At 64.1% G+C, this 57,671-nt stretch carries 44 protein-coding genes (2 of these 44 cut by a window edge); 17 read left to right on the forward strand and 27 right to left on the reverse strand.

What is annotated here, in order from left to right:
* The 5 genes in view from HWX14_RS07470 to HWX14_RS07490 are tightly spaced (at most 3 nt apart) and all read right to left on the reverse strand, a layout consistent with a single transcriptional unit that may run on beyond the window.
* Positions 1-568, reverse strand: partial view of a UDP-3-O-acyl N-acetylglycosamine deacetylase gene (locus HWX14_RS07470; RefSeq protein ID WP_175882148.1) — the 5' portion only. Its footprint begins 350 nt before the window's first position; 568 of the gene's 918 nt are visible here — the first part of the coding sequence; it begins with the start codon at positions 566-568; its stop codon lies beyond the left edge, outside the window.
* On the reverse strand, positions 565-8,202 hold the full coding sequence (locus HWX14_RS07475; RefSeq protein ID WP_175882149.1) for a type I polyketide synthase: 7,638 nt from the start codon (positions 8,200-8,202) through the stop codon (positions 565-567). The genes HWX14_RS07470 and HWX14_RS07475 overlap by 4 nt, the downstream gene beginning before the upstream one ends.
* 3 nt (positions 8,203-8,205) lie before the next feature.
* Positions 8,206-9,738: an LTA synthase family protein gene (locus tag HWX14_RS07480; RefSeq protein WP_175882150.1), complete on the reverse strand. Its 1,533-nt coding sequence runs from the start codon at positions 9,736-9,738 to the stop codon at positions 8,206-8,208.
* A complete protein-coding gene (locus HWX14_RS07485; protein WP_175882151.1) occupies positions 9,735-10,526 on the reverse strand; it encodes an SDR family NAD(P)-dependent oxidoreductase in 792 nt (263 codons plus the stop codon). Before HWX14_RS07485 ends, HWX14_RS07480 begins: the two co-directional genes overlap by 4 nt.
* On the reverse strand, positions 10,519-11,724 hold the full coding sequence (locus HWX14_RS07490; RefSeq protein WP_175882152.1) for a capsular biosynthesis protein: 1,206 nt from the start codon (positions 11,722-11,724) through the stop codon (positions 10,519-10,521). The genes HWX14_RS07485 and HWX14_RS07490 overlap by 8 nt, the downstream gene beginning before the upstream one ends.
* 436 nt (positions 11,725-12,160) lie before the next feature.
* Between HWX14_RS07490 and HWX14_RS07495 the strand changes: the two genes are divergently transcribed.
* Positions 12,161-13,987, forward strand: a complete 1,827-nt coding sequence (locus HWX14_RS07495) for a glycosyl hydrolase family 28-related protein (RefSeq protein WP_175882153.1) — start codon at positions 12,161-12,163, stop codon at positions 13,985-13,987.
* A gap of 99 nt (positions 13,988-14,086) precedes the next feature.
* Here the strand turns inward: HWX14_RS07495 and HWX14_RS07500 are convergent, their stop codons facing one another.
* The 10 genes from HWX14_RS07500 to HWX14_RS07545 all read right to left on the reverse strand — a co-directional run bounded on the left by HWX14_RS07500 (position 14,087) and on the right by HWX14_RS07545 (position 27,918).
* A complete protein-coding gene (locus tag HWX14_RS07500) occupies positions 14,087-15,145 on the reverse strand; it encodes a hypothetical protein (protein WP_175882154.1) in 1,059 nt (352 codons plus the stop codon).
* 169 nt (positions 15,146-15,314) lie between these two features.
* Positions 15,315-15,962 (reverse strand): ATP-binding cassette domain-containing protein, encoded by a 648-nt coding sequence (locus HWX14_RS07505; RefSeq protein ID WP_175882155.1) that lies wholly within the window; start codon positions 15,960-15,962, stop codon positions 15,315-15,317.
* Positions 15,959-16,756, reverse strand: coding sequence for an ABC transporter permease (locus tag HWX14_RS07510; RefSeq protein WP_244130171.1), 798 nt, complete (start codon positions 16,754-16,756; stop codon positions 15,959-15,961). Before HWX14_RS07510 ends, HWX14_RS07505 begins: the two co-directional genes overlap by 4 nt.
* A gap of 11 nt (positions 16,757-16,767) precedes the next feature.
* Positions 16,768-18,873, reverse strand: a complete 2,106-nt coding sequence (locus HWX14_RS07515; protein ID WP_175882156.1) for a hypothetical protein — start codon at positions 18,871-18,873, stop codon at positions 16,768-16,770.
* Between the two features lie 41 nt (positions 18,874-18,914).
* The gene (locus HWX14_RS07520; protein WP_175882157.1) at positions 18,915-20,861 is read right to left on the reverse strand and encodes a glycosyltransferase family 61 protein; all 1,947 of its coding nucleotides are present in this window, start codon (positions 20,859-20,861) and stop codon (positions 18,915-18,917) included.
* 111 nt (positions 20,862-20,972) lie between these two features.
* Positions 20,973-22,307: a glycosyltransferase family 1 protein gene (locus tag HWX14_RS07525; protein ID WP_244130172.1), complete on the reverse strand. Its 1,335-nt coding sequence runs from the start codon at positions 22,305-22,307 to the stop codon at positions 20,973-20,975.
* A 128-nt stretch (positions 22,308-22,435) separates the two neighbouring features.
* On the reverse strand, positions 22,436-23,362 hold the full coding sequence (locus HWX14_RS07530) for an NAD-dependent epimerase/dehydratase family protein (RefSeq protein ID WP_175882158.1): 927 nt from the start codon (positions 23,360-23,362) through the stop codon (positions 22,436-22,438).
* An 8-nt stretch (positions 23,363-23,370) separates the two neighbouring features.
* Positions 23,371-25,311 (reverse strand): glycosyltransferase, encoded by a 1,941-nt coding sequence (locus HWX14_RS07535; protein WP_175882159.1) that lies wholly within the window; start codon positions 25,309-25,311, stop codon positions 23,371-23,373.
* 215 nt (positions 25,312-25,526) lie between these two features.
* Positions 25,527-26,561 (reverse strand): GDP-mannose 4,6-dehydratase, encoded by a 1,035-nt coding sequence (gene gmd, locus HWX14_RS07540; RefSeq protein ID WP_175882160.1) that lies wholly within the window; start codon positions 26,559-26,561, stop codon positions 25,527-25,529.
* Positions 26,562-26,745: 184 nt separating this feature from the next.
* Entirely contained in the window at positions 26,746-27,918 is a 1,173-nt protein-coding gene (locus HWX14_RS07545) for a polysaccharide biosynthesis/export family protein (protein ID WP_175882161.1), read from the reverse strand.
* Positions 27,919-28,144: 226 nt separating this feature from the next.
* Between HWX14_RS07545 and HWX14_RS07550 the strand changes: the two genes are divergently transcribed.
* From HWX14_RS07550 to HWX14_RS07565, 4 genes are all read left to right on the forward strand, one after another.
* Positions 28,145-29,293, forward strand: coding sequence for a glycosyltransferase family 1 protein (locus HWX14_RS07550; RefSeq protein WP_175882162.1), 1,149 nt, complete (start codon positions 28,145-28,147; stop codon positions 29,291-29,293).
* A gap of 11 nt (positions 29,294-29,304) precedes the next feature.
* Positions 29,305-31,305 carry a capsular biosynthesis protein gene (locus HWX14_RS07555; RefSeq protein WP_244130173.1) on the forward strand — a complete coding sequence of 667 codons (2,001 nt, stop codon included), beginning with the start codon at positions 29,305-29,307 and terminating at the stop codon, positions 31,303-31,305.
* Between the two features lie 117 nt (positions 31,306-31,422).
* The gene (locus tag HWX14_RS07560; protein WP_175882164.1) at positions 31,423-32,847 is read left to right on the forward strand and encodes a mannose-1-phosphate guanylyltransferase/mannose-6-phosphate isomerase; all 1,425 of its coding nucleotides are present in this window, start codon (positions 31,423-31,425) and stop codon (positions 32,845-32,847) included.
* Positions 32,848-33,143: 296 nt separating this feature from the next.
* Positions 33,144-33,956 (forward strand): mechanosensitive ion channel family protein, encoded by an 813-nt coding sequence (locus HWX14_RS07565; protein WP_175882165.1) that lies wholly within the window; start codon positions 33,144-33,146, stop codon positions 33,954-33,956.
* A gap of 88 nt (positions 33,957-34,044) precedes the next feature.
* On the opposite strand, the gene HWX14_RS07570 is transcribed toward HWX14_RS07565, so the two are convergent.
* The gene (locus HWX14_RS07570; protein WP_175882166.1) at positions 34,045-34,728 is read right to left on the reverse strand and encodes a DedA family protein; all 684 of its coding nucleotides are present in this window, start codon (positions 34,726-34,728) and stop codon (positions 34,045-34,047) included.
* A gap of 183 nt (positions 34,729-34,911) precedes the next feature.
* Between HWX14_RS07570 and mutL the strand changes: the two genes are divergently transcribed.
* Both mutL and miaA read left to right on the forward strand, forming a co-directional pair.
* Positions 34,912-36,921 (forward strand): DNA mismatch repair endonuclease MutL, encoded by a 2,010-nt coding sequence (gene mutL / locus HWX14_RS07575; protein WP_175882167.1) that lies wholly within the window; start codon positions 34,912-34,914, stop codon positions 36,919-36,921.
* Positions 36,918-37,892: a tRNA (adenosine(37)-N6)-dimethylallyltransferase MiaA gene (gene miaA / locus HWX14_RS07580; protein WP_175882168.1), complete on the forward strand. Its 975-nt coding sequence runs from the start codon at positions 36,918-36,920 to the stop codon at positions 37,890-37,892. The genes mutL and miaA overlap by 4 nt, the downstream gene beginning before the upstream one ends.
* Positions 37,893-37,896: 4 nt before the next feature.
* On the opposite strand, the gene tetR is transcribed toward miaA, so the two are convergent.
* Positions 37,897-38,529: a tetracycline resistance transcriptional repressor TetR gene (tetR, locus tag HWX14_RS07585; RefSeq protein ID WP_175882169.1), complete on the reverse strand. Its 633-nt coding sequence runs from the start codon at positions 38,527-38,529 to the stop codon at positions 37,897-37,899.
* Between the two features lie 62 nt (positions 38,530-38,591).
* On the opposite strand from tetR, the gene tet reads away from it, so the two are divergent.
* Positions 38,592-39,785 (forward strand): Tet(A)/Tet(B)/Tet(C) family tetracycline efflux MFS transporter, encoded by a 1,194-nt coding sequence (gene tet, locus HWX14_RS07590; RefSeq protein WP_175882170.1) that lies wholly within the window; start codon positions 38,592-38,594, stop codon positions 39,783-39,785.
* Positions 39,786-39,807: 22 nt separating this feature from the next.
* On the opposite strand, the gene HWX14_RS07595 is transcribed toward tet, so the two are convergent.
* Both HWX14_RS07595 and purM read right to left on the reverse strand, forming a co-directional pair.
* Positions 39,808-40,203 (reverse strand): SgcJ/EcaC family oxidoreductase, encoded by a 396-nt coding sequence (locus tag HWX14_RS07595; protein ID WP_175882171.1) that lies wholly within the window; start codon positions 40,201-40,203, stop codon positions 39,808-39,810.
* 109 nt (positions 40,204-40,312) lie between these two features.
* Positions 40,313-41,368, reverse strand: coding sequence for a phosphoribosylformylglycinamidine cyclo-ligase (purM, locus tag HWX14_RS07600; RefSeq protein ID WP_006484927.1), 1,056 nt, complete (start codon positions 41,366-41,368; stop codon positions 40,313-40,315).
* A 250-nt stretch (positions 41,369-41,618) separates the two neighbouring features.
* Between purM and hda the strand changes: the two genes are divergently transcribed.
* Genes hda through panB form a run of 6 tightly spaced genes read left to right on the forward strand, consistent with a single transcriptional unit; the run spans position 41,619 to position 46,725 of the window.
* The gene (hda, locus tag HWX14_RS07605) at positions 41,619-42,353 is read left to right on the forward strand and encodes a DnaA regulatory inactivator Hda (RefSeq protein ID WP_012327945.1); all 735 of its coding nucleotides are present in this window, start codon (positions 41,619-41,621) and stop codon (positions 42,351-42,353) included.
* 11 nt (positions 42,354-42,364) lie between these two features.
* Entirely contained in the window at positions 42,365-43,042 is a 678-nt protein-coding gene (locus tag HWX14_RS07610; protein WP_089466741.1) for an HAD family hydrolase, read from the forward strand.
* Positions 43,043-43,047: 5 nt separating this feature from the next.
* On the forward strand, positions 43,048-44,604 hold the full coding sequence (pcnB, locus tag HWX14_RS07615) for a polynucleotide adenylyltransferase PcnB (RefSeq protein ID WP_175882172.1): 1,557 nt from the start codon (positions 43,048-43,050) through the stop codon (positions 44,602-44,604).
* A gap of 35 nt (positions 44,605-44,639) precedes the next feature.
* Positions 44,640-45,182 carry a 2-amino-4-hydroxy-6-hydroxymethyldihydropteridine diphosphokinase gene (gene folK, locus HWX14_RS07620; RefSeq protein ID WP_006476832.1) on the forward strand — a complete coding sequence of 181 codons (543 nt, stop codon included), beginning with the start codon at positions 44,640-44,642 and terminating at the stop codon, positions 45,180-45,182.
* A complete protein-coding gene (locus HWX14_RS07625) occupies positions 45,179-45,865 on the forward strand; it encodes a deoxynucleoside kinase (protein ID WP_175882173.1) in 687 nt (228 codons plus the stop codon). The genes folK and HWX14_RS07625 overlap by 4 nt, the downstream gene beginning before the upstream one ends.
* A gap of 44 nt (positions 45,866-45,909) precedes the next feature.
* Entirely contained in the window at positions 45,910-46,725 is an 816-nt protein-coding gene (gene panB, locus HWX14_RS07630) for a 3-methyl-2-oxobutanoate hydroxymethyltransferase (RefSeq protein WP_175882174.1), read from the forward strand.
* 119 nt (positions 46,726-46,844) lie between these two features.
* On the opposite strand, the gene HWX14_RS07635 is transcribed toward panB, so the two are convergent.
* The 5 genes from HWX14_RS07635 to grpE all read right to left on the reverse strand — a co-directional run bounded on the left by HWX14_RS07635 (position 46,845) and on the right by grpE (position 53,270).
* Positions 46,845-48,752, reverse strand: a complete 1,908-nt coding sequence (locus HWX14_RS07635; RefSeq protein WP_175882175.1) for a bifunctional anthranilate synthase component I family protein/class IV aminotransferase — start codon at positions 48,750-48,752, stop codon at positions 46,845-46,847.
* A gap of 4 nt (positions 48,753-48,756) precedes the next feature.
* Positions 48,757-49,893, reverse strand: a complete 1,137-nt coding sequence (gene dnaJ / locus HWX14_RS07640; RefSeq protein WP_175882176.1) for a molecular chaperone DnaJ — start codon at positions 49,891-49,893, stop codon at positions 48,757-48,759.
* 267 nt (positions 49,894-50,160) lie between these two features.
* Positions 50,161-52,113 carry a molecular chaperone DnaK gene (gene dnaK, locus HWX14_RS07645; RefSeq protein ID WP_175882177.1) on the reverse strand — a complete coding sequence of 651 codons (1,953 nt, stop codon included), beginning with the start codon at positions 52,111-52,113 and terminating at the stop codon, positions 50,161-50,163.
* Between the two features lie 148 nt (positions 52,114-52,261).
* Positions 52,262-52,714, reverse strand: a complete 453-nt coding sequence (locus HWX14_RS07650; RefSeq protein WP_175882178.1) for a thioredoxin family protein — start codon at positions 52,712-52,714, stop codon at positions 52,262-52,264.
* Between the two features lie 10 nt (positions 52,715-52,724).
* On the reverse strand, positions 52,725-53,270 hold the full coding sequence (gene grpE / locus HWX14_RS07655; RefSeq protein ID WP_175882179.1) for a nucleotide exchange factor GrpE: 546 nt from the start codon (positions 53,268-53,270) through the stop codon (positions 52,725-52,727).
* Positions 53,271-53,622: 352 nt separating this feature from the next.
* Here grpE and HWX14_RS07660 point away from each other — a divergent pair, with 352 nt between their 5' ends.
* Positions 53,623-53,784, forward strand: coding sequence for a hypothetical protein (locus tag HWX14_RS07660; protein ID WP_006476841.1), 162 nt, complete (start codon positions 53,623-53,625; stop codon positions 53,782-53,784).
* Here HWX14_RS07660 and HWX14_RS07665 read toward each other — a convergent pair.
* The 3 genes from HWX14_RS07665 to hrcA form a co-directional block, all read right to left on the reverse strand.
* Positions 53,756-54,163 (reverse strand): RNA-binding S4 domain-containing protein, encoded by a 408-nt coding sequence (locus HWX14_RS07665; protein WP_175882180.1) that lies wholly within the window; start codon positions 54,161-54,163, stop codon positions 53,756-53,758. The two genes, HWX14_RS07660 and HWX14_RS07665, sit on opposite strands and share 29 nt — an antisense overlap.
* Before the next feature lie 102 nt (positions 54,164-54,265).
* Entirely contained in the window at positions 54,266-55,330 is a 1,065-nt protein-coding gene (hemH, locus tag HWX14_RS07670; RefSeq protein ID WP_175882181.1) for a ferrochelatase, read from the reverse strand.
* A 140-nt stretch (positions 55,331-55,470) separates the two neighbouring features.
* Entirely contained in the window at positions 55,471-56,493 is a 1,023-nt protein-coding gene (hrcA, locus tag HWX14_RS07675) for a heat-inducible transcriptional repressor HrcA (protein WP_011544637.1), read from the reverse strand.
* A gap of 131 nt (positions 56,494-56,624) precedes the next feature.
* Between hrcA and HWX14_RS07680 the strand changes: the two genes are divergently transcribed.
* Positions 56,625-57,527, forward strand: coding sequence for an NAD kinase (locus tag HWX14_RS07680; RefSeq protein WP_175882182.1), 903 nt, complete (start codon positions 56,625-56,627; stop codon positions 57,525-57,527).
* A gap of 19 nt (positions 57,528-57,546) precedes the next feature.
* Positions 57,547-57,671: the beginning of a DNA repair protein RecN gene (gene recN / locus HWX14_RS07685; protein ID WP_175882183.1), read on the forward strand. It continues 1,525 nt past the right edge of the window; only the first 125 of its 1,650 coding nucleotides appear in the window; the start codon lies at positions 57,547-57,549; its stop codon lies off the right edge, out of view.

Below are 57,671 nucleotides of genomic sequence, written 5' to 3' on the forward strand. Positions count from 1 at the left end.
GCGTCAGCGCGCCGTCCCAGTGCATGTCGCCGAAGCCGCGCAGGTCGTTGCGCACGCTCAGTTCGTAACGCGGCGCCGGCTCGATCCGCATCTCGCGCCGCTGGTCGCCGTCGCCGTCCGTCACGACGAGCGGCCGCAGCACGCGGATGAAGCGTTTCGGCGCGTCGAGCGCGACGCGGCCGCACGCGCGGATCGCGTCCACCCACGGCGTGGCGCTGCCGTCGAGAATCGGCACCTCTTCCGCATCGAGCTCGACGATCGCGTGATCGATCTCGCACGCGAGCAGCGACGCGAGCAGATGCTCGATCGTGCGCACGCCGATGCCGTCGGCATTGCGCAGCATCGTGCAGAGCGGCTGCGCGCGGCGCAGCGCGGGATCGACGGGCAGCGTCGCGAGCGTGCGCCTCTGCTCGACCCGACGGAACACGATGCCCGTCACGCCGTCTTCCGGACGCGCGGGCAGAATCCGCACGCCGACCCGGCGCCCCGTGTGCAAGCCATGCCCGTCGATCGTCAGCGGGCGCGCCAGCGTGCCCTGCCGCGTCGCCCAGCCGGTCGGCGCGCTCACCGCGCCACCTCGAGCGACGGCGACGCGTGGCCGGCAACCGGCGCCGGCCGCGTATCGAGCAATGCGCGCGCTTCGCCGTCGATCGCATGCTTCGCGGCGAGCGCCGCGACGGCCTCGTGCGCGGCATCGGCTGCCGACGCGCCATCGGCGCCGGCATCGGCCGACGCGCCGATCGAATCGACGATGCGCGCGGCCAGCGTCGTCACCGACGCCCCTTCGGCGATCGCCATCACCGACAGTTTCACCTCGAATGCTTCCTCGACCGCGAGACCGAGCTCCATCCCCATCAGCGAATCCATGCCCATGTCGAGCACCGACTTGTCGAGTGCGATGCGATCGGGCGTCATGTGGAGAATCCGCGCGATCTGCGCCTGCAGCGTCCGCGCCACCAGCGCGATCGCTTCGTCGCGCGGCAGCGCGAGCACCTCTTCGCGCAGCTGCGTGCCGCCGTCGCGCGCATCGCCGCCCTTCGCCTGCGATTGCAGCAGCGCATACCGGCGCGCCTTCGCGGCCGGCATTCCGCGCGCCACCGCGTGCCAGTCGAGCCGCACCACCGCTTCGCCGGCCGCGCCCGCGACCAGCACGCGCTCGAGCGCGGCCATCGCCTCGTCGGACGTGATCGACGCGCCGCCGATCCGCGACTGCAACGCTTCGCGCGTATCGGCGTGGCGTGCGAGGAAGCCGACGTCCTCGAGCGGCCCCCAGGCCATGAACGTGCCGGGCAGGCCTGCCGCGCGGCGATGTTCGATGAGCGCCTCGAGGAAGCTGTTGGCCGCGACGTAGTTCGATTGCCCCGGATTGCCGAGATAGGTCGTCGCCGACGAATAGACGACGAACAGGTCGAGCGGCAGCCTGCGCGTCGCGCGATGCAGGTTCCACGCGCCGGCGACCTTCGGCGCGAGCACCGCGGCCATCCGCGCATCGTCGAGATTGCGCACGAGGCCGTCGTCGATCGACATCGCGGAATGCAGCACGCCCTTCAGCGGATGGGCGCGCCGGACGATCGCGGCAATCATCGCGTCGACGGCCGCGGCATCGGTCACGTCGCACGACACGACGTCGACGGTGACGCCGAGCGTGTCGCGCCAGCGCGCAACTTCGTCGCGCGCCGCGGCGGCGAGTTCGCCGGAACGGCTCGCCAGCGTCAACCGGCGTGCGCCGTGCTCGACCATCCAGCGCGCGCTCGCGAAGCCCAGGCCGCCCGTGCCGCCGACCACCAGGTATGCGCCATGCGGATCGAGCGCGAGCGCTTCTGCCCGCGCGACGCCGCGCGTCGGTGCGGGCGTGCCGGACGGATAGGTCACGAGCACCTTGCCGATCTGGCGCGCCTGCTGCATGTAGCGGAACGCATCCTCGGCCCGCTCGGCCGGGAACGCGCGATACGGCAGCGGATGCAGCACGCCTGCCGCGAACAGCGCCATCACTTCGCCGAACAGGCGCGCGGTCAGCTCCGGCAACGCACCCATCAACTGGTCGGCATCGATACCGAAATAGCTGATGTTGTTGCGGAACGGCCGCAGCCCGATATGGCTGTTTTCGTAGAAATCGCGCTTGCCGAGCTCGAGGAAACGACCGAACGGACGCAGCGTATCGATGCTGCGCACCATCGCCTCGCCGGCGAGCGAATTCAGCACGATGTCGATGCCCTCGCCGCCCGTCATCGCGCGAATCTCGTCCGCGAACGCCAGGCTGCGCGAATCGAGCACGTGATCGGCGCCGAGCAGGCGCACGAACTCGCGCTTCTCGTCGCTGCCGGCCGTCGCGAACACTTCCGCGCCGAAGTGGCGCGCAAGCTGGATCGCGGCGATCCCGACGCCGCCCGCGCCGCCATGCACGAGCACGCGCTCGCCGCGCCGCAGCCGCGCGAGTTCGACGAGCGCGTAGTACGCGGTGAAGAACGTGGTCGGCACGGTCGCCGCTTCCTCGAACGACAGACGCTCGGGCTTCACTGCGATGGCCTGTGCGCGTGTCCTGACGCGCGTGGCGAACGACGCCGGCGCAAAGCCGAGCACCGCATCGCCCGGTGCGAATGCCGTCACCGCGCTGCCCACCCGGACGACGCGGCCGGACAGTTCCATGCCGATCGTCGCGCCCGCGAAGCCGGTCTCCACCGCTTCATCGGACAGCAGCCCCATCGCATACATCACGTCGCGGAAATTCAGGCCGGTGGCCACCGGCTCGATTTCCACCTCGTCGTCGCCCAGCGCGCTTTCGGGCAACGCGAACCATTCGAGATTGCGCAACGAGCCCGGTGCGTCGAACGCGAGCACCGATGCGCGTGCGATCGCGCCGTCGCTGCGCGCCGCGGCCTGCGCGGCCGTCAGCATGCGCGGCACCAGCCGCCCGTGCGCGCTCAGCACGACCTCTTCCTCGACCGCCGCGCCGGTCAGCTCGCGAATCAGCGCATCGGGAATCCCGTGCGCCGCGCGATCGACGTCGATCAGGCGGCACGCGAGTTCGGGATGCTCGTTCGCCAGCACGCGACCGAGGCCCCACAGCGTCGCCTGTTCCGGGTGCGCATGCGCGGCTCCGGCGAACGGCGCGCCGCCGCGCGTGACGACGGTCAACCGCGTGGCTGCGTTCGGCTGCGCACCGAGCGCGCGCACGAGCGCCGCCAGCGCGACCACGCCGTGGCGCTGCGCAGCCATCAGGCCGTCTCCCGTCGTCGTATCGGCAAGCGGCGTTTCCGGCGCGCAGAACACGACATGCACCGGCTGCCCGGCCGGCAACGACGCGATTGCATCGGCCGCATGCGTGAGATCGACGATATCGGCCGGATAGCCCGCGTGCGCGAGCGCATCGGCCAGCCGCCCGCCGAAACCGCCGGCCGCATCCGGTGCGTGCATCACGAGCCATTGTTCGCTGCGGGCGAGCGTATCGAGCTCGCTCGCGTCGCTGCCGCGTTGCGCGGCCGCGCTGCTCGCCGGATTACGTGCGATGACGAACGTCGGCGTGCCGTCCAGATCGAGCGACTGCTCGACATGCCGCACGACGTCGACGTAACCCGCGCGCGCCAGCGCCGCCTCGAGATCCGCCGGCGCCAGCGGCGCAGGCTGGTCGACGCCCGTCGGCGCAGGTTGCGCGCCGAACACGATGTCGGAGAAGCGGCCGCGACGCGGTTCGGCCAGCAGCAGCAAGCCGCCCGGCGCGAGCCACGATCGCATCGCGTTCAGCGCGTCGGCCGGATCGGGACGGCCGCTCAGCGCGCGGTTCGCGACGATCAGGTCGTACGGCCCCGCTTCGTCGGTGGACAGCGACAGCCGTTCGCCCGGCTGCAGCGCCACCGTGCGCACCGCGGCTTCCGCATCGGTATCGAACCCGGCCAGTTGGCCGGCCGTCGCGGCGATCGTGTGATCGCAGCGCGCGGCGGCGAGATGCATGCCGAGCGTCTGCAGCACGTCGCCATCCGTCGCGCCCAGTTCGAGCACGCGCAGCCGGCGCGCCGGTTGCCACGCGTCGACCGCCTGCTCGACGCCGGCCGCCAGCAGCGCATGCACGTGCTGCCAGGTCGGCGATGCGGCAAGCAGCTGCTCGACCAGGCTGTGCCCGGTCGGCGACAGCCAGCGTGCGCCGTCCTTCGCGCCGCTCAGCACGTCGGGCAGCGCCGCGCCGCAATGGGCGAGCAGCGTCAGCTCGGCCACGTGCCCCGGCGATTCGGCCAGCAGCCCGCGCCACAGATCGTCGAGCGGCGGCAGCGCCGCGCACGCCGCGTCGTCCCGTACGAGACGCGCGCCGTCGCGACCGGCAAGACCGTCCTCGATCAGCATGTCGGCCAGGCGCGCGGTCAGCGCCGCCCGCTCCGGTGCGGGCTGCCACGTGCCGGCGAATACGCCGAGCGCATCGAACGCACGGAGCACGTACAGGCTGGCCAGCACGTCGAGCAGCGGCAGGATTTCAGTCAAATGCTGCGTGCGGCGGCCGTCGCGCTCCGCGGCATCGACGCGCGCGACCGCTTGCGCGAGCAGCGCGTCGGGCGCCGGCAAAGCGGCCGCGTCGACGTCGTTCGGCAACGGCATCTCTTCGAGGCGGTAGACGAAACGCGAAGGCAGGTTCTGCCGGCGACCGACGAGGTCCACGCGCCGGAACCGGCAACTGCCGAGCCGCGCGACGATCGCGCCTTGCGCGTCGAGGAATTCGAAATGCGCGACGATCGAATGCGGGCTGCGCCGGTCGACCCGTGCGAGCACGCGGGCGACCGTGTCGCCGCGCAGGTAGTCGACCCGGCCGATCTGCACCGGCACGTAGGCCGGATGCTCGCCGTCGCGCGCATGCGCGGCCAGCAGCGCGAACAGCGGATGAAACCCGCTGTCCATCAGCGCCGGATGCAGCAGATAGGCGGACAGCGCCCGCGCATCGCCGCACGCGGCCGGCGCGGCGACGTCGGCCAGCGCGGCGTCCTCGGCCGCGGCGACCCGCACGGTGCGCACCCAGCGGAACGCCGGCCCGTAGCCGAGGCCGATCGCCGCGGTATTCGCATACAGCGTGTCGCCGTCGGCGGCCGGCAGCGCGAGCAGGTGCTCGAGCGTCGCGGCCGGCACGATGCTCGTGGCGCCGAGCGCGTTGCCGCTTTCGAGCATCCGGCCCGTCACGTTCAGCGTCCATGCGCCGTCCGACATCCGGTCGCGCGTCTCGATCGTGAACGTCGCGGTGCGCGGCTCGATCACGAGCCGGAACAGCTTCGCCTGCTGCGGCTGGAACACGACCGGCGTGCGGATTTCGACGTTCTCGAGCGCCGCATCCGGTGTATCGAAGAAGGTGCGCGCCGCGGCGAGCGCCATTTCCACGTAGCCGGCCCCCGGGAACGCCACGCCGCCATCGACGACGTGATCGGCCAGTATCGGCAGCTTCGCCGGATCGAGCTGGTTTTCCCAGCCGAATGCGTGTTCGTGCAGGCGATAGCCGAGCAACGGATGTTCGCGGCGGCGATTGACGAGACCGTAGCCTTCGACGGTCGGCGTGAGCCAGAAACGGTCGCGCTGCCACGGATAGGATGGCAATGCCGCATGCGAGGCGCCCGGCGCGAAGCGGTCGGGATCGACGCTCGCGCCGTGCGCGATCGCCGCGAGAATCGCGTGCCGCAGCGTCGCCGCGCTGCCGTGATCGCGCTTGAGCGTCGGCAGCACCACACCGGGCACGCCGGCGGCCGCGAACGCCTGCTTCACGTACGTGCGCAGGATCGAATGCGGCGAGACTTCGACGAAGAGCCGGACGCCCTGCTCGATCAGGTGCGCGATACCGTCGCCAAAGCGCACGGGCTCGCGGATATTGCGCCACCAGTAGCGCGCATCCAGTTCGTTGCCGGCCAACGGGCCACCGGTCACCGTCGACACGAATGCGCCGTTGCCCGGTTGCGGCCGCAGGCTGGCCAGTTCGGCCAGCACCACCGGCTGGATGCGCTCCATGTGGCTGCTGTGGAACGCATAGTCGAGCTCGAGCATCTGGAAGAACTTGCCGCTGCCGCGCAGCGCCGCTTCCAGCGCTTGCAAGCCCTGCAGCTCGCCCGCCAGCGTCACCGCATCGGGGCTGTTGATGCCGGCCACCTCGACCCGGCGCGCCAGCCCGTGGCGCGCGATCAGTTCGCGCGCCGCCGCCTCGCCGATGCCGACGGCCGCCATCCGGCCGCTGCCGCGCGTCATCGCCTGCGCGCGGCTGCGGATCTTGATCACGCGAACCGCGTCGGCGAGCGACAGCGCGCCCGTCACCCACGCCGCGGCAATTTCGCCGACGCTGTGGCCGATCGCCGCGTCGTAACGCATGCCGCGCGCGTCGATCACGCGGACCATGCCGACCTGGATCGCGAACAGCAGCGGCTGCGCATTCTCCGTCGCGGCGAGCCATTCGGCGCCCGCGCCGGCCAGCCATTCCGCGCCCGGGCCGCCGCGCATCACGTCGACGAGCGACGGGCTGCCGTCGGCACACCACAGTGCATCGACTTCGTCGAGCGCCGCGCGGAAAACCGCGTTCTCCGCATAGAGTTCGTTGCCCATCCCGACCCACTGGCAACCGTTGCCCGAGAACACGAGCGCGGTGCGCAATGCGTCGGCGGGCGCCTGGCCGGTTGCCACGCAGGCCGGCAACCCGTCTTGCGCCGTCTGGGCCAGTGCCGCAAGCGCCGCACGGCCTTCGATCACGTTGGCCGGTGCGACGATCGCGCGATGTTCGAGCCATTGACGGCGACGGACGGCCGCGGCGGCAAGCGCCTGCCAATCGCCGCCGTTGTCGAGCGTGGTCAGATAACGGCCTGCGAGCGCCGCGAGCGCATTCGCGCTGCGCGCGGTCAGCACGAGCGGGGATGGTTGCGCTTGAGTCGGCTCGGGCGTTGCCGTCGACACGTCGTTTGCGACCGGCGCCTCGGTCAGCACGACGTGTGCGTTCGTTCCGCCGAAGCCGAACGAGTTGACGCCGACCGTCAGCGGCGCGTCGTCCGCATCGAGCGGCATGTAGCGATCGACGACGCGCAGGCGGCCGCCGTCGAAATCGATCCCGGGATTGGGCGTGACGAAGTGCAGCGAGCGCGGCACCGCGCGATGCTTCAGGCACAGCACGGCCTTCAGCAGGCCGGCCATGCCGGATGCCGTTTCGAGATGGCCGATGTTGGTCTTCACCGAACCGATCAGCAGCGGACGATCGGCCGGGCGCTCGCCCGATACCACATCGATCAGCGCACGCGCCTCGATCGGATCGCCGACTGCCGTGCCGGTGCCGTGCGCCTCGAGATAAGCGAGCGACTGCGGATCGATGCCCGCGCGCGCATACACGCTGCGCAGCAGCGACGCCTGCGCGGCGGCGCCGGGCACACTGATGCCGCCCGGCGAGTGGCCGACCGAGTTCACGCCGGAGCCGGCGATCACCGCGTGGATCGTGTCGCCGTCGGCGAGTGCGCGATCCAGCGGCTTGAGCAGCACGAACGCGCCGCCTTCCGAGCGGACGTAGCCGTCGCCGGTCGCATCGAATGCGCGGCAACGGCCGCGCGGCGACAGCATCGACGCCTTCGAGAAGCTGACGAAGCCGAACGGGTGCAGCAGCAGGTTGACGCCACCCGCGAGCGCCATGTCGGCTTCACCGGACTGCAATGCCTTGACGGCCTGGTGGAGCGCGACGAGCGACGACGAGCAGGCCGTGTCGACGGACATGCTCGGGCCGCGCAGGTCGAACAGATAGGACACGCGATTCGACGCGATGCTCAGTGTGTTACCGGTCGCCGAATACGGATCGATCACGTTCAGATCGTCCATGTTGCGGTTGCCGTAATCCATGCTGGCCGCGCCGACGAAGACGCCGCAGTTGCTGCCGCGCATGTCCGCCGGGCGCACGCCCGCGTCCTCGAATGCTTCCCAAGCGAGTTCGAGCAGCAGGCGCTGCTGCGGATCCATCTGGGCTGCTTCGCGCGGGGAAATGCCGAAGAACGCGGCGTCGAAGCCGGCGACGTTGTCGAGCACGCCGGCTGCGAACGTGTAGCTCTTGCCCGGTTCGCGTTTGGACGGGTGCTGGTAGAAATCGGTACCGAAGCGGTCGGCGGGGATTTCGGTCACTGCGTCGCGTTCGTCGCGCAGGAGTTGCCAGAAGTCGCCAAGATTGTTTGCGCTCCCGGGAAACCGACAAGCCACCCCAATTATTGCAATCTTACTGTTCATCTTTTATGTCGCTTTCTCGGATGCGTGCGGTTCTTCCGCGCGATTTCCGTCATCTTGTACCACATGCAAAAGTACCGACCCGAGTTCCTCGGCACCCAGATTTCGGCGTTCGGGAGTATCTGCGCCGTAATTCCGCCAAATGAAGTAGTCGCTGCGTTGCGGGGTAACACCCAGCTTCTGGAAAACATGAGGCAATGCGGGGACGTGGTCGCCGTAAAAACAAACGACTGTTTCACGAGCGCTGGTGCGCAAATGATCCAGCAGGCGCCCAATCATTGCATCCGCATTTTCAATGTGCCGCAAATATGCAGTCAGGTCGCGCCAGGACGCGTCTTCACCAAGAGTATGCCGTGAAGACGATTCTCCAGGCAAAACCTGCTCCAAATGCAATGGCCCGTGGTTCTCCATCGTCATCGCGAAGATGAAGCGCGGGTGGTCGCTGCTCGCCGCCTTGAGTTCCTCGATGATCGACTCGGATACTGCGGCGTCCGCCACATACGGACCGGCACGGGACGCCGATGCAAAATGGCCGATATCGAGAAAGCGCGTAAAACCCAGCAGCGGAAAGACCCGGTCCCGCCCGAAGAAATCGGCGTAATACGGATGAATCGCGACTGTATCGTAGCCGCAACGGGCGAACCAGGAGGCGAGTGACGCGATTTTGTTTCTTACGAATGCGTAAGGGTAAAAGCGTGCGTACCCAAGCGAAAAGGATTCCGTGCCGGTCAGGACCGCGAATTCCGTTCGCATGGTGTTGGCGCCCCACGCCGGCACCGTCATCTCGCCGTGCCAGACGGCCTCGCGGCATGCGTTGTCGAAGCGCGTGAAAAGATTCGGTGCGACCGCGTTACCGAGCCGGCGTGCATCGAAAAACGATTCGCTCTGGATCAGGATTACGTCGGGGCGCCGGTTCGGCTCGCCTGTTGCGAACGGCCCCGCTGCCGCGGCCTCGCGGAACTTCCTGAGCGTCGCGGGGCGCAGCCCGTTGAGCAGATAGGCAACGAACACGGCAAAAAAGCCGTGGCGACGCTGATCGGCGTCGGGATCGAGCGTTAGCGGCAAGCGCGCCGCGATGGGCACCGCGAGCGCAAACGGCAACGCCACCGCGAACCACGCCACCACGAAGGAATCCCGATGCACCGGTCGTTCGACGATGGAACCCGCGATCACAAGCAGGATGCCGACACCGATCGCGACGACCTTGCCAACGCTGAGGAACGGCAAGTAAAGACGGGGATGCGAAAACAACTGGCTGAACAGGCTCAGATCGGTGAATACGAACGGCTCGCGCAACGACTCGTACTTCGCATTGCTGACTGCGGCGACGAGACCGACGAGCGCGAGCGACGCGCAGGCGGAAAATAGCGGCCGGGAGGTGGCGGCGAGCACCAGGTCGAATATGAAGAGTACGGCAACAATATGAAGCACTGACGACAACAGCGGACGCCGCAGCGGCGCGCGCGGGACAGCGATCGCATCGACCGCAAACGACAGCGCAACGGTGGCCGTCAGCGTCACGGCGAGATGCGCGCTCAATTGGCCCGGTCCTTCGACGGAAGATACGACAGACGGTCAAGTATCGCGTCGGCCAGCGCCGCCGGCAGCAACGGCAGGAGACGCATGCCGAATGCGAGCAATCCGGGAAATGCGATCTCGCTTCGGCCTGCATCGAGCCGCCGACGGATGTATGCGGCGGAACGCTCGGCACTCCAGAGGAACGGCTTGTCGCCGGGAAACACGTCGCTCATCGCCGTCTTCACAAAGCCGGGCAGGATAATCGTGACGCCCACGCCGTCGCGCGCCAGCAGCGGGCGCACGGAATCGCCATAGGCCTTGATCGCTGCCTTGCTCGCGCAATAGGCCGGCGAGATCGCCATGCCGCGTAGCGCGGCGATCGAGCTGATCATCGCGATACGGCCGCGCCTGCGCTCGCGCATCCGGTCGATGACCGGCAGGACCGTATGCAATGCGCCGTACAGATTCGTGTCGATGACGCGAGCCGTGCGCGCCAGATCTTCCCAGTCGCTTGCATCAGCGATCGTGCTGGCCACGCCGGCGTTCGCAATCAGCAGGTCGATCGGGTAGCGGGTGTCGAAATCGGTTAGCCAGGCGGCAGTCGACGCGGCATCGCGCACATCTATGACACCCGTTTCTACCCCGGCTCCGTGTGCACGGCAAGCCGCCGCCGTTTTCTCGACCTCCGCGAAATTGCGGCCGACGATACCCAGCGTCGTGCCCGGTTGCGCATAGGTAAGCGCAAGCGCGCGGCCGAGACCGGCACTCGCGCCGGTAATGACGATGCTTCGCGGCTGTTGCTCAGGCATCCGCGCGATCCAGGCGCTCGACCGCCCCCGCGACCGCCATCTCGATGCCGGTTCGGGTGTAGAAATCGCCGTTGATTTGCGTGTGATGCATCACGTAGTCCAGGAAGGCGTGATAGAGATGCATGTCCGGCAGTTCGCCGCCATGCCAGAAATCGTCGAGTTTTCCCTGCCAGGTCAAGCCGGGCATATTATAAATGGCGGTTCCGAGCGCAACTAGCGGGCGCTCGTGGTGCAAAGCAGACAGCCCGACCGTACTGTTCACCACGACCACACCACGCGCATGCTCGAGCAGCGTCGGCAAGTGGCCCGAGTTGATGAAACGGACTCGATCTCCGATACCGGCCTCGCGCGCAATCGACATCGCGAAGCGGTGGTATTCGATCATGCCGGTGTCTAGCGGGTGGTTCTTGATCAGCAGAGTCGCGTCGTGCGGCGCGTGCCGGGCGAACGAGCGCAGGACGTAGTCGATCGCGTCACGTATCCCTTCGAATGGGGAGTGCTCGACGATCTGAGCATCGGAGTTGAGCTGAAGCGGGAACAGGTAATAGGGCCGGCCGGAGTCGAGCAATTCGCGCGCGACGGCTTCGGCCTGACGGCGATGGTGCCCCTGCAAAAGCGCACGAAACGCAAGTCCTGCGTATTCGACGACCCCATTGCGCGGGCGGTGACTGCGATAGCAGGGAAAGCGCCAGGCGAGCAGCGCGTTGGCGACCCGGTACGTGATGTCGTGAAAGACGCGTTCGTACAGGTTATAACCGGTTGGCTGACCGGGTTGAGCGGGCGGGATGAGATCCCGCTGACGCAAATATTCAGCCGGATCCGTCGGCATCAGCGACCGACCATTGACACCGTAGCGTTCCAGCGTGACCCAGTGCGGGCGAACATAACCCTCCTCGAACACATGCACTCGCAGTCCCCGCGATTCCGATATCGGATGTATGTGCCGGTGAATCTCTCTGCAATCACCAAACATGATGACGTCCGTGATGTGCTCGCGACACACGAAATCGGCGTACCAGCCAGGCAAATCCGAGGATTTGCCGCTGTAGTTCACGCTGACGCCGTGCCAATCGTAGAACCAGTCTCCTCCGCAGAAATTGATTCGGCAAACGATATGACCACGCGCACGAAGCGCGTCGGAAAGCCGGGCAAAAAAAGACGACGCCGTGCCTTGCAGCACAAGAAATGAGCGAGGCATGGTATGGGTAATGCGGACTTATTCGAAAAATTGGCCTGCTCTGGTGGATCCTGATCGTGCGCACGCTATGGCGCCAGACCGCGCTGCCGTCTCCCGGCGACGGCCGACAAATATATCACTCCGACTGTGACAAACCTAACGGTGCTCGCGGAAATTGCTCCCGCGCACGCGCAAGGCAATACCCTGCAAACCGCTTTCGCACCTCGGTCCGACAGAACGCCGACGGGCAAGCCGCGGTCATATGCATCGTTGCCATGGCCAACGGCCGCCGGAACAGCGACCGGCCGCCAAAACTCCTCCGCGACTGCGCAGGAATTGAAAGGACGACATGAAAACAGGGAACAAACAATATCGATGTACTGCTATCGCGTCAAGTAAAAACTTAATAGGCTTCACACTACCGGTGCCAATTATTATGGGAACGATACTTGGTCGGATGTTTCGACTTCATCGGGTAGCAGCAACACGTATTTTTCAGAATGGAGAAAGGAAACGCGAATTCGACACCGGAAAATATCACCAAACTATCGTAATCGCATGGATTCTGGGATTCGTTCTTGCCGGCGGCAGTTGCCCGGTCCCGGCATACGCGGCCGCCCCCTCCTCTCATCCGGAAAACGGCGCGAATACCACCCGCTTCGATTCGGCCCGGTTATTTCGGTTGCCGGCCTCCGACAGCGTACCTCGCACGATCGCAGATAAGCTGTCGGACAGCGACAGCGTATTCGATTTCATGTCGCCTGCTCAAATCGCCGATGTCAAAGCCGGTACCGCCAGCATCGACGTGTCGAAAGCCATCCAGGGCTGCATAGACTATCAAGCGAGCAAGCAACGCGGAGGCACCTGCGATCTGCCATCCGGCGTGTACCTGATCAAGTCGACCCTGCGCGAAGCACGCTCCCACGTCCGGCTACGCGGAGCGGGCAAATCGGCGACCGTCATCGCGACGAGTACGGACATCGTGGACATACTCGTCGGTACGAACCCGGTCACCCCCCTTGTTGGTAACGACATCATCGATATCGGTTTTTTTCACACCGACGCCGCGGTCAAGACCAAACCACATGTCATCCTGCTGTCCCCCATCCAGTCCACGATTCGCGCCTCGTTTACAAACGGCGCGTTTGGCGTATTTCTGTATGGAGGCCAGGGGGTAAAACTGGATCAAATCGTTGCTCCCGGGAATTACGACCCCGAAGCAGGTGCGACGCGCAATTCGCACACAGCTATTTCATTGCTGCCCCTGAGTGCCGCGTCGGGATACAAGACATCGACCGGCGCCGTCGAATTGCCCACCGAAGTTGAAATATCGAGCCCCTACATCAACGGGCCGCTATTGAAAGGCTGGCAGTACGGCATTTCCATTTTTGCGGGAGAACACGTCACACTCGACGGCACCTACTATATCGGGCAATCGACGGTCGACAATGTCCACATCGAACAGCGCGCCGACAACAAGCTGATACTGGAGCCTACTCTGGCGCCGGGCGGATACATCGATGGAGCCGGTCGCGCCGGGGTATGGGTCGGTGGACCCTCGGCTAATGGCTCCCAGTATATCGGCCAGCTCGCCATCTATTCGACAATCAAGGGCCAGTCGGGCTCCGGCCTTGACGGCATTGTGATCGACGGCACCAATCGGGGAGGCGCTTATTCCCAAGCCGTGATTAATGCAACCTTGTCCCCCGTGCAAGTGAGCGGATGGCGTCGACACGGAATCAATCTGGCCGGCGGCCAGAACATCAATATCCCGTCACCCAATATATTCGGAAACAGCTTCCTGAAGGCAGGCGAAGGCAACGGTATCGACATCGGCCAGCATGCCGCCGGTGTTCGCATATCCGGCGGGCGCGTCGGTGGCGACGCGTATGGCAGGGGCACCGGAAACCAGGCTCAAGGCATCGCGATCTCTCCATCGTCGAAAAACGTGACGGTCGCCGCCGTGGACCTCAACGGCAACCAGTCTCCCACCAACGGTATCGCAAATGCAGAGGTAAGCGATAACCAGATCACCGACAGTCCAGGCTTCAGTGGAAACCGGGGGGCTATTTCGCCGCAATTTCCGGCGTCCGGCAAGGAATTCAAGAACCCGCTGGGATCACGCGCGCTCGTCTCGATCCGGGGTGGGAAGATCGCATCGATCGACCTGAACGGCCACCTGCTTTTCAATTCCGCGCCCGACGCGCCCTTTTCGATCGCGCCGAGCGATACCTTGCGCATCATCTATTCTTCGCGCCCCGACTGGACGTGGTGGCCGCAGTGAGCCGCCCGATCTGAAACGGCAGGACGGCGCTCGTCAATGCCGTTTCGTGCATCGCCCGGGAATCGACACCCGATCGACGACACATTCAGCACAAGACAATCAGACCGCCCTGAAATCAACGTATCCGGATTTTCTCCACGTCGAGAAATTGTCGAGCAACGCATAGAACTCCACGTTGGTTGGCATAAGTCGGCGCAGATGAAGAAGAATATCGAAGCTCAGTGTATCGCGCGTAACCACCGCATCGGATTTGTTCTTTTCAAGTCGTTCGCCGCCTTCGGAGTGGGAAACGAAATCATTCACCCGGTCTGACCTGATCGCGAACACACCGAATCTAAGCATGTTATCCACGATCGCCCGCGCATCATCCGGCGATTTACCCGGCTCACCAAGATAATCAAAGTATATATTTGAAACATTCCGACGGAAAAATTCCGATCCGCAGTAATTCACGAACCAATCGCTGGGACCCGCACCTGAGCTCTGCCACTCCTCGACAAAAGGTCGCCATTGTGCCCCCCAAGCCTCGTCGTTGCTATGCACCATCGTAAAGGCGAAGTTGAAATACGATATCGCGATGTCGATCGGATCTCGAATTGACGTGAAAATTACTCCGATGTCGCTCAGATTGAGGGATCGATCATAGAACTCCAACGTCCGATGACCCGAGAAAATGATCCGGCGCGCCTGCGGCTCCTCCCGATACATGGCCACAAGCGTCGAGATGTCGAAGCAGGCATTACGCAGCAGAATCGCATTGGCCTCGAGGAGGTTGTTGACCGTCGTCCCTGCGGTCTTCGGGATGTGGATAAAGATATCCATGCCCCGGCTTTCGATTGTTTTCGCATATACAATCTCGCCCATGACCTTATTTTCCTCCGAGAAAATGAGGTCATAAAACAGTCCGAGGTCAGCCGTTCGGTTCAGTTCGCTCGCCGAGCCGATCCCCCACACGCTCTCGGGCGGGCGATCAAAAATGATGCGGTAGAGATTCCTGCGATCCAGCCCTTCTAGAAACCTGCAGAGCTCGACATTATTTCTCGTGTGCGCGATCCACGCTTCCTTCCCCACGGCTTCACTGACGAAGGAATCCGAAAGCAGTCGATACAACGTCAGACGATCCGCTCGATTACTGGATTCACGCCTATTGATCTTCATATTTTCCTTGTATTGACCTTCACCACCCCGGAAGACTCCGGCATGAAGTCTGTCGCACACATGCCTTACTCCCTCCTACTGCATTTCCAGGACACCCCCATTCGCTACGGACAGTCCCCGGCCACCACTGAACGATACTCGATAAAAAACGAAAGGCATCAGGATACCGTCAGATATGATTGTAAAAATCATAAGCGTCTTCAACGTCATCAAAATGATGCAACCTGCCACCTTCGAGCACGCAGGCGCGGTCGCAATACTCCTTGACCGTAATCGCATCGTGCGAAACCAGGATCATTGCTCGATCCTTGCGCCTCTCGAACAATTCATACTTGCACTTCTCATGAAATCTTCGATCGCCGACGGCGATCACTTCATCGATGAGAAAACAGTCAAATTCGACCGCCATCGAAATGGCGAATGCGAGACGCGCGCGCATACCGCTCGAATATTTTTTTACCGGCTCCCGCAGATACTCCCCGAGCTCGGAGAACTCCTCGACAAACGGCAACGCATTTTCGAACGATGCCTGATATATCCGGCATACGAATCGCAGGTTATCGAGCCCGGTCAGACTCCCCTGAAACCCGCCGGAAAATGCCAGCGGCCAGGAAACGCTCATGCTCCGGGAAATCCGACCGGACGACGGTAACTCGGAGCCACTGATCAGGCGAATGATGGTCGACTTGCCCGCACCGTTCCTGCCCAATATGCCGATTCGCTCACCCGGATTGATGGTCAGATTTACGCCATCGAGAACCAGCCGCTGCCCGTTGCGGGTCGAATAGTATTTCCTGACGTCATCGAGCTCTATCATTCGGGCTCCACTCGGCGAGAAGCCGCAGAAACGACAAACAAACCAAGGCAAGTCAATACCAGGTTGCACAGAACGACATACGAGACGTCGTAATAGGTCCGGACTTCGTTCCCGTAGTATCCGTAACGAAACAGCTCAACACAGTTGGCAACCGGAAATTTCAGCACGATATTTCTGGCGGACACGGGCAACCACGCGGCCATCACGAGCGCACCAGAAACCGGTAGCTGAAAATAGGCAATCGGATGCCACAGTCGCTCGACAACCTCGCTAAACTCCACCAGCGCACCGACCAGCAGGCCCATTGCGCCCGCATACCAGCACAGCAATGCCCATCCGACGATCATGCTCATGACGTCGTACGGAAACGGGATGATTCCGATTGCCATGAAAAAGACGAACAGAATCAACATCGACAACGTCGTACCCAGGAGTTCGAGAAGAATGCGCGCCAGAAAGAAGTCGATGACCCTTACATTGCGGTGGTACAAAAGCGCCGCATTCGGTTCGACCGCCATCACGCATCGGCCGATCGTGTTTCTCCATACCAGGATGGTCGAGTACCCGGTCAATGAATAGGCGATCGCACTGATGTGATGACTGGTTCCCTCGTTATGAGCGACATTCCAGAGAATCACCACACCGATCGAGAACAGCATCGGTTCGGCGAACAGCCACGCAAAACCGATGTTGTGCCGTCCGTAGCGGGTAATGATTTCCCGCATCAAGAGCGCATACAGGACGCGCCCCTGAATTTTCAATGAGTCGGTCAGCTCTCGCAAATGGATGTTCAATTTAAGCCACCTCAGTCGCGATGCTCTTTGATGCTGGCAATGAGTAGCTTCAGCGTGCACCAGACGACGAATCCGATCGCGAGAATCGCTAGCACGGTCCGAATACGACGCGGCAACAGCGGTTTGTCCGGTTCATTCGGTTGCGAAATGCGTTCGAGATACAGATGCTGACGCTGCGCGTCGCTGCGGGCCGTCTCGAGCGACATCACTGCGGCGGCCAGTTGCTTGTCGGCAAACTGCTTGTCGAGTTCCAGCCGCTCATAGGCCGGGCTCTTGAACGCCAACGACGACTGTCCGTTGGTCACGTTCTTTGATGCTGCGTCCACCTGGTCCTGCAGCGACTTGATCTTCACCTCGAGCGCACCGATTTGCGGATTGCTTGGCGACACCGCTTTCAACTGCGCCAGTTGAATCTTGCTCGCCACCAGTTCACTTTGAAGTTTCGTTACGCTTTGCAGGATCAACGAAGACTGGAGATTCGGATCAAAAACAGCCTGCTTTTCACGATACTGGGAGAGCGCGGTCGCCGCCTGCTTGAGGTTCGCTTCCGCCAACACCACCTCGCGTTGGGCATATGTAACGAGATCCTGCTGCGCCCGCTCGTTCATCTGATTGATGCGTTTCTCGCCGAGCTCAAGCAGACGCTCGTTCAGATCCTTGGCTTCCGGCGCCGAGAACGCATGGACCTCCAGCGTGGAAATCCCGGTATCGGTATCGAACTGGACGTTCGCGTGATCCTGGAAATACTTGTACAGGTCTTCGAACGTCCGTCGCTGCGGCAGCAGGCCGAACCGGCTGAAGAGGTCGGCCTTCCCGCCACTGTAGGCGGTTTCGTAGCGCGCCCCCGTGTTCAGCGAAGCCAACGCATCGCGTGACGTCAGATAGTTGTTGACGGCATAGGTATCGTCAGACGCACGGGAAATGCCAGTGTTCTGCAGCAATTGACCGACAAAACCACTAGACTGGTTGCTTTTGCTCGGCGTGCGAATGATGAAGGATGACTGCGATACGTAGATGTCCGATGCCATCAAGCCAAAGTACAGAGCCGACACGACAAACGGCACGATCACGCACAGCACGAAAAGTCTGTCCATTCTCCCGAGCAGCGTGCTCACGGAGCCGTGATCCGAATTCGATGCGCCCGGCCCAACGGAAGCTCTCGCCACGACATGCCGCATGCCGCCGTCGCCCGTCGTTTTCGCCAGACCATGCGACTGCTCGGTGAATCGGCTCCGCGGAAACTCCAGCATTGGGGCGTAGAATTTCGCGTAGTCCGTGACCCAGCGCTGATAATCGATCTTACGCCCGTAGATATCGAACTTCTTGCCGTCCGGGAGCCATGCGAGATTCAGGACTTTACCGATTCTCGGGTGAATCGGCGTGTCCGGTTGCAGGATTTCGGCAAGCGACATCAGCCGTTGCGATTCTGTGCGCTCGGCAACATCCAATTCGAGGAAACCCTCGATCTTTTGAATCAGCAGACCCAGCGACGCATTCGACGGAAGCGTATGCGAATTGAACAGTTTCTTGTTGGAGAAGCTGTCTACCAGGTAATCACGAAAACTCCACCCGCATTCACTCTGCAGTACGCTCCATTGCTCTTTGTCCGCTTCAAATGCCGCCTCCACCTCGGACTCGTTCAACCCTTCACCGCCGATGTATTCGAAGACTTCATCCTCCGAAACATCGTCGGATTGCACCAGGGCCTTGAGCTTCGAGTCGCCACGCGTGCCGGCGATCGAAGAGCCGGATTGCTGCAGCGCGCTGTCGAAGCAGTCGTAGGGCCACAGGCAGGAACACAGGAGCATCGGTACCTTGACGACCGAAGTGCCGACCTGCCGCTCGAGGAAATTCGCGATATCGGTGCAGATGCCTCGACGATTCGGATTGATTTGCAGCACGACGCGAGCGCCGGCGCCGACCAGCGCCTTCACCGAATCAAGGCAGCCGTCGTCGTTCGTATCGACGAAATGGATATCCGGCGTTTCTGTCCCGCTCTTCTCGAAAACCTGCTGAAAATGGCGATACATGCCAAGTGCCTGCACCTCTCCGACAAAGAGGACACGATCCTTTCGTGAAAGAGCGTCAGCGCGTTTTTCAGAATTACTAATATTCACGGTATTTACCTGGCAGTTATCCGAAACAGTTCACTGCGAATTTATATCAACTGCTCCACCAACCCGGCGACATCAAGGGGGTTGACTGAAAAATCACAATGACCATATGGCAGACGTCGATTTACATCACGCGCGGATCGGAAGCTTTCGCCGAAGACGTGATACAGATTGAACCCGCGCAGGCGTCCGATGGTGCCGAGAATCGGCATCATGTAGTCTTCGTCACAGATGCTTACGACGTGCGAGTTTTCCTGGGAGAAGCAGGACGCATACATCCCCGCCCCTTCCGCACCGATAAGCACCTTCGACTGATTGAACAAATCGATTTCTTCTTCAATCGTCAGCTTCTCCGGCTTGACCTCTTCGAAACGATACCGATCGACCAGAATTTTCCGAACGGAGTCGTAATTGACCATGTTCCGCCAAGTCCGACGGCTTTCACGGCTGATCAGGAGGTTCTTGATCGGGCGACGTTTCGTCTTCACGACACGCTCCAGCAACTCTTCGTATATACGGATGGTGAACGATGACATCGCCAATGGCCACGCACGCGGTACGATCAGCTCGTCGGCCTTGACGATCACCCCCGGCGGCATTTTCACGATCTGGTCGTCGACAATCCCGGCGAGCCGCAACATCGCGAGCTGCTTCGCACGCAGGTTGTGTGGAACGATGATCTTTGCGTGCGGAATGCCGAGTTCCCTCAGAATCAGGATCCGCGGAAAGCACTGGAGGATGAAATGGGAGAAGAACGTATGCACGTCGGGCGTAAAGGCCAGCGGCATGGCTGGTCCCGTAACATTCAGGATCCGCGCCTGCCGCAGTTTCGCGGTGACGATGCCGTCCACGTTGACGCCGCTTCTGTAAAGCTCCGTCATCTCCGTGCGGGCAATTTCGTTGCCGGCGTCCATTGCAATTTCGCCGCTTTCAGCGAAATGCAGATACGTTGAATCGACGGTGCCGCGCTGGGCCGCAATCGAGCCGTTCTTGATCGTCACGACATCGTTGAAGAACTGGATCTCCGCTGTCATTTTCAACGTATTTTCCGTCGAGATCGGCGAGAAGCTGATCACCTTCTTGGGCTCGACAGGCTTGAAGAACTCGGTTTCCGCGAAACTGAGATTACGGAAATCGGTGTTGCCGCTGGCAGCCGCCGTGGTGAAGCTGCAGTCGAGAGTATCGAAGCAGTCGATCTCGATATCGGGAAGACCGTTCAAGCCATCCACCAGGACGATAGCCTTTTCCTCGCGTGCTGCAGACGAATGCAGCGTGTATTCGCGACTCTGCACACCGGCGTCCGGATACTTCTCTTCCAGTTTCCGCTTGACGTCCTGCAGAACGGACTTTTTACCGCAGAACACGTAGGTCGTGTTTTCGTCGACCCAGCCGGCGATCGCCGCATACCGTTCCGGGATCTTCAGGTGATCGACGTCGGCCGGCAACGACAGCGCCACCGCTCCGACCTTTCGGCGAATGGATTCGACGAACTGGCCCAGATCGGGGAAATTGCGGCAATGAATATTATGGAAGTTGTACTCGATATGCGGGAGATTGCCAGCCCACTCCGGAAGCACTTGCTGAGCCGGGTCACCGAACAGCAGCCCGGCCGTCGTGCTTGCGTTGGCGACCGCAACGCGAAAGTGACTCTTTGGTGCGTCGCAGATGAACAGTTCGGGACCATAGCCGGACGTGAAGTGCCGGGTCTGAAATTCGAGTTGCAGTACGATCTTGTTGAGTACGGCCGCAAAAAATGCATCGAGATCCGTTTCATGCTGCTCGAACGTGGCAAGCATCGACGTGAAGTAATAATCGTCGGCCTCGCCGCCAAACACATAATTCTTGACGAACTCAGAATTCTTGCTCAAAAACTGATCGAACGTGCAATTCAACCCACTCACTTGGTAAGCATATTCCAGCGCAGATTTTTTTCGTGACTCGTCATCCTTGTCGACTGCCCGGAAATTACTTACCAGATAAGAACTATCCATTCGATCACTCCCCAATTTCCATTAGACAGGTCATCCCTGTTTCCCGTCCCGACATTCCCGTTCGTGCCCGCGGCGGCGCCGGCCCGATCCCGATTCATGTACGCCCGGGAATTACGCGAGCGTCTCGACCAGTTCGCCGAGCCGATGCGCGCTCTGCTCCCATGTCAGCGTCGCCATGTTTCCGCTTCTGACGGCACGATCGCGCTCGATATCCCGCAGCCAGTGCTCGAGGCTCGCCGCGATCTCAGCCGGAACATGCCCGCTGAAGTAAGTTGCGTGCTCGTTCGCGACCTCCCTGAACACGGGTAAATCTCGTAGAAACAACGGAATGTCGCGCAATGCCGCCTCGATGATCGGCAAGCCGAATCCCTCGGCCTCCGACGCCATGATCAACCCGTCCGCACGCTCATACAACGCCATCAGGTCGCTGTCGCTCGCATCCGCGAGCCAGACCAGATTATCGGTGGTGCTCTGCAAATACTTGAGCCGTTCGACCAGCCCATCGACTCGCCACCCGGCCTTCCCGACGATCACCAGCGTGACGTTTATACCATTGCGCCACGCGGACTCGAACGCGGTCAGCATTTCGGCGTGTCCCTTGCGTGGCTCGACCGTGCCGACCATCAGCACGAGCCGGGACGCCCGCGTCGCGACCACCGCAGCTGCGGATGCCGGCGCGCCGATCGCCGCCGATTCGCTCGCGTTGAAATCCGCGCCGAGATGGAACCAATCGACATGAATTTCGTTGTGCTCGAGACCAAATTTGTCCTGCAGCCAAGTATCGATCTCTCCCGCAACCGACTTCGAAATGCAGAACAGCGCATCGGCGTGCATCACGAGAAGTTCCAGCCATCGCCGGTAGGATTTCGCGGCAATCGGTGTAAACCATTCGGGACGCGCGGCCGGCAGCAGATCGTACACAACGAAAGCACAACTCGCGCCGAGTTCGCGCCAGTGACGCAACTCCTTTTGTCTCATGACCAAGGGCCGGCTCGCGAGGTCGAGCCCCAGAAACACGTCGCCGCGCCGTACTTCGAGCGGGCGCTCTTCACCCAGCCCGCTCTGCCCTGTGAGGCGTGCCTGGTATTGCGTGGCATATCGATAGGGTTTCTTGCGTGTGGCCCGCACAAGATGGACCGTCATGCCTGCCGGCGGATCGGCCAGCAGGTGCTGCGCGATGGATCGGACGACGCGCTGAATGCCGGTGCCCGCATCGTTGAGCGCAATGATGGAGACGTCGATGAAAAGACTACGTTGCGCAGACTGCTGCACCTTGGCTTGAGGACGGGCGTTCGATCTGGCGATGGCGCGACGCATCGTTGCGGCGCCGCCTGGAACCCACCACAGATCCAGCAATCGCAGAAGAAACCGGTGCACCGACTCATACACGCAAAGACGTACTTGCCGCAATGCGCCCGCCAGCCCCTCGTTGCCCAATACGTCCATGTTCCGTCAATCAAACAAGCATTCAATGGAGCAGCAAGCCGGATAAGATGAACGCGCGCCCGGGGCGCGCGTTCATCTGGCAATGGTCCCGAAATCGCCCACTGCGGCCTCATCCGACCCAAGTGCGTTTATGTCAATCGCGCCGATGCGAGATTTTCCTTGAACCAGCTATAAGTCCTGCCGACACCGTCCTTCAGGCTCGTGTTCGCGGTAAAGCCAGTATCCGCAAGCCGCGTGACGTCGACCGACCGACGCGGGATTCCAACCGGCTTGTCCGACAGCCATTTGATCGGCGCCGAGATGCCGGCAGCCGTACACACCGCATCGGCAAGATCGCCCATCGAGCTTTCGATCCCCGATGCAATATTGACCACACCGGAGGCACGATCGAGCAGATGAATTGCAGCGCGTGCGGCATCGTCGACGTACATGAAATCGCGCGTCGTATCCGGTCGCCCCCAGACTTCAAGCGGCGTGCCGTTCGCCACCGCCTGCTCGGCCTTGCGAATCAACGACGGCACGACGTGACCGTTCTCCACGTCGAACCGGTCGTTCGGTCCGTACATGTTCGTGAAGACACCGTAGACGTAGTCGATGTCGTTGTACTTCTTCAGCAATTCCAGATAATGGAACGCGTGGATCTTCGAGTTTGCGTAGCCGTATTCGCCGAAGTGTGGCAACCCCTTGAACATGTCTTCTTCGCGCAGCGGAAGACTGATGTAGGGAAACGGATACGAGGCCACCGTACCGGCAAAGAACACCTTCTTGACGGAACTGCCCGCGAGGCCCGCCAGCAGGTTTTCGTTGATCCGTGTATTCAGCGACAGCGACGAAAGCTGATTGCGCAGATTGCCTTGCAGCCCGAAAACCTGCGAAGCCAGGTGAATCAGATGAGTCGGCCGTTCATCCGCGATAAAGCGCTCGACCGCGTCGCGATCGAGCAGATTCAGCTCCGCCCGGCGCGGCGCGACAAACGACGCACCGGCCGTCTCAAGTTGCCGGCAAACCGCCGAGCCAACGAGTCCATATCCGCCTGTTACGAAATACTTGTTCATGGATGCTCCTAAATAGCCTTTTTCTTCCACAACCACTGGATGGGAGCAGAAATGAATTTAGGTATCTTCACCGAATCGTACAACTTGACCAGCAACGCGCGCGCAGCGGCCGAATCGACCTGCCTCACGAACGCCATGGGTTCGACGATCTGGCTCTGCAAGACTGCGGCGGCACGAAGATGCTTGTCCACATAATCGAAACCCAGAACGTCCCGCAAAATCTCGGATTCGCGCATCAGCTGGTCATGGTTGGAGATACGATGGTGGACCACGTAGTACTCGTGGTCTTCCACTGCCGCAACGCGCACATCGTCAAGTCCCTTGCCGAACCGCTGATAGGCAATCGACATCAAGCGCTGCCAGAAATACGGAGCATAGGCGAACGTATCGAAAACTTCACTCATCGAATCCACACGGCGGTAGAGCGTCGACGAGCACGAGAACGGCGCGTTCGCGTCCATCATCGAGGTCAGCAGCGTCTGCCGCGTGAACGTCGCGCGCCCCTCATGTGGCTTGCCAGTGTTTTCGAGCACGGTGAAACCGCCGGCCACGTAGCTCATTTCGGGCACCGCATCGAGTTTTTCCCACATCGATTCGATCGTCGGCCAGACCGGACGCTCCCACGCAGGGACCACCTGGAAAATATCGCCCTCGGGCAAAGCCTGCAGGACGGCGACGATCTTCTGGACGACTTCCTCGGCCGTACCCATGTAGTCCTTAGTATCCCGTTTGAACCGGATGATTTCCACGCCGGCGCAGGCGTTCCGGATATCTTCGTCGCGCGCGGCGGAGCTCGCCTCGGGAATCAATGCGTAGCACTTGGCGTTCCGTTTGCCGGCCATGTGCATCGCATAGGAGCGGATTTTCGACGTGAAAGCCGGATTGCACTCGTCCGCGATGAAGATAGTCGATAGCGCGCGACCGATCTCGTCGGTCTTCACGACGTCGAGGTGAGGCCCCATAGCGAAGATGCGTTTGAAGTTCTCGACCAGACTGAAGCGCTGCTTGTAGATCTCCTGCGCGCGGGCCGCCCTTTCAACAGCGAGTTCCGGATTGTCGCGGATCCACTCGACATGCTCTTCGACCTTGCGCGCCACGGTCGCGGCCGGCTCCGTCGTGTCGATATAGAACAGCAGATCGCCGAAATTGTCGCGCGCGAACCGGTTCTGATCGCAGATGATCGGTACACCGGCTGACAGACACTCGAACAGTCTGCTCGACATCAGCCCGGATTTGATGTGTGCATCCGAGGACAGGACAAGACCGATACCCGATTGCGCGACGCGCTTGATTAGCGTCTTACCGTCGAACGGTATCGATCCCTGGTACGACGCATAGCCGTCCCAGACGCGCACATTCTGGAAGACCTCCGGACCATAGATATCCAGCATGCCGCGCTGATCCAGCAGTTTCATCAACTCGTGGTGGCGACCGCCGCGACCGCTCAGCGCCTCCCAGTTGATGCCGCAATAGAACAGCTTGCCGTGGCCAAGCGCAGGCGGAATCATCGGCTCGTGCACGGCGTGGAACAACGTCAGGAACGGCTCGGTTGCCGCACGGCCCGAGCCCTTCAGCAGTCGCCGGGCATGATCGTCGGCCACCCGCGAACCGCACGACAGGAATGCGTCGTTGGACAACGCGTTTTCCGACTTTTCCCGGTAGCTCCACTGGAAATAGAAATCGAGCGGGTTCCACAGCGCATAATAGGTAAACGCACTCCACGCTTTTGCCGAATCGAAATGCAATGCGAGCACAAATTCGATCTTGAGCTCGTCGACATGCGTCAACGCATCGTCAACGAGAAAACCGTGACGATTGATCGATACGGTTTCGTAACCCAATTCCTGCAGCGCCGACTTGATCCGCAAAATGCATTCTGTTTCAGCATTTTCGATGGTGGGCCAATAATCTACAACAGCAACGGTCTTCTTAATTTCCGTAAGAGACATATCTATAATATCCACAATAGCCGCACCAGCCGAATTCTGAAAACCATCATCGGAAAGCCGTCGCAATCGTCCGCGCGCCCCTGCGCGCAAACCGACTCCGCATCCCTAATGCCCGCCTCGCAAAGCGACGAGCCGCAACCGGAGTACAGCGAGTTCCGGATCCGCCCGATGCCGTGCCAACGGCGAGTGGCGGATCGCCAAGCGAGTTCGTCTTCTCAGAATGAGAATCCGATCTTGTTACGACGCAAGTCGGCCTCAACCATCATCTGGCAAAGCTCTTCCAGCGTCGTTTTCGGTTGCCAGTCGAGATCCCGCTTGGCCTTAGTGGGGTCGCCGATCAGCAGGTCCACTTCCGCCGCTCGGTAGAACTTGGGATTCACGCGAACGACGGTCTTGCCGGTCTTGCTATCGACCGCCACTTCGTTCTCGTCCTTGCCCTGCCACTCGAGATCGATATCGCATGCCCGGGCCGCCAGCGAGACGAAATCGCGCACCGCCGTCGTACGATTCGTGGCCAGCACGTAGGTATCGGGCCGGTCGGCCTGCAGCATGCGCCACATGCCGTCGACATACTCCTTGGCATAACCCCAGTCGCGCTGCGCGTTCATGTTGCCGAGCTCGAGGATACTCGCCTTGCCGAGTCGGATTTTCGCCAGCGTATCGGTAATCTTGCGCGTCACGAATTCCTGTCCGCGAAGCGGCGACTCGTGATTGAACAGAATGCCGCTCGACGCGAAAATATCGTAGCTTTCGCGATAGTTGATCGCCATCCAGTGCGCGTACAGCTTGGCGACGCCATACGGACTGCGCGGATAGAACGGCGTGGCTTCGGTTTGCGGAATCGACTGCACCTTGCCGAACATTTCCGACGTGCTGGCCTGATAGAAACGAATCTTCGGATTGACGATCCGGATTGCCTCGAGCAGGTTCACCGCGCCCAAGCCGGTAATGTTGGCGGTGGTCACGGGTTGATCGAACGAAACACCCACGAAGCTCAGCGCCGCGAGGTTATAAACCTCAGTCGCCTCGGTGTTCTGCAGTAACCGGATGCTCGAACCCAGATCGGTCAAATCGTATTCGACGAGGCTCAAATTCGGATGATTGAGAATTCCCAGCTCTTCGATGCGCCAGAAGTTGACCGAACTGTTCCGACGATATGAACCGTATACACGATAGCCTTTTTCCAGCAGAAATTCCGCGAGATATGCGCCATCCTGTCCAGTGATACCGGTAATGAGAGCCGTCTTCATATTCTTTCCCAATTCAACGTAAATAATTCGCCAATTACAAGCATACGCAGCCCGGACAAACGGTGGCGCCACGTGTTTTCGCCGAGAATCACCAGGAACATCGAGCCGGACGAATCCGGGAGTATCTCAAAAAGCGCCCGTCGGATCCAACCGATTTATATCTCGGCTCACACTCCCCACTTCCTTACTTGAACGACTGGACCCCTGTCACCACGGGGTAGACGACCGTGAAGACCAGATTCAGAACCTTTTGGATTTCCGTGATCGGCGCATTCGAGACGTACAGCACGTCCTTGTTGTCTATCATGAAACTCTGGACCGCAAAAAATGCGTTCGGATCACGCAAATCGATCCGATAAACGACCGGCACCTTGCCGTCGGCGGTCGTCCTGACCGGTTGGTCCGGCCAATTCAGCGCCTTGGGATCCTCAAGGCGGAAGATGAATACGCCCTGCGCATCCGAACGCGAGTCCTGCAGGCCACCGGATCGCGCGATCGCCTGAGCAAGCGTGATGCCCTGCGCCTCGAAGTTGACCTCTTCGTTCTTCCCCGTCGCACCCAGCGCAAGAAAACTGTAAGGCTGATACAGCGCCGTGACGACATCACCCGCCCGCAACGGAACATTCTGGCGCGGATCGCGAATGATGGACTGCAGCGGCAAGGAGGCAACGTCATTGCCCCGCGTAATCTGGATCGTTATCTTGTCAACCGACTGGCGCACGCCACCGGCCGCCGCCAGCGCATCGAGCAAACGCTCACCGCGCGCGCTCAACTCCATCCGCTTGCTGCTCCCCACATCGCCGACCACAGTGATATAGGACGTCTCGTTGTGCGCTAGGCGCACCAGCACCTGTGGATCATGCGCGATATTCTTCAGTCGCCCGGCGATATAGCGCTGCAGTTGCGTCGGCGTCTGCCCCGAGGCCTTCACGGCTCCGACGAAAGGAACGTTGATGTTTCCGTCACCGTCGATCACCTGAAGCGGCAGCGTCGTCACCCGCGAACCGCTCGGCGCGCTGCTGGCACTGCTGTCAGATATGCCGCCACCGAACAGGGTTGCAGGCGGCGCTTCCCAGATCGAGACTTCGACGGAATCCCCAACGCCAAGTTGCTGGCGAAACGATCGATCGTCGCCAAGCAAGGTTGCGAAGTCCGCATGGGCCCGCTTGGCATACAGCTGACGCGCAACCGTATCGGTTACGTCGATGATTTGAATACCTTGCGGATTGCCTTTCGTTGCCGCCGCATCAACCTGGGAGCGGCTCGGCCCGGATGTCGGAATGGCCGAACAAGCCCCCAATCCGATCAAGCCCACGACCACAATTGCCAACTGCACTCCGCGTTTCACACTTGCCATTTATACAATCCGGTCATCCAAGGATAGAGGCGGCGACAATTGTCGCACGATGCAGAATAAATTTGCGTATACTTGCGCTTTATACAATCCGGTCACCGCAAGAGTAGAGGCGGCGGCAATTGTCGCACGATGCAGAATAAATTTGCGTATAGTTAGCGCAATTTCCTACACTCTCGGCATTTCCGCACGGCACGCGTGCACCACATGCCACACGAACATTGCATCCGTGTTAAATATTTGCCTGGATATTACGCGTCTGCTTACTCGCCGTTCGGCGGGCTTGCTGCCCACCGGGGTTGACCGGGTCGGCCTCGCCTACCTCGAACACTATCGCTCCCGCGCCCGGGCGGTCATCAGTCGAGCCGGATTCCCTCGAATACTGAACGAAAGCGCATCGTCACGCGCCTTTAATCTACTGACCGAGCCGAATCAACACCGGTTCTGCATTCGCAGTGCGATTGTCAAAGCCTACCTCGATCCCCGGCGAGTCCGCCCAGGTCGGGCCGTGCTGCTTCACACAAGTCACAACGGCATGGAGCATGTTCGTTATTACCGGGCAATGCACCAACGTGACGTTCGCGCGGTATTCATGATTCACGACCTTATTCCGCTCACGCACGCCGAGTATTGTCGCCCGGGCGTCGAAGCCGGTCATCGCCAACGCATTCATACTGCATTGCGCCACGCAGATGGCCTGATTGCGAACTCGGAAGACACCCACGCCGCGATCAAGGAAGAAGCACGCCGCGCCAGTCTCACCATGCCGCCATGCGTCGTCGCACCGCTCGCCGCCGGATATCGTTCGGTCGAACCCACGCAAGCACCGCTTCAGGCACCGTATTTCGTCATGCTCGGCACCATCGAGCCACGCAAGAACCACTGGTTCATGCTTCATGTCTGGCGACGCCTGGTCGAGCAATGGGGCAGCGCTGCACCCAAGCTGGTGATCATCGGCCGACGCGGCTGGGAATGCGAGAACGTCGTCGACATGCTCGAGCGCTGCACCCCGTTAAAGGACACGGTGATCGAGCTTGCGGACTGCACCGACGCGCAGTTGCACGCGTGGCTTCAGCATGCCCGGGCGCTGCTGTTTCCGTCGTTCGTCGAAGGCTACGGCATGCCGCTCGTAGAGGCACTGAGTCTCAAAGTACCCGTTCTCGCCAGCAATCTAGCCGTTTTTCGTGAAATCGCGGCGGACATACCCGACTATCTGGATCCGCTGGACGGTCCTGCGTGGATAGCGCGCATCCTCGCCTACACACGCGTCGACGGCGTGGAGAGGAGCGAACAGCTTGCCCGGATTACCGGTTTCCATGAACCCACCTGGGCAAGCCACTTCGAGCGCGTGGATCAGTTCGTCGATTCGCTAGCCTAATGACATTCCTCATGCGCCATCGAACCACTCCAGCCGAAAGCGCCGTGTCGCATATCGCGTCCGATCGCAGGCTGCGTGAGTGCCGCCCGGCGGCAACGTACGCATTTCGGCGCCGTTGCGCGAAATATCGCGCGGCACTCACGGATGCAGGGGTCGCGACCGGTACCGGCACGCACTCTATTTGCGCGGGCCCCGTGCTGTCCGGGAGCGATCGCCATGTACCGCCACTGTCCTGGTTTGCCGTCGAATCCTCCACGCCCGGCGAGCAAGGCCTCGTCGCGATGCTCGAATCGCTGTTATACGCCGAAGCCGGTTCCACAGCGCAGTCTCGAACGCGGGCACTGATGCGGCGCGTGGTGGAATCCGATGCGCTGCATGTCAGGTCCCGCATTCGGCCACTTCCCGACGCGTGGCATATCGCAAGCAACCGGCCGCGCATCGTGCTGATCGACGAACGATCGGTATCGCATACGGATTCGCGTTCGAGCCGGCGACAACGACGCCTCGACTTCGATTCGATGGTGCGGACAGCGCAGGCGGCTCACCCCGATGCCGATTTCTGGCTGCTCCCGTCGGCCGACGGCGGCCGCGGACCCTGGATGTCGAGCCTAACGAGACTGCCGCCCGGAACGAAACAGCTCGAACTCGAACACTCGCTGCGCGAAGTCCTGGCTACATCGGATACCGCTTACGTCGTCACGGCCTCGGAAGGCCTGGGTGCCTTACTTGCGGGCGTGCCGCTTCATGTCTTCGGCTCCCCCTACTATGCCGGTTGGGGATTGACTCACGACCACGCGGAATTGCCCGCGCGACGGCAATGCGATTCGATCGACAGGCTGTTCGAGACAATCTTCCTGAAAGCCGCCAGCTACCTCGATCCCGTTACTTACAGTCGCGGCACATTGGACACGGTTCTGAACTTCATCGAGCTCCAGCATTCAATCGCTGCGCGCTTTTCGGATCTGAACGCAATTGCGGGGGTTGCCATCCAGTGGTGGAAGCGCCCATTCGTCACGCCGTACTTGACCGCGGGGGGCGGCCACCTCCGCTGGGTAAGACGAGCATCCGAGGTCGAAGCCGGGGAAATCGCCGCGATCTGGGGTGGTCGATCGTCTGCGGGCCTGCGCAACGGTATCCGACAGGTCAGAATCGAAGACGGCTTCCTGCATTCGACAGGGCTGGGATCCGACATGGTTGCGCCATACAGCCAGGTCATCGATCGCCTCGGCATGTACTTCGATTCCAGCGGGCCAAACGAACTTACCGCAATCCTGAATACCACCGAATTCACCGAAGCCGAACTGCAACGCGCAGCCGTGTTGCGCGAGGCAATCACAACACACGGGCTGACCAAATACAATCTCGGGCGACGCAGGCCGGATTGGGTCGCCCCCGCCGGCGCGCGGGTCATACTCGTTTCCGGCCAGGTAGCAGACGATGCCTCGATTCGGCTCGGCACCCAAGGCATCACGACCACGGAAGCCCTGCTCGACGAGGTTCGCGCGCGGCGCCCCAATGCCTTCATCGTCTACAAGCCCCACCCGGACGTGCTGTCGGGCAACCGCATCGGCCACCTCGGTACGACCGCAGTGGCCAACGTTGTCGATGCCTCATCGGACTTGATCTCGCTGATCGAAGCCGCCGACGAGGTCCATACGCTCTCGTCATTGTCCGGTTTCGAAGCCCTGTTGCGTGGCAAGGAAGTACACACGTACGGATTGCCGTTTTATGCAGGCTGGGGATTGACGACGGATGCCGTTCCTCAGCGCTGGCGTGAACGGACGCTGACGATAGACATGTTGGTCGCTGCTGTATTGCTGCGCTATCCGATTTACTGGGACTGGCGGCTCAAACGCTTCACATCGCCTGAAGCGGTGGTAAATCAGCTTGCCGCTACCGCGAACCGCCCGCTCGCCGGAATCCGTTCTCGGCACGTTCGCTTTCTCGTCAAGGTTGTCCGCTGGATGCGCAATGCTCTCGATCATCTCGCCTGGAGACTACGCATGGCCTGAGGCGTAGATACGAGAATCTATTCTGAATAATCGTTACAGTTGCATCCGAATCATTAGAGCTGCCGATTCGCCTGCATGCAACGAACGGTGTCGATGTTTATATCCTGGAGCAACGCAATGATTTATCCGGTAATTCTGTGCGGTGGAAGTGGCACGCGTCTTTGGCCGATGTCTCGCGGCGGCTATCCCAAGCAGTATCTGAAGCTCGCGGGTGAAGATACGCTGGTCCAGCAAACAGCGTTGCGCGCCAGCCATATTCCGAACGTCGCCAACCCGATCGTCGTCACCAACAACGACCAACGCTTCCTAGTCGCCGAACAACTTCGGCAGGTCGGCATTACGCCGTCGTCCGTCGTACTCGAGCCCGTCGGGCGCAACACTGCCCCCGCTATCGCAATTGCAGCCCTGCTGGCGCTGCGGGAATCCCCGGACGCCGTGCTGCTCGTACTGCCGTCCGATCATGTCGTCCAGAACGAAAAAGCCTTTGTCGATGTCGTCCTCGAAGCGGCACCGATCGCGGCAGATCGCCATCTTGTTACATTCGGCATTACGCCAACCGAAGCTCATACGGGCTACGGCTATATCCGTCGCGGCCATGCGGCGGTAGACGGCAAATCCGCCTATCGTGTCGACGCGTTCGTCGAAAAGCCGGATGCGCAAACCGCCGAGCGCTTCCTCGATGACGGCAGCTACTACTGGAACAGCGGCATGTTCATGCTGAAGGCGTCGAGCTATCTCGACGAGCTCAAGCGCCATGCACCGGAAGTCGCCCGTCACGCGGAACTCGCCGCCGATACATCACATCGAGATGCCGACTTCATCCGCCTGGATCCCGACGTGTTTGGCGCCTGCCCGAACATTTCGATCGACTATGCGGTGATGGAAAAGACCGAGCTTGCGGCGGTCGTCGAAGCCGCAAATCTGGGCTGGAACGATATCGGCTCCTGGACCGCCCTGGCTGACATCGCCGAGCGCGACCTCGACTTCAATGCCAAGATCGGGGACGTGTTCTCCCACGAGACCACCAACTCCTATGTCCGCGCCGATCACCGTATGGTCGCCACCATCGGCGTCGACAATCTGGTGATCGTCGAGACCGCCGACGCCGTTCTCGTCGCACACCGCGACAAGACCCAGGATGTCAAGAAAATCGTCGAGTGGCTCAATGCGTCGGGCCGCCACGAATCGATCACGCATCGCCGTGTCGTGCGTCCTTGGGGCGATTACGAAGGTCTCGACCAGGGCGACCGCTTCCAGGTTAAGCGTATCGTCGTCAAACCCGGCGCACAGCTCAGCCTCCAGATGCATCACCACCGCGCCGAGCACTGGATCGTCGTGAAGGGCACGGCGCTCGTCACGAATGGCGACAAGGAAATCATGCTGACGGAAAACCAGTCGACCTACATTCCACTGGGTGCAACACACCGCCTGAGCAACCCCGGCAAGATCCCGCTCGAACTGATCGAAGTGCAGTCGGGTTCGTATCTGGGCGAGGACGACATCGTCCGCTTCGAAGACACGTACGGCCGCGCGCCGAAGTAACTTGGGCCGTCGCCTGCATGACCGTGCCGCCCCGCCGGCACGGTTTCTCTCTACCTTGGCATGCGGCCGTATTTCCCCACGCGCTACTACTGACGTTCCCGCAAGCGTCGTTGCACAAGCGCGATCTTTTCGTCGCCAGCAGATACCGCGTACGAATTAAGACCGCCCGCGTCGCCAATGTGTTTGACATTTCTTGATCATCTCGTCGCCCCCGCCCGATTGCCGTGCCGCCACCGCACAGGTATAACTGCGCAGCCACGCGCACTTCGCGCCCCGATTATCTACCTGGAGAACGCATGATCGATCTCGCCACCGCCCAGCAATTCCTGATGACCCGCGGCCTCGACTTCGGCCTCAACCTCCTCGCCGCGATCGTCTTGTGGTTCGTCGGCCGCTGGGCGATCCGCATTGGTACCCGTCTGCTCGGCAAGGTCGTGCGCCGCAGCGGCAAGGTCGACCCGACGCTCACCGACTACCTGACCTCCGTCGTCGGCGTGCTGCTGACGATCCTGCTGATCCTCGCGATCCTGCAGATCTTCGGTGTGCAGACGACCTCGTTCGCCGCGCTGCTCGCCGGCCTCGGCCTCGCGATCGGCACCGCGTGGGGCGGCCTGCTCGCGCATTTCGCCGCCGGCGTGTTCATGCAGGTGCTGCGCCCGTTCAAGATCGGCGACGTGATCAGCGCGGGCGGCGTCACGGGCACCGTGAAGGAACTCGGCCTGTTCGGCACGACGATCATCACCGCCGACAACATCGTGACGATCGTCGGCAACAACAAGATCTTCTCGGACAACATCGCGAACTACAGCGCGACGTCGCATCGTCGCGTCGACCTGACCGCGAAGATCGCGAACAGCGTCGATGCAGTGGACGCGATCACCCGCCTGAAGGCGTCGATCCAGCAGATCCCGAACGTGCTGGCCAACCCGGCGCCGGACGTCGGCGTGCTGCAGTTCACGCCGGAAGGCCCGCTGCTGTTCGTGCGCCCGTCGACTCAGCCGGAAAACTACTGGCAGGTGTACTGCGACACCAACCGCGTGATCCTCGAGACGTTCCGTGACGCACAGTACCCGACGCCCGAAACGCCGGTCTCGCAACGCAACGCGTGACGCAAGCAGCGGCCGAACCGCGCGGACAAAAAAAGAGCGTGGCACCCGCCACGCTTTTTTATTCCGCCGAAAAGGAAGCAGCCCGCGCTCAGCGCCCGCCCGCCTTCGGCGCGCCATCCGACCGCCGCCCGCGCACGAGCTTCCACACCGCGCCGAGCGCGACCGGCACGATCGCCGCGCCGATCCCGACCAGCACGATCACGTTCAGGTACTGCCGGATGAACGGGATGTTGCCGAAGAAATAGCCGAGCAGCACGAGCAGCAGCACCCACACCAGCGCGCCGATCACGTTGAACAACTGGAAGCGCGCGATGCTCATCGACGACGCACCCGCGACGAACGGCGCGAACGTGCGCACGACCGGGATGAAGCGCGCGAGCACGATCGTCTTGCCGCCGTGCTTGTCGTAGAACGAGTGGGTCTTCTGCAGCGCGGCGCGATCGAGGAACCGCTCGAGCACCGGGATATGCGTATTGAACACCTTCGGGCCGACCCAGCGGCCGATCAGGTAGTTCACGGTGTTGCCGGCAATCGCCGCGACGAGCAGCAGCACGATCAGCGCGCCGACGTTCATTTCACCGGTCGCCGCGAACGCGCCGCCGATGAACAGCAGCGAATCGCCAGGCAGGAACGGGAACACGACGAGCCCCGTCTCGCAGAACACGATCAGGAACAGCACGAGATAGACCCATGCGCCGTACTGCCGGATGAAATCGCCGAGGAAAGCGTCGATGTGCAGGACAAGGTTGACGAAATGAAGCAGCGTATCCAAATGCGATTCCTCGAAGGCGATGGGGCCGGAACGGCCAAAACAGGCCAGACATGGCCGAGGTGCCCGCCGGACAAGGCGGCGCGTGCAACGGGGTGATGATACCGAAACTACCTTAAGGCTCCGTGAAAAAACGTAACGGCCGGCCGCGCCGGCACGCGTTCGCCGCCTCGCTATAATTCGGCCATGTCCGATATCACCGAAACGGCCGCGGGCGCCGCGCCCGCCCCCGCCGCGCGCCCGCTGCGCGCGATCCAGCCCCTGCCCGACCAGCTGATCAGCCAGATCGCCGCCGGCGAGGTCGTCGAACGCCCGGCGTCGGTCGTCAAGGAGCTGCTCGAGAACGCGATGGACGCCGGCGCGACGACGCTGCGCATCGTGCTGGAAGAAGGCGGCGTCAAGCGCATCTCGATCACCGACGACGGCTGCGGGATTCCGCCCGACGAACTGGCGCTCGCGCTGATGCGCCACGCGACCAGCAAGATCCGCTCGCTCGAGGAACTCGAGGCGGTCGCGACGCTGGGGTTTCGCGGCGAAGCGCTCGCGTCGATCGCGTCGGTGGCCGAGATGTCGATCACGAGCCGGACGGCCGATGCCGCGCACGCGATGAAGATCGACGCGCAGACGGGCGTGCTGTCGCCCGCCGCCGGCTCGGTCGGCACGACGATCGAGGTGCGCGAGCTGTACTTCAACACGCCCGCGCGGCGCAAGTTCCTGAAGAGCGAGCAGACCGAATTCGGTCACTGCCTGGAGATGATCCGTCGCGCGGCGCTCGCGCGGCCGGACGTCGCGATCTCGGTGCTGCACAACGGCAAGGCCGTCGAGCACTGGAATGCGACGGAGCCCGCGCAGCGCGTCGCGAAGATCCTCGGCGACAGCTTCGCGACCGCGCACCTGCCGCTCGACGAGCAGGCCGGCCCGCTCGCCGTCTACGGCTGCGCCGGCCTGCCGACCGCGAGCCGCGGGCGCGCCGACCAGCAGTATTTCTTCGTGAACGGCCGCTTCGTGCGCGACAAGCTGCTGACGCACGCGGTGCGCGCGGCCTATGAGGACGTGCTGCACGGCGACCGCTACCCGTCGTACGTGCTGTTCCTCGATCTGCCGCCGGAAGCCGTCGACGTGAACGTGCATCCGTCGAAGATCGAAGTACGGTTCCGCGATTCGCGCTCGATCCACCAGTACGTGTTCCATGCGGTGCAGCGTGCGCTCGCACGCCATGCGGGCGCGTCGCCGGAAACCACGGCGGGCGGCCATGCCGCGCATCTCGAACCGGCGCCGCGCGGGCCGGCGTCGTTCCTCGACACGCCGCTCGGCCAGCGCCCGAGCGCCGCAACCGGCACCGGCGGCATCGGCGGCGGCGGCTTCTCGTCGCCGTCGTCTTCATCGTCGTCCGGCAACACCTGGATGCGCCAGGCGCGAATGACGCAGGGCACGCTGCCCGTCGCGCAGCCGCTCGCGCTCTACGACGCGCTGTTCGGCCGCAAGGACAGCGGCGCGGGCACGCCGGACGGCACGACGCTCATCGCCCGCGATGCGGCCGATTCGACCGACGCACCGGCCGCGCCGCTGCCGGGCTTCGCCGCGTCGCCGCTCGCCGCCGGCGCGCACGACGAGCAGCCGCTCGGTTTCGCGCTCGGCCAGATCCACGGGATCTACGTGCTGGCACAGAACGCGTACGGCCTCGTGATCGTCGACATGCACGCGGCGCACGAGCGGATCCTGTACGAACAGTTCAAGAACGCGCTCGCCGACCGCACGGTCGCCGTGCAGTCGCTGCTGCTGCCGATCTCGATGACGGCCACGCCGGTCGAGATCGGCACGGTCGAGGAAGAACGCGACACGCTCGAATCGCTCGGCTTCGATCTCGCGGTGCTGTCGCCGACGACGCTCGCGATCCGCGCGGTGCCGGCGCTGCTGAAGGACGCCGACCTGCAGTCGCTCGCGCGCGCGGTGCTCGCCGACCTGCACGCGTTCGGCGGCTCGCGCGTGCTGACCGAGCGTCAGCACGAACTGCTCGGCACGCTCGCGTGCCATCACGCGGTACGTGCGAACCGGCGCCTGACGCTCGACGAGATGAACGCGCTGCTGCGCCAGATGGAAGCGACCGAGCGCGCCGACCAGTGCAATCACGGCCGGCCGACCTGGTATCAGCTCACGCTGAACGATCTGGACCGTCTCTTCATGCGCGGGCAATGAGCGCTGCTTCGCAGTCCAGCCCGACGACGATCGCCTGCCTGCTCGGCCCCACCGCTTCGGGGAAGACGGCCGCGGCGCTGGCGCTCGCCGCGCGCCGCCCGATCGAGATCGTCAGCGTCGATTCGGCGCTCGTCTACCGCGACATGGATATCGGCACCGCGAAACCGTCGCGTGACGAACGCGCGAGCGTGCCGCATCACCTGATCGACATCATCGACCCGGCCGACGCGTATTCGGCCGCGGAATTCCGTGCGGACACGCTGCGGCTGATCGGCGAGATCGTCGCGCGCGGCCGCACGCCGTTGCTCGCAGGCGGCACGATGCTGTACTACAAGGCGCTGACGCAAGGGCTCAACGACCTGCCGGGCGCCGACCCGGAAGTCCGCGCGGCACTCGACGCCGACGCCGCGCGCGACGGCTGGCCCGCGCTGCACGCGCGGCTCGCGCAGGTCGATCGCGACACGGCCGCGCGGCTCGCGCCGAACGATTCGCAGCGAATCCAGCGTGCGCTCGAAATCTTCATGCTGACCGGGCAGCCGATGTCGGCGCTGCTCGCCGCGCCGCGTCGCACGGACGATGCGGCCGCCGCGTACCGCTTCGTGCCGGTCGCGCTCGAGCCGTCGGACCGCGCGGTGCTGCACGCACGGATCGCGCAGCGCTTCGACGCGATGCTCGACGCGGGCTTCATCGACGAAGTCGAACGGCTGCGGCGCCGCGACGATCTCCATCCCGACCTGCCGTCGATGCGTTGCGTCGGTTACCGGCAAGCGTGGGAATTCCTCGACGGCGACACCGACTACCGGACGATGCGCGACAAGGGCATCTTCGCGACACGCCAGCTGTGCAAGCGCCAGATCACGTGGCTGCGCGCGATGCCGGAGCGGATCGTGGTCGACTGCATCGCGCCGGATTCGACGGCCCGCGCGCTCGACGCGCTCGAACGCGTGCTCGACGGTCGCACGCCCGGCTGACGCGTCAGCCGGCCTGACGCGCCGCCAGGCGCGCGCGGGCGCCGTCGACGATCCACGCGATGCCGCGCTCGAACGCTTCGTCATCGCTGCGCTCGCGCAGCGCGGCCCAGCCTTTCGCGAACAACGGGTACTCGGCCGCATCCGGCAGCAGCGCATCGGCGTCGCCGTCTGGCCGCGCCTGCTCTTCCAGCACCCATCCGACCACGAAGCGCCCGATCGCGACCATCACGTCGACCGCCTCGTCCGGCTTGAAACCCGCTTCACCGAGCAGCGCGACCTTGCGTTCGATCGAGCTGAAATGCAGCGCGCGCGGCCGCGTGCCGGCGTGCAGGCGCGCGCCGTCGCGATAGGCGAGCAGCGCGCGGCGAAAACTGCGCGCATTCTCCGCGAGCCACGCATCCCACACGTCGCCCGGCTGCGGCAGCGACGCGCCGTGGCGCTCGAGCATGATCGCCTCGGCCATCGCGTCGAGCAGCTCGGCCTTGTTCCTGAAATGCCAGTACAGCGTCGGCGACTGCACGCCGAGCCGCTCGGCCAGCCGCCGCGTCGACAGCCCGTCGATTCCCACCTCATCCAGCAATTCGAGCGCCGCGCGCAATACCGTGTCGCGCGTCAGCCGCGCGCCTGTGTCCTTCATCTCTATCACCGATAGGGAAACTGTGGAATACTTCGCACTCTATCATCGATAGAGTAACGTCCTTGAATCCGTCCCTGATTGCCATCCTGGCCACGGTCCTGTTCGACGCGATCGGCGTCGGGATCGTGATGCCGATCCTGCCCGGGCTGCTGCGCTCGCTCGCCGCCGCGGGCAGCACCGACACCCACTACGGCATCCTGCTCGCGCTGTACGCGTTCGCGCAGTTCCTGTGTGCGCCGCTGCTCGGCGCGCTGAGCGACCGTTTCGGGCGCCGCCCGGTGCTGCTCGCGTCACTTGCGGGCGCCGCGCTCGACTATCTGCTGATGGCGCTCGCGCCGACGCTCGCGTGGCTTTACGTCGGGCGGCTGGTCGCCGGCATCACCGGCGCGAACGTCGCGGTCGCGACCGCGTACGTGACCGACGTGACGGCCGAGCCCGACCGCGCGCGGCGCTTTGGCCAGCTCGGCGCGATGATGGGCATCGGCTTTATTGCAGGCCCGCTGATCGGCGGGCTGCTCGGCGCGCTGCATCTGCGTGCGCCGTTCGTCGCGGCCGCGTTGCTCAATGCGCTGAATCTCGTGCTCGTATGGCGCGTGCTGCCGGAATCGCGGCCGCGCTCGGCCCGCGAAGGCCGGACGGCCGGCGCGCTCAACCCGTTCGCGAGCCTGCGCCGGCTGAGCGGCGCGCCCGCGCTCGCGCCGCTGGTCGGCATCTACGTGATCGTCGCGCTGGTGTCGCAGGCGCCCGCGACGCTGTGGATCCTGTACGGCCAGGAACATTTCGGCTGGTCGACGCCGATCGCGGGGCTGTCGCTCGCCGGCTACGGCGCGTGCCACGCGCTCGCGCAGGCGTTCGCGATCGGGCCGCTGATCGCGCGGCTCGGCGAGCGGCGCGCACTCGCGCTGGGCCTCGCGGGCGACGCGCTCGGGCTCGCGGTCATCGCGTTCGCGACCGCCGCCTGGGTGCCGTTCGCGCTGCTGCCGCTGTTCGCGGCCGGCGGCATGACGCTGCCCGCATTGCAGGCGATGCTCGCGCGGCAGGTCGACGACGCGCGCCAGGGCGAACTGCAAGGCACGCTGGCGAGCGTGGCGAGCCTGATCGGCGTCGCGGGGCCGCTGGTCGTCACCGCGACCTACGCGGCGACGCGCGCGACGTGGCCGGGGCTCGTGTGGGCCGCCGCCGCGCTGCTGTACCTGTTCGTGCCACCGTTGCTGGCCGGCGCGCGCCCGGCGAACGCGCCGCGACCGTCCGCATGAGCGCTGGCGTGTACCGCCGCACTCATTGCGAGAGCGTCACGAGATTCGCATCGCGCACGAGCTGCCAGCGGCCGTCGGACTTGCGGAAGATCGTCAGCGTGTGGCCCGACCGGCGAATCGGTTCGCCGCCCGGCGGCGTCGCGTCGATCTCGATGAAATTGCGCATGTATGCCCAGTCGCCGATCACGCACAGCTCGTCGATCCGGTAGCGGCCGTCGATCTTCGGCGCGTGTGCCGCGCCGGCATTCGCGTCGCGCGACGCGGCCGCGAACGCCGCCTTGTCGAACGGCGGCTGGCCGGCCACCATGAAGATCGCGTCGTCGGCGATCAGGTCGAGCACGGTCGCCAGGTCGCCGCGCCGGCTCGACACGAACCAGTTTTCCACCAGCTCGCGGATCGCGCGTTCGTCTTCGGTCATCGTCGCCCCTCCTTCATCGGCGCCGCGTCCGACCGCACGCGGCGCCCGAAAAAAAAGCCGCCCGGATCGATTCCGGGCGGCTTTCCTTATTGCATCTGCTTGCCGTGCGTCAGACCACGACCGTCTGCGCCTCGCCTTCGCGGGTCGCACGCACGGTGCCGATCTTCCACACCTGTTCGCCGGCGGCGGTCAGGTCGGCGATCGCCGCGTCGGCGTCGGCCGCCGAGACGATCACGGCCATGCCGATCCCGCAGTTGAACACGCGGTGCATTTCCGCATCGGCGACGCCGCCGTGCTCCTGCAGCCACTTGAACAGCGGCGGCAGCGGCCATGCGTTCTGGTCGAGCTCGGCGGTGAGGCCTTCGCGCAGCACGCGCGGGATGTTCTCGACGAGACCGCCGCCGGTGATGTGCGCCATGCCCTTCACCGACAGCTTCTGCATCAGCGCGAGCAGCGGCTTCACGTAGATGCGCGTCGGCGCCATCAGCGCGTCGGCCAGCGAGCGGCCGTGGAAATCGGCCGACAGATCCGGGTTCGCGCGCTCGATGATCTTGCGCACGAGCGAGAAGCCGTTCGAGTGGATGCCGCTCGATGCGAGGCCCAGCACCACGTCGCCTTCGGCGATCGTGCTGCCGTCGATGATTTTGCTCTTCTCGACCGCGCCGACCGCGAAGCCGGCCAGGTCGTATTCGCCATCCGGGTACATGCCCGGCATTTCGGCCGTTTCACCGCCGATCAGCGCGCAGCCCGACAGTTCGCAGCCCTGCGCGATGCCCTTGACCACCGTTGCGGCCGTGTCGACGTCGAGCTTGCCGCATGCGAAGTAGTCGAGGAAGAACAGCGGCTCGGCGCCCTGCACGAGGATGTCGTTCACGCTCATCGCGACGAGATCCTGGCCGACGGTGTCGTGTTTGTTCAGATGAAAGGCCAGCTTGAGCTTGGTGCCGACGCCGTCGGTGCCCGACACGAGCACGGGCTCCTTGTACTTCTTCGGCACTTCGAACAGCGCGCCGAACCCGCCGATGCCGCCGAGCACGCCGTCGCGCAGGGTTTTCTTCGCAAAAGGCTTGATCTTGTCGATGAGCGCGTCGCCTGCGTCGATGTCGACACCTGCGTCGCGATAGGACAGACCCTGAGCGTCGGGAGCGGATTTCGGAGGATTCATGGGGGAATGCGAGAAGGTCGGTAAAATGCGATTTTACCCGAAGCCGGCCCGTTGGCCGGAATTCCCAGCACCGAATCGTCAGGGATTGCATCTTGGTCGACACGTCCCCGTTTTCTTCGCTACGCGAGCCGCGCCGGAACCCGCGCGCCGCCGTGCGTACGGTCGCGCGTGAAGCCAGCCGAGGCGCCTTCCCCCGCGCGTGCCCGGCGTACGGCACGCGTTTTCTCAACCGATCCGCATTGTGACTGCTGTGTCCCGTCAACTGACGCTCGATCTCGGCACGCCGCCGCCCGCCACGTTCGACAACTTCATCATGAGCGACGAGAACGACGAGCTCGTCACGCGCCTGCAGAAGCTCGATCTCGCGCTCGCGGCCGGCCCCGTGCCGGACCGGTCGTTCTACATCTGGGGCGAGCCCGGCAGCGGCCGCACCCATCTGCTGCAGGCGCTCGTGAGCGACGCGTCGTACGGCTACGCGCGCTACCTGACGCCGCAGAGCCCGCTCGGCGCGTTCACGTTCGACCCGCGCATCGGCATCTACGCGATCGACGACTGCGACCGGATGAGCGACACGCAGCAGGTCGCGCTGTTCAACCTGTTCAACGAAGTGCGCGCGCACCCGTCGAGCGCGTTCGTCGCGGCGGGTCCGGCCGCGCCGCTCGCGCTCGACGTGCGCGAGGATCTGCGCACGCGCCTCGGCTGGGGGCTCGTGTTCCACCTGTCGCCGCCGTCCGACGCCGGCAAGATCGCGGTGCTCAAGCTCGCGGCGAAGGAGCGCGGGATCGCGCTCACCGACGACATCGCCGCGTACCTGCTGACCCATTTCCGCCGCGACATGCCGAGCCTGATGGCCTTGCTCGACGCGCTCGACCGCTTCTCGCTCGAGCAGAAACGCGCGGTCACGCTGCCGCTGCTGCGCCGGATGCTCGCGCGTCCCGGCGACGACATCACACCACCGGGCACGGGCCCGAACCGCTTCGAGTAAAATGCGCTTCCATGACTAATCTGGCACTCTTTGACCTCGATCACACGCTGATCCCGACCGATAGCGACCACGAATGGGGTCGCTTCATGGTGAAGCTCGGCATCGTCGACGCGGAAAGCTTCTCGCGTCAGAACGACCAGTTCTTCGCCGACTACAAGGCCGGCCGGCTCGACATCCACGCGTACCTCACCGCGATGCTCACGCCGCTCGCGAAGTATTCGCGCGCGCAGCTCGCCGAGTGGCACGAGCAGTACATGCACGAGGTGATCCGGCCCGCGATGACGCCCGCCGCGCTCGAACTGGTACGCCAGCACCTCGATGCGGGCGACCTGTGCTGCGTCGTGACGGCGACCAACGAATTCATCACGCGCCCGATCGCGACCGCGTTCGGCGTCGACACGCTGATCGCGTGCGAGGTCGAAACGACCGACGGGCATCCCGATTCCCCGTACACGGGCCGGCCGACCGGCACGCCGAGCTATCGCGAAGGCAAGATCGTGCGCACCGAAGCGTGGCTCGCGTCGCTCGGCAAGCACTGGGACGACTTCGCGCACAGCTACTTCTACAGCGACTCGCACAACGACATCCCGCTGCTCGAGAAAGTCACCGACCCGATCGCGACCAACCCTGACGACACGCTGCGTGCGCATGCAAGCACCCGCGGCTGGCGTATCCTCGATCTCTTCTGAACGTCGTGATCAAAAAATTCATCCGCAAGCTGCTCGGTCAGGACGAAACCGAGCAAACGTCCCCCGCAACGGCCCCGGCCGACGAAGCGGCCCCTGCTGCCCCGCGCGCCCCGAAGGGCGCCCGCGGCGGCGGCACGAAAAAACCGCGCAGCAACCACGAGCCGACCGTCGTGCCGGCCAGCGTGCACGGCATCAACCCGGCGCTGATCTCGAAGAACGCGGTGCGCGTGACCGACACGCTGCAGCAGGCGGGTTTCCGCGCGTTCATCGTCGGCGGCGCGGTGCGCGACCTGCTGCTCGGCATCGCACCGAAGGACTTCGACGTCGCGACCGACGCGACGCCGACCGAAGTGCAGCGCCTGTTCCGCCGCGCGCGCCTGATCGGCCGCCGCTTCCAGATCGTCCACGTGCAGTTCGGCCAGGACCTGATCGAAGTGTCGACGTTCCGCGCGCTGGTCGACGCGCCGCCCGAGGCGGCCGCGGCCACGGCCGAGCCGCCGCGGCGCCTGAAGCGCGACGAACTCGATCGCCGCACGCATGCGGTCGACGCGAGCGGCCGCGTGCTGCGCGACAACGTGTGGGGCGAACAGCACGAGGACGCCGCGCGCCGCGACTTCACGATCAACGCGATGTACTACGACCCGTCGACGCAGACGGTGCTCGACTATCACGACGGGATGGCCGACGTGCGCGCCCGCCTGTTGCGGATGATCGGCGATCCGGCCACGCGCTTCCGCGAGGATCCGGTGCGGATGCTGCGCGTCGTGCGCTTCGCGGCGAAGCTCGATTTCGAGATCGAGCCGCATACGCGCGAGCCGATCCACGCGCTCGCCGACCTGATCAACAACGTGCCGGCCGCCCGCCTGTTCGACGAAATGCTGAAGCTGCTGCTGTCGGGCCACGCGCTCGCGTGCCTGCAGCGGCTGCGCAAGGAAGGGCTGCATCACGGGCTGCTGCCGCTGCTCGACGTCGTGCTCGAACAGCCGCAGGGCGAGAAGTTCATCACGCTCGCGCTGAACAACACCGACGCGCGCGTGCGCGCCGGCAAGCCGGTGTCGCCGGGCTTCCTGTTCGCGACGCTGCTGTGGCACGACATGCGCCAGCGCTTCGAGCAATACACGGCCGCGGGCGAAATCCCGGTACCGGCGCTCCATCGCGCGATGGACGACGTGCTCGACATGCAGACCGAGAAACTCGCGATCCACAAGCGTTACTCGGCCGATATGCGCGAGATCTGGGGCCTGCAGCTGCGCCTCGAGAAACGCTCGGGCCGCAGCGCGATGCGGCTGCTGGAACACCAAAGGTTTAGAGCGGGGTATGATTTCCTCCTGTTACGCTGCGAATCCGGCGAGCTCGATACGGAAGTCGGACAGTGGTGGACGGATTTCATCGAAGGCGACGCGGCCGCTCGCGAGGCATTGCTCACGCAGGGCGGCTCGAAGGAAAAATCGCCCCGCAAGCGGCGCCGCCGCGGCGGTGCGCGAAACCGCCAGCAGGGCGAAGGCGCCGCCGAGCAGGCGCCGGATACCGCGAGCGATACCGCGAGCGGTTCCGACGACTGACGCGCGCGCCGGCGAACGACGTAGGAAGTGATGCCATGACGGTTGCATATATCGGACTGGGGGCGAATCTCGGCGATGCGCGCCAGACCCTGAAGGACGCGGTGGTGTGCCTCGCGCAGCAGCGCACCATCTCGATCCTCGGCAAATCGAGCCTGTATCGCACGGCGCCGTTCGAAGCGGGCGGCGACGACTACTACAACTGCGTCGTCAAGCTCGACACGACGCTGTCGGCCCGCGAGCTGCTCGCGCTCTGCCAGAAGATCGAACATCACTTCGGCCGCGAGCGGCCGTATCGCAATGCGCCGCGCACGCTCGACCTCGACATCCTGCTGTTCGGCGCCGACTCCATCGACGAACCCGACCTGATCGTCCCGCACCCGCGCCTCACCGACCGTGCATTCGCGCTCGTGCCGCTCGTCGAGATCGAGCCGGCGCTCGACATCCCCGCGCGCGGCCGCGCCGACGCCTTTCTCGCCGCCGTCGCGGATCAGCGCGTCGAAAAGGTGCAGACCTGCCAGTGCCTGATGCAAAAGGCGCTCGCGGCCGGCGAAGACGCCGACAAGACCCGCTGCCGATGAACTCGACTCCGCTGACCGTCACCGCGCCCGACCTGCGCGCCCCGCACCGCTATCTCGTGATCGAAGGCCCGATCGGCGTCGGCAAGACGACGCTCGCGCGCCTGCTCGCCGAGCGCTGGTCGATGCAGACGCTGCTCGAGCGCCCGCAGGACAATCCGTTCCTCGAACGCTTCTATCGCGACACCGCGCGCTACGCGTTGCCCGTCCAGCTGTCGTTCGCGCTGCAGCGCGCGCAGCAGGCGCGCGAGCTGATCGGCGCGCTCGAAACCGGCCGGCCCGTCATCGCCGATTTCATGCCGCAGAAGAACGACATCTTCGCGCGGCTGAACCTGCCGGAAGACGAGTGGCAGCTGTATCGCTCGGTCGCCGCGCACGTCGACGTGCCGCAGGCGCCGTCGCCCGATCTCGTCGTCTATCTGCAGGCCAGCCCCGAAGTGCTGTTCTCGCGTATCCAGAAGCGCGGCACGCCGATGGAACTGCAGATCAGCGACGCGTACCTGCGCTCGCTCGTCGACGCGTACAACGAATTCTTCTACCACTACGACCGCACGCCGGTGCTGACGGTCGCAGCCGAACACCTGAACCCGCTGGATTCCCCCGAAGATCTCGCCCTGCTGGTCGAGCGCATCGAGACGATGCGCGGCCGCAAGGAATTCTTCGTCAAGGGCGAGACGACGCGCTGACGCGTCCTCGCCTGTCGTTCCTCCCCCATCGACCCGGATTTTCCATGACCTATCTCCAGGAATCGAGCCGGCCTGCCGTGACGGTCCCCAAGCTGCAGGCAATGCGTGACGCCGGCGAGAAGATCGCGATGCTCACGTGCTACGACGCGAGCTTTTCCGCGCTGCTCGATCGCGCCGGCACCGACGTGCTGCTGATCGGCGATTCGCTCGGCAACGTGCTGCAGGGCCACACGACCACGCTGCCCGTGTCGATCGACGACATCGCGTACCACACCGCCTGTGTCGCACGGGCGCAGCCGCGCGCGCTCGTCGTCGCCGATCTGCCGTTCGGCACGTACGGGACGCCGGTCGACGCGTTCGCGAACGCGGTCAAGCTGATGCGCGCGGGCGCGCAGATGGTCAAGCTCGAAGGCGGCGAATGGCTCGCCGATACGATCCGCTTCCTCGTCGAACGCTCGGTGCCCGTGTGCGCGCACCTCGGCCTCACGCCGCAGTCGGTGCATGCGTTCGGCGGCTTCAAGGTCCAGGGCAAGACCGAAGCCGGCGCCGCGCAGCTGCTGCGCGACGCGCGCGCGATCGAGGACGCCGGTGCGCAGCTCGTCGTGCTCGAAGCCGTGCCGACGCTCGTCGCGGCCGAAGTCACGCACATGCTGAAGATCCCGACGATCGGCATCGGCGCGGGCGTCGACTGCTCGGGGCAGGTGCTGGTGCTGCACGACATGCTCGGCGTGTTCCCCGGCAAGCGGCCGCGTTTCGTGAAGGATTTCATGCAGGGGCAGCCGAACATTCAGGCGGCCGTCGAAGCCTACGTGAGCGCGGTGAAGGATTGGTCGTTTCCGGGCCCGGAGCATTCGTTCTGACGTAACAGGCTGGATGTAAAAAAGCGCGGCGCCCTTTGCGGGGCCGCGCCTTTTTGTTCGTGCGCTGCGCGGATCACCAGCTTCGTAGCGTCGGTGTTGGCACCCGCCCCATCACGTCGTCACTTCAGCACCGCGTCAAGCGCACCGCGCAATGCATTGGTCAGCAGCAGCGCTTGCGCGCGCGCCAGATCGTCGAGCGTGACGACACGCTCCACCGCCCCGAATGCCGGATCGTCGAGCAGCACGCCGCGCATCACGCCCGGCAGCACGCCGCACGACAACGGCGGCGTCATCCACTGGCCATCGAGCTTCACGAACAGGTTCGAGCGCCCGCCTTCCGTCACCTCGCCGCGTTCGTTGACGAACAGCATGTCGAACGCGCCGAGCGCCTCCGCCGCCTGCCATGCGCGGTCGTATTCGGCGCGACGCGTGGTCTTGTGCAGCAGTAGCGCGTCGTCGGTGTGGGTCGGCGCGAAACCATGCGCGGCGGCCAGCATCACGCCGACCGGCCCCGCCGGCAGCGGTTTCAGCGGCGCCGCGACGATCTCGATCGTGCCGTCCTTCGCGAGCGCGAGCTTCATCCGGTACGCGCCGTCGCCGTCGAGCGCCGCGCAACGCGCATCGATCTCGCGGCGCAATGCGTCGGCGTCGAAGCGAAAGCCGAATACATCGGCGCTGCGTTGCAGCCGCGCGAGATGGCGATCGAGATGGCGGATGCCGTCCGTCCGCGTGGCGGCCGTCGTTTCGAACAACTGGAAGCCGGGATCGGCGTCGGTCAGGAATCGCGCTTTCAATTCGCACTCCGCATATTCGTCGGCCGCGACGCTGTCGAGCACGATACCCGCGCCAACGCCCATCGTGCCACTGCGGCGGCCGGCGGCGGCATTGGCAGCGGCCGCACCGTCCGTGTCGACGTCGACAGCATCGAGCGTCAGCGTCCGGATCGCGACCGACAGGCAGAAATCGCCGCAGCCGACCGAGACGTCGGGCGCCGCATCACCTGCCGGCGTGGCCGCCTTCGGCGCATCGAGCCAGCCGATCGCACCGGTATACAGCCCGCGCGGCGTCGACTCGATCGCATCGATCAGTTCCATCGTCTTGTGCTTCGGCGCACCGGTGATCGATCCGCACGGAAACAGCGCGCGCAGCATCTGCGCGAACGTCGTGCCGTCGCGCCAGCCGGCCTCGACCGTCGACGTCATCTGCCACACCGACGCATACGGCTCGACGGAGAACAGCGCCGGCACCTTGACCGAGCCCGTACGCGCGATCCGCGACACGTCGTTGCGCAGCAGGTCGACGATCATCACGTTTTCCGCGCGGTTCTTCGGGTCATTCGCGAGGAATGCGGCGGCCGCCGCATCGGCCTGCGGATCGGCCGAACGCGGCGCGGTGCCCTTCATCGGCCGCGCGCGCAGCACGTCGCCGTGCTTCTCGACGAACAGCTCGGGCGAGCACGATACGACCCATGCGCCGTCGGGCAGCGCGATCAGCGCGCCGTAGCGCACCGGCTGGCGCGCGCGCAGCCGCCGGTACAGCGCGAGCGGCGTGCCGAACACGTCGAAATTCAGCCGGTACGTGTAGTTGACCTGATACGAGTCTCCCGCGCGCAGCGCGTCGTGCACCGCGCCGATCGCCGCGTCGAACGCGTCGCGCGACACGCTCTTCGCGACGTGCGCGACACCCGCGATCGACGGCGTGCCGCCGCCGTCCTGCCGCGCGAGCCACGCGTCGACTTCGTCGCGCGACAGCCGCTCGCAGCTCGCATACAGCAAAAAGCGCAGCGGGGCATCGCCCGGCTGCGCTCGTTGCAGGTTACGTCCGAATTCGTAATCGCCGACGACGACCGCATGCAGCCCGTCGCGCAGATCCTGCGCGAGCGCCGCATCGATGGCGTCGAGCTGCGCCGGGTCCGTGCACACGCGTTCGTGCACGAAGCCCGAATACAAACGACTCGACCGCGCGGACGCGGTCGAGTCGCAATCGTCCAAGAGCGCGAACGACGCGCTCTCGTTGCCATCAGTCATGCCGTTACTCGAAGAAACTCTTCACCCGGTCGAACCAGCTCTTGCTCTGCGGGCTGTGACGCGCGCCGCCCTCGGCCAGCGACTTCTCGAACTGCTTGAGCAGGTCGCGCTGGTGGTCGGTCAGCTTCACGGGCGTCTCGACCTGCACGTGCACGTACAGATCGCCGGCAATGCTCGAACGCAGCCCCTTGATACCCTTGCCGCGCAGGCGGAACGTCTTGCCCGACTGCGTGCCTTCCGGCACCGGGAACGACGCACGGCCGGCCAGCGTCGGCACCTCGATCTCGCCGCCGAGTGCGGCGGTCGTGAACGGAATCGGCATCTGGCAGTGGAGATCGTCGCCGTCGCGCTCGAACACCGCGTGCGGCTTGATGTGGATCTCGACGTACAGGTCGCCCGGCGGCCCGCCGTTGATGCCCGGCTCGCCGTTGCCGGCCGAGCGGATCCGCATCCCGTCGTCGATCCCGGCCGGGATCTTCACTTCGAGCGTCTTGGTTTCCTTCACCTTGCCCGACCCGTGGCAATGCGCGCACGGCTCGGGGATGTAGGTACCCGTGCCATGGCACTTCGGACAGGTCTGCTGGATGCTGAAGAAGCCCTGCGACATGCGCACCGAGCCCTGGCCGTGACAGGTCGGGCAGGTTTCCGGCTTCGTGCCGGGCTTCGCGCCCGACCCGTGGCAGACTTCGCACGACACCCAGCTCGGCACGCGGATCTGCGTGTCGTAGCCGTGCGCGGCCTGCTCGAGCGTGATTTCCATGCTGTAGCGCAGGTCGGCGCCGCGGTACACCTGCGGGCCGCCGCGGCCGCCGCGCGCGGCGCCGCCCGCGGCCTGGCCGAAGATGTCGCCGAAGATGTCGCCGAACGCATCCGCGAAGCCGCCGAAGCCTTGCCCGCCCGCACCGCCCATGTTCGGATCGACGCCCGCGTGGCCGTACTGGTCGTACGCCGCGCGCTTCTGGCCGTCCGACAGCATTTCATAGGCTTCCTTCACCTCCTTGAAATGCTCTTCCGCATCCTTGCTGTCCGGATTGCGGTCAGGGTGATACTTCATCGCAAGCTTGCGATATGCCTTCTTGATTTCGTCGTCGCTCGCATTCTTCGCGACGCCCAGAACCTCGTAGTAATCCCGTTTCGCCATATCGATTCACTGTGCCGCCACGCATCGCGCACGCGGCGGCTCCTTTCGCCCGCAGTAAAGTCTCTCGACTCGTCTGGCGCTGCACCGTCCGCGGACGGCTCGCGCAGCACCCGCCAAAAAACAAATGTGCCCGGAGGGCCGCAAGGCCCGCCAGGCGTGGAGTCGATCCGGCCATCCGGAAGGAAAGACAGACCGCTTTTCAGCCGCTGGTCGGTCGCGCCGCGCGCGTTTTTGCGCGCGCGGCGTACGGTGCCGTTGCAACCCGGCTTAGTCCTTCTTCACTTCCTTGAACTCGGCGTCGACGACGTCGTCGGCAGCCTGCTGCGCACTACCCGCATGGGCCGCGCCTTCCGCCGCACCAGCCGCGCCGGCCGCACCCGCCTGCTGGGCCTGCATGTCGGCGTACATCTTCTCGCCGAGCTTCTGCGAGACCTTGCCGAGCTCCTCGACCTTCGCGTCGATCGCCGCCTTGTCGGCCGACGAGTCCTTCAGCACTTCTTCGAGCGACTTCAGCGACGCTTCGATCGCTTCCTTCTCGCCCGCGTCCAGCTTGTCGCCGTACTCGGTCAGCGCCTTCTTCGTGCTGTGGACCAGCGCGTCGCCCTGGTTGCGCGAATCGGCCAACTCGCGCAGCTTGTGGTCTTCCGCTGCGTTCGCTTCCGCGTCCTTGATCATCTGGTCGATTTCAGCTTCGGACAGGCCCGAGTTCGCCTTGATCGTGATCTTGTTTTCCTTGCCGGTCGCCTTGTCCTTCGCGCCGACGTGCAGGATGCCGTTCGCGTCGATGTCGAAGGTCACTTCGATCTGCGGCACGCCGCGCGGTGCCGGCGGGATGCCTTCGAGGTTGAACTCGCCGAGCAGCTTGTTGCCCGCTGCCATTTCGCGTTCGCCCTGGAACACCTTGATCGTCACGGCGCCCTGGTTGTCGTCGGCCGTCGAGTACACCTGAGCGTGCTTCGTCGGGATCGTCGTGTTCTTGTTGATCATCTTCGTCATCACGCCGCCGAGCGTCTCGATACCGAGCGACAGCGGGGTCACGTCGAGCAGCAGCACGTCCTTGCGGTCGCCCGACAGCACCTGGCCCTGGATCGCCGCGCCCACCGCGACGGCTTCGTCCGGGTTCACGTCACGGCGCGGATCCTTGCCGAAGAACTCCTTCACCTTCTCCATGACCTTCGGCATGCGCGTCTGGCCGCCGACCAGGATCACGTCGTCGATATCCGACACCTTGACGCCTGCGTCCTTGATCGCGATGCGGCACGGTTCGATCGTGCGCTCGACGAGGTCTTCCACCAGCGCTTCCAGCTTCGCGCGGGTGATCTTCAGGTTCAAGTGCTTCGGGCCCGACGCGTCCGCCGTGATGTACGGCAGGTTGATTTCGGTCTGCTGGCCCGACGACAGCTCGATCTTCGCCTTTTCAGCGGCTTCCTTCAGGCGCTGCAGCGCGAGCACGTCCTTCGACAGGTCGACGCCCTGCTCCTTCTTGAACTCGCCGATGATGTAATCGATGATGCGCTGGTCGAAGTCTTCGCCGCCGAGGAACGTGTCGCCGTTGGTCGACAGCACTTCGAACTGCATTTCGCCGTCGACGTCCGCGATCTCGATGATCGACACGTCGAACGTGCCGCCGCCGAGGTCGTACACGGCGATCTTGCGGTCGCCCTTCTCGACCTTGTCGAGACCGAACGCGAGCGCGGCTGCCGTCGGCTCGTTGATGATCCGCTTGACTTCGAGGCCCGCGATGCGGCCGGCGTCCTTGGTCGCTTGGCGCTGGCTGTCGTTGAAGTACGCCGGCACCGTGATCACGGCTTCCGTGACCGGCTCGCCGAGGTAGTCTTCGGCCGTCTTCTTCATCTTGCGCAGCACTTCAGCCGACACCTGCGGCGGCGCGAGCTTTTCGCCGTGCGCTTCGACCCACGCATCGCCGTTGTCGGCCTTGATGATCGAATACGGCATCAGGCCGATGTCCTTCTGGACTTCCTTCTCTTCGAAGCGGCGGCCGATCAGGCGCTTCACCGCGAACAGCGTGTTCTTCGGGTTGGTCACCGACTGGCGCTTGGCCGGCGCGCCGACGAGCACTTCGTTGTCGTCCATGTACGCGATGATCGACGGCGTGGTGCGCGTGCCTTCCGAGTTCTCGATGACCTTGACCTGGTTGCCTTCCATGATGGCGACGCACGAGTTCGTGGTGCCGAGGTCAATACCGATGATCTTTCCCATTTTTTCCTAATCTCCAGAAATGCTTGTTTGCTGCACGAAACCCCGCGTTTTTGGGCGGTTTCGCACGCCAGAATTCAACTCTGTTCCCGAAATGCGTCCGTCCGATCCGTTTTCAAGACCCGACGAGCGATGCGGATATTAAATTTTTTCAATCGCCGCCGGCTAGCGGATCGTGCGGGCCGCCCTCGCCGGACGGCGCACCGGCCGCCGCGGCATCGGCCGCCGCGCCAATCTTCGCGCGTGCCGCCGCGACGGCTGCCTGGAACTGCGCGAGGCCGTGCCAGCCGGTCGCGCGGCCCAGCCGCTTGCCGCGATGGAAGAAGAACCACGTCGGCACGCCGTGCAGCCCGAAGCGGCGCCCCAGCTGATGGTGTTCGTACACGTTGCAATGGAACCACTTCAGGTCCAGCGCGCGGATCGCGTCAGGCTGGGCGAGCATCGCCTTCTTCGCGATCTCGCAGTTGAAGCAGTCGACGCCCCAGAAGAACACCACGGCCAGCGCATCGCCCGCGCCGTCGATGGCCGCGTCGAACGTGCCGGCGTCGAGCGCCTGCATGTCGAACGCGTCGAACGCGGCCGGATCGACGCCGGCGGGCATCATCTCCGCGGCCCTACTTCGGCTGGGCGACGGTGACGAGCGCCGGGCGCAGCACGCGGTCGGCGATCATATAGCCCTTTTGCAGCACCGCGACGACGGTGTTCGGCTCCTGCTCGGCCGGCACCATCGAAATGGCCTGGTGCTGGTGCGGATCGAACTTCTCGCCCACCGGGTTGATCGCGACGACGCGGCCCTTCTCGAGCGCGCTCGTCAGCTGGCGCAGCGTCAGCTCGACGCCTTCGCGCACCTTCGCGATGTCGCCGGAGGTATCGCTGACGGCCGCTTCCAGGCTGTCCAGCACCGGCAGCAGGTGTTCCGCGAAGCTCTCGATCGCGAACTTGTGCGCCTTCGACACGTCGTCCTGCGCACGGCGGCGCACGTTCTCGGTCTCGGCCTTCGCCCGCAGGAAGCTTTCCTGAAGCTCGGCGACCTTGGCTTGAGCCTCCGCGAGCGCCGCGTCGGCGGCTTCGGCAGCGGGTGCGGCGCCTTGCGCCGCCTGGTTCTCGCTGCCGATGTCTTCGGCCGATGGGGTAGTCGGGTTCTCTTGCGTGTTTTCCATGTCGCTGAAAGTCGATTAGAGGTTGAAGCCAAATCGGCAACCGCCGGACGTATACCCGGCGACACCGCACATTACTGGTGCAAATAAGGGCGAAAACTACGATTTCAAGAGGGTCATTCGCCGGCATTCGCCAATGCCGCGAAACAACCGCGCATTTTCCGGTGCAGCGGTCGCATAGTCTGCCGGATCGGGCGAAACGGCCTGTAACAACGCTTACCCGGCAAGTACTAGCTGCGCACAGCCCGGCTGCACTACACTCCACTCAAGCGTCGGAAAGCGCGTTTACCCTTAGCTGACCGTCGCCTGACATCCACCTGGCGCCGTTTTCACCCTTGTTCTCGAGGGGAGTACCGTGAAACTGACCTTTGCGATATCGGTGGTCGCGCTGGTACTCATTGCCGGCACCACCACCATCTGCCTGTCGGGAGCCGTCACCGACCGCACGACCGAATACGGAAGCGCGCGGGCGACGTTCGACCAGATGTTCAGCTCCCACCAGAAAATCTGTCGATGATGCGCCGGTCGCGCTTCGTCGGCCGGCCGTGCAGTTCGGCCGCCGGCTCGCGATACGTGCGGCGCCGCTCCAGTTCGGCGAGCCGCGCGGCCCGCCCCGCTTCCGTTTCCGCGTAGAGCGTCTGCGCGACGCTCGCGGGCCCGCGCACGTCGCACACGCCGAGCACGGCAATGTGCCAGACGATGCCGTCGATCGCAATCTCCACATCGTCGCCCACCCGCACGTCCTTCGACGGCTTGACCGCCGCGCCGCCGATCTTCACGTGTCCCTTGTCGACCGCATCGGTCGCGAGCGAGCGCGTCTTGAAGAACCGGGCCGCCCACAGCCATTTGTCGATGCGCAGCTTCGCGCCCGGCTCCGTGGAAATCTTGTAGTTCATGTCAGCCTCCGGCAGGCTGCCGGGTACACGTAGGGATCGGCGTTCGCTTGGAGGACTTCGTCCTCCCCGAGCGAACAAAGCGAACGTGGGGATCGTTTCATCTCAGCTTACCGTTTCGGGCTGCGCGGCCTTGACGGGCCAGCCTTGCAGATTCTCCGCGACGATCTCGCCGAGCGCGCCGATCCATGCGGACGCGCCGTTCAGGCACGGAATCCGGTGGAAGGTCTTGCCGCCGCCGGCGAGGAATTCGTCGCGCACTTCCATGCCGATTTCCTCGATCGTCTCCAGGCAATCGGCCGTGAAGCCGGGACAGAACACGTCGGCCCGCCGCACGCCGGCCTCGCCGAACTCGCGCAGCGTCGGCGCGGTGTACGGCTGCAGCCATTCGGCCTTGCCGAAGCGCGACTGGAACGTGACGCGGCACTCGGTGCCCGACAGCCCGAGCGCGGCCATCAGCAACGCGCCCGTCTGCTGGCACTGGTCGTGATAGGGATCGCCGAGGTCGAGCGTGCGCTTCGGCACGCCGTGGAAACTCAGCACCAGCTTGTCGCCGGCCGCGAAATCGGGCCGGCCGTGCTGCGCCCAGTACTGGCGCACCTGTTCGGCCAGCGCGTGGATATAGGCCGGATGGTCGGCGTAGTGCCGCACCGTGCGCACTTCCGGCTGATTGCGCATGCGCGCGAACGCGTCGAATGCGGCATCGAACGCGGTGGCCGTGGTCGACGCCGAATATTGCGGATACATCGGCATCAGCAGCACGCGCTCGACGCCCGCCCGCTTGAACTGCGCGAGCGCGTGCGCGATGTTCGGGCTGCCGTAGCGCATCGCGTAATCGACCGTCACGTGATAGCCGTTCGACACGAGCAGGTGCCGCACGCTGTCGGTCTGGCGCTCGGTGTACACGCGCAGCGGCGAGCCCTCGGGCATCCAGACGGCCGCGTATTTCTTCGCGGACGCGCGGCCGCGCAGCGGCAGGATCAGCGTGCGCAGCAGCACCTGCCAGACGGCCTGCGGGATTTCGACGACCCGCGGATCCGACAGGAATTCGGCCAGGTAACGCCGCACCGCACGCGGCGTGGGCGCGTCGGGCGTGCCGAGATTGATCAGCAGCACACCGATGCGATGGGCGGCCGCGACGCTCGAAGGCGGCTCAAGATCGAAACGCATGGGCAAGAACGTGCTCGAGGCACGGGACCGGACGGCCCTCAATTATAGCGGGCCGTCTCGATCGGGTCGGCTGGCCATTCGGCCGACTGGCCGCGCGCACGACGCCGCGGCACGATGGCGGGACGGCGTCGGTGCCGCGATTACTGCTGGCTCAGCGTGAGCGACAGCAGGCGCGCGGTGATGTCGACGATCGGGATCACGCGGTTGTACGCCATGCGGGTCGGGCCGATCACGCCGAGCGTGCCGACGATCTGCCCGTTCACCTCGTACGGCGCGGTGACGACGCTCATTTCCTCGATCGGCACGAGCGTCGATTCGCCGCCGATGAAGATCTGCACGCCCTGGGCGTGGCTCGACACGTCGAGCAACTGCAGGAGGCCCGTCTTTTGGTCGAATACGTCGAACAGCTTGCGCAGCCGCGCCATGTCGGAAGAAAGGTCCGCCACTTCGAGCAGGTTGCGCTCGCCGGAAATCAGCACGGTGTCCTCGGTGTCGGGCACCTCGGTGCTGGCCGTCACGGCCGCGTGCATCAGCGTCGTCATGTCGCCGCGCAGCTGGTCGATCTCGTCGCGCAGGCGGCGGCGCACCTCGTCGAACGACAGGCCGGCGAAATGCGCATTGATGTAGTTGGACGCCTCGGTCAGCTGCGACGGCGAATAGTCGCGCGGCGTCGCGAGCATCCGGTTCTGCACGTCGCCCTCGGGCGTGACGATGATCAGCAGGATGCGCTTGTCGGACAGGCGCATGAACTCGATCTGCTTGAACACGTGGCTGCGGCGCGGCGTCAGCACGACGCCCGCGAACTGCGACAGGTTCGACAGCACGCTCGCGGCGGCCGCCACCACCCGCTGCTGCGGCTCGCCGGCCTGCAGCGTGTTCTGCACCTGGCGGGCGACGGCCTCGGCGTCGATCGGGGCCTCGACCGTCAGCATCGTATCGACGAACAGCCGGTAGCCGCGCGGCGTCGGCACGCGGCCGGCCGACGTGTGCGGGCTCGACACGAGGCCGAGCTCCTCCAGGTCGGACATCACGTTGCGGATCGTCGCCGGGCTCAGCTCGAGCCCGGAGTAACGGGACAACGTGCGCGAGCCGACCGGCTGACCGTCGGCGATATACCGTTCGATCAGGGTTTTCAGGAGGGTTCGTGCGCGAGGATCTAGCATGGTGGAAAATTTTAGCGCAACCGCGCGAGCACGGCGAGTGGCGTCGGCCACCATTGCGCGGGCCGGCCCGATCCGGCCCCGTCGGCGTTCACCCGGTTCTTTTCGTCAACGAGCTATGGTGTAATGCCGGCATGAAAACCGGTAATCAGTTCAGTACTGTCGCGCTCGTCGGCCGGAGCAACACGCCCGGCATCGCCGAACCGCTCGCCACGCTGGCGGACAGCATCGCCACGCTCGGCTTCGAGGTCGTCTTCGAAGCCGATACCGCGCGGGAAATCGGCATCGCCGGCTACCCGGCGCTCACCCCGGCAGAAATTGGGGCGCGAGCAGACGTGGCGATCGTGCTCGGCGGCGACGGCACGATGCTCGGCATCGGCCGCCAGCTTGCGCCCTACCGGACACCGCTGATCGGCATCAACCACGGGCGGCTCGGCTTCATCACCGACATCGCGGCATCCGACATGCATGCGCTCGTGCCCGTGCTGCTGGCCGGCAAGTTCGAGCGCGAGGAGCGCTCGCTGCTCGAGGCGCGGATCATGCGCGACGGCGAACCGATCTACCACGCGCTCGCGTTCAACGACGTCGTCGTGAACCGCAGCGGCTTCTCCGGGATGGTCGAGCTGCGCGCGTCGGTCGACGGCCGCTACATGTACAACCAGCGCTCGGACGGCCTGATCGTCGCGACGCCCACCGGCTCGACCGCCTACGCGCTGTCGTCGGCCGGCCCGATCCTTCATCCGCAGCTCGCGGGCATCGTGCTCGTGCCGATCGCGCCGCACGCGCTGTCGAACCGGCCGATCGTGCTGCCCGACGATTCGAAGATCGCGATCCAGATCGTCGGCGGCCGCGACGTCAACGTGAACTTCGACATGCAGTCGTTCACGTCGCTCGAACTGAACGATACGATCGAGGTGCGCCGCTCGAAGCACACGGTGCCGTTCCTGCACCCGATCGGCTACAGCTACTACACGACGCTGCGCAAGAAGCTGCACTGGAACGAACACGCATCGAACGAAGACGACAAGGCGTCCTGACGCCGCTCCGCCCGACACCATGCTCCGCCACCTCTCGATCCGCGACTTCGTCATCGTCGCCGCGCTCGATCTCGAATTCGACAGCGGCTTTTCCGTCTTTTCCGGCGAAACCGGCGCCGGCAAATCGATCCTGATCGACGCGCT

This window comes from Burkholderia sp. BCC0044 (assembly GCF_902832955.1).
Taxonomy (GTDB): Bacteria; Pseudomonadota; Gammaproteobacteria; order Burkholderiales; family Burkholderiaceae; genus Burkholderia.

Excerpts from the sequence above, each read along its gene's own strand:
- HWX14_RS07475 (WP_175882149.1), bottom strand. The coding sequence starts at position 8,202 with ATGAACAGTAAGATTGCAATAATTGGGGTGGCTTGTCGGTTTCCCGGG.
- HWX14_RS07485 (WP_175882151.1), bottom strand. The coding sequence starts at position 10,526 with ATGCCTGAGCAACAGCCGCGAAGCATCGTCATTACCGGCGCGAGTGCC.
- HWX14_RS07490 (WP_175882152.1), bottom strand. The coding sequence starts at position 11,724 with ATGCCTCGCTCATTTCTTGTGCTGCAAGGCACGGCGTCGTCTTTTTTT.
- HWX14_RS07495 (WP_175882153.1), top strand. The coding sequence starts at position 12,161 with ATGTTTCGACTTCATCGGGTAGCAGCAACACGTATTTTTCAGAATGGA.
- HWX14_RS07500 (WP_175882154.1), bottom strand. The coding sequence starts at position 15,145 with ATGAAGATCAATAGGCGTGAATCCAGTAATCGAGCGGATCGTCTGACG.
- HWX14_RS07505 (WP_175882155.1), bottom strand. The coding sequence starts at position 15,962 with ATGATAGAGCTCGATGACGTCAGGAAATACTATTCGACCCGCAACGGG.
- HWX14_RS07520 (WP_175882157.1), bottom strand. The coding sequence starts at position 20,861 with ATGGATAGTTCTTATCTGGTAAGTAATTTCCGGGCAGTCGACAAGGAT.
- HWX14_RS07525 (WP_244130172.1), bottom strand. The coding sequence starts at position 22,307 with ATGGACGTATTGGGCAACGAGGGGCTGGCGGGCGCATTGCGGCAAGTA.
- HWX14_RS07530 (WP_175882158.1), bottom strand. The coding sequence starts at position 23,362 with ATGAACAAGTATTTCGTAACAGGCGGATATGGACTCGTTGGCTCGGCG.
- HWX14_RS07535 (WP_175882159.1), bottom strand. The coding sequence starts at position 25,311 with ATGTCTCTTACGGAAATTAAGAAGACCGTTGCTGTTGTAGATTATTGG.
- gmd (WP_175882160.1), bottom strand. The coding sequence starts at position 26,561 with ATGAAGACGGCTCTCATTACCGGTATCACTGGACAGGATGGCGCATAT.
- HWX14_RS07545 (WP_175882161.1), bottom strand. The coding sequence starts at position 27,918 with ATGGCAAGTGTGAAACGCGGAGTGCAGTTGGCAATTGTGGTCGTGGGC.
- HWX14_RS07555 (WP_244130173.1), top strand. The coding sequence starts at position 29,305 with ATGCGCCATCGAACCACTCCAGCCGAAAGCGCCGTGTCGCATATCGCG.
- HWX14_RS07560 (WP_175882164.1), top strand. The coding sequence starts at position 31,423 with ATGATTTATCCGGTAATTCTGTGCGGTGGAAGTGGCACGCGTCTTTGG.
- HWX14_RS07565 (WP_175882165.1), top strand. The coding sequence starts at position 33,144 with ATGATCGATCTCGCCACCGCCCAGCAATTCCTGATGACCCGCGGCCTC.
- mutL (WP_175882167.1), top strand. The coding sequence starts at position 34,912 with ATGTCCGATATCACCGAAACGGCCGCGGGCGCCGCGCCCGCCCCCGCC.
- miaA (WP_175882168.1), top strand. The coding sequence starts at position 36,918 with ATGAGCGCTGCTTCGCAGTCCAGCCCGACGACGATCGCCTGCCTGCTC.
- tetR (WP_175882169.1), bottom strand. The coding sequence starts at position 38,529 with ATGAAGGACACAGGCGCGCGGCTGACGCGCGACACGGTATTGCGCGCG.
- HWX14_RS07595 (WP_175882171.1), bottom strand. The coding sequence starts at position 40,203 with ATGACCGAAGACGAACGCGCGATCCGCGAGCTGGTGGAAAACTGGTTC.
- purM (WP_006484927.1), bottom strand. The coding sequence starts at position 41,368 with ATGAATCCTCCGAAATCCGCTCCCGACGCTCAGGGTCTGTCCTATCGC.
- HWX14_RS07610 (WP_089466741.1), top strand. The coding sequence starts at position 42,365 with ATGACTAATCTGGCACTCTTTGACCTCGATCACACGCTGATCCCGACC.
- folK (WP_006476832.1), top strand. The coding sequence starts at position 44,640 with ATGACGGTTGCATATATCGGACTGGGGGCGAATCTCGGCGATGCGCGC.
- HWX14_RS07625 (WP_175882173.1), top strand. The coding sequence starts at position 45,179 with ATGAACTCGACTCCGCTGACCGTCACCGCGCCCGACCTGCGCGCCCCG.
- panB (WP_175882174.1), top strand. The coding sequence starts at position 45,910 with ATGACCTATCTCCAGGAATCGAGCCGGCCTGCCGTGACGGTCCCCAAG.
- HWX14_RS07635 (WP_175882175.1), bottom strand. The coding sequence starts at position 48,752 with ATGACTGATGGCAACGAGAGCGCGTCGTTCGCGCTCTTGGACGATTGC.
- dnaJ (WP_175882176.1), bottom strand. The coding sequence starts at position 49,893 with ATGGCGAAACGGGATTACTACGAGGTTCTGGGCGTCGCGAAGAATGCG.
- dnaK (WP_175882177.1), bottom strand. The coding sequence starts at position 52,113 with ATGGGAAAGATCATCGGTATTGACCTCGGCACCACGAACTCGTGCGTC.
- HWX14_RS07650 (WP_175882178.1), bottom strand. The coding sequence starts at position 52,714 with ATGATGCCCGCCGGCGTCGATCCGGCCGCGTTCGACGCGTTCGACATG.
- grpE (WP_175882179.1), bottom strand. The coding sequence starts at position 53,270 with ATGGAAAACACGCAAGAGAACCCGACTACCCCATCGGCCGAAGACATC.
- HWX14_RS07665 (WP_175882180.1), bottom strand. The coding sequence starts at position 54,163 with ATGAACTACAAGATTTCCACGGAGCCGGGCGCGAAGCTGCGCATCGAC.
- hemH (WP_175882181.1), bottom strand. The coding sequence starts at position 55,330 with ATGCGTTTCGATCTTGAGCCGCCTTCGAGCGTCGCGGCCGCCCATCGC.
- hrcA (WP_011544637.1), bottom strand. The coding sequence starts at position 56,493 with ATGCTAGATCCTCGCGCACGAACCCTCCTGAAAACCCTGATCGAACGG.
- HWX14_RS07680 (WP_175882182.1), top strand. The coding sequence starts at position 56,625 with ATGAAAACCGGTAATCAGTTCAGTACTGTCGCGCTCGTCGGCCGGAGC.